Genomic DNA, 43,622 nt, shown 5'->3' on the forward strand with positions numbered 1-43,622 from the left:
CTCGGGCCGGGAGAAGGCGCTGGATGTCTGAGCGAAGCCGCAGGCGCAGCGAGTTCAGCGCCGCCGGCCCGAGGGCCCTGGAGCAAGGTTCCCGGGCGGAATCCGGGTGCCCTTCTTTGGGCACTTTCTTGGGCAAGCAAGAAAGTGCCTCGGGGCGCGCTGGCGAGTCAGCGCCGGGCAGTATGCGGACCGGAGCCACCGTAAACACCAGAGGATGAACCGGGGCCAGCCACGACCAGGCAGGCGGTGGCGCGAGGCCCTGTAAACAATCGGTTTTCAAGCCGCTCTAGCTACGGGCTGCGCTGGTACGACACGTGAACGTTCGGAGCAGCCAGGCCGCACCGGACGCGTTGCCGCGGCAAGGCACCCGGGACGGGTCAGGCGGTTTCGAGGCCCTGGGCCTGGAGGTCGGCGTGGTAGGACGAGCGGACCATTGGGCCGCTGGCCACCTGCTTGAAGCCCATCTCGCGGGCACGGTCGCCGAGCTCGTCGAACTCCTCGGGGGAGAGGAAGCGCGTCACCGGCAGGTGATGGCGCGACGGCTGCAGGTACTGGCCCAGGGTCAGCATGTCGCAGCCGTGGTCGCGCAGGTCCTGCAGGACCTCCAGCAGTTCTTCACGGGTCTCGCCGAGCCCCAGCATCAGGCCCGACTTTGTCGGCACGCCGGGGTGCTGTTCCCGGAACTGCCGCAGCAGCTCCAGCGACCAGGCGTAGTCGGCGCCCGGGCGGGCTTCGCGGTACAGGCGCGGGACCGTCTCCAGGTTGTGGTTGAACACGTCCGGCGGGGCCTGCTGCATGATTTCGAGCGCGCGATCCATGCGACCGCGAAAATCCGGTACGAGGATTTCGATTTTCATGCCCGGATTCAGGGAGCGCACCTCGCGGATGCAGTCGACAAAGTGCCCGGCACCCCCGTCGCGCAGGTCGTCGCGGTCCACCGAGGTGATCACGACGTACTTGAGGCCAAGCGCCTGGATGGTCTCGGCCAGGTGACGGGGCTCGTCCGCGTCCAGGGCCTCGGGGCGGCCGTGGGCGACGTCGCAGAACGGGCAGCGGCGGGTGCAGATGTCGCCCATGATCATGAAGGTGGCGGTGCCGTGGGCGAAGCATTCGCCGAGGTTCGGGCAGCTCGCCTCTTCGCAGACCGTGTGCAGTTTCTGTTCGCGCAGGATGCCCTTGATGCGCTGCACCTCGGGCCGTGCCTGGCTTTGCGCGCGGATCCACTTGGGCTTGCGCTGGGGCTTCTCGGTGGGATGGATCTTGACCGGGATGCGCGCGACCTTGTCGGCGGCGCGCTGTTTTTCACCGGGCTGGGGGCGGATTCGAGTGTCCATGGACCTTCCCTGAATTTCGTGGCGGCCGGGTTGTGCGGCCGGTGTGGGGCGATCGGGCGTGCTCAGGCAACCTCGCGGATCAGCGCCTCGACTTCCTGCCTAGCCGTCTCGATGGCGGGCAGGTTGCCGTCCTCGTCCAGGATAAAGCCGAGGCGTTCCACTGCCCGCAGGTCGGTGAGCGGGATGCGGTCGGAGAGCAGGTCGTCTTCGGCATCCCGCGGGCATGCGGCGCGGGCGATTCGCACGATGTCGGTCAGGGCGTGAGCCTCCGGATTCTCCGGGCCGCCGGAATCGCGAATGGCCTCTATGATATCGGATGCCAGGTCCCATTGCTGGGCAACCAGTTCGCCGATCAGGCCTTCCAGTCGGAACAGTACGCGTTCCACTTCCCCGGGTGTTCGGTCCGGATGGGTGCGGGCGACCTCGGCGATGACCGGCAAGGCCCCGACTCGGTGCAGGAGGCCGGCGAGCAACGCACTCTGCGGATCGGCGGCCTCGCACTGGTCGGCCAGCACGCAACTGACCGCGGCAATGCGTGCGGAGCGCCGCCACAGGCGTTCCAGCAGTTCATGGTAGGGGTTGTCGCGATGGATGAAGACCTGGTGCATCGCCAGGGCCATCACCAACTGGCGGGTGCGTTCCAGTCCAAGCCGGGCGACGGCATCCTGAAGGCGCGAGACGACACGGCGGCTGCCCATGGCCGGGCTGTTCGCCACACTCAGCAGGCGGCCGGCCACGCTCGGATCTTCCTCGATGATGCGGGTGGCCTCGGCGATGGAGACATCCGGGTCCCTGAGGGCCCGCTGCAGGTGCAGGGCAACTTCGGGGAGCTGGGGCAGGGCCAGTTCCCCGGAGTAGGCATGGGTGTAGATGCTGCTGAACAGTTCGCCCTCGAGATCGGATAGCTCGATCTCGCTGACCTCGACGCTGTCCTGGCCGCCGCCGTCGATCAGGGTTTCATAGACCTTGCGATCAAGCATGGCGAGGGTCGAGCGAGTCGCGGCGATGGCATGGCTGTGGTAGTCGTGCGCATCGAACAGGGGGTTCAGCGCTTCGCTGCTGTCGCCTTTCAACATGACCGAATTGCGCCCGCTGGCCAGGATCATGCGGCCTTCCAGCAGGAAGATCATGCTGCGGAATTCGTCGCGTGCATGCAGCTTGAAGCCCGGATCCACCGTCATGGTCCGGGCGTGCTGCAGTAGCTTGTCGCGGGCCCGGTCGCTCAGCTCGGCAAACGGGTGCAGCTGGGGGAGGCGTTGCTCGATCACCGCGGTTCAGACGTTGAACATGGCGCGGAGTTCTGCCAGATCCTCGGCGCGCTCTTCCAGGAACGCGATCGGCTCGCCGGGTGGGGGCGGGGTGATCCCGAGGACCTCGAAGGCCGCGACATCGGTGGCCTCGGGGACGGCCTCGCCTTCGGCGCGGCGGGTGGCCCATTCCGCGACCAGGGCGATGCTGGCGTAGTCCGGTTCGCTGGCGCGATAGCCCCAGTCTCCGGTGTGTTCAGCGACCGTTACCAGGTCGCCGCCCAGATCCCAGTAGTTGATTACCAGGACGCCGGCGAGATTGCTCAGGCGCCGCACCAGCGACTGCACGCGCTCGCGGTCGGGATGGTCCTCGCGCAGTTCCACAAACTGGATGATCGGGACCGCGCCGATCCCGGCGACCAGCCCGGCCAGCAGTGCCCGCTCGCGGTCCAGCTGCTTCAGCGAGTCCGCGATCAGGTAGCTGTAGGCCGATTGCAGGGCGCCGTGTTTCCAGCTGGACTCCATCGCGTCGCGGGTCGAGGCGTGCTTGGCCTTGAAGGCCTGACGCAGGGCCATGTTCATCGCCAGCATGCGGGTGTTGCGAAAGCCCAGGCGGTTGACCGCGTCGCGCACGGACTGGATCTGCTTGGCGGCGCGAAACAGCGGGCTGTTGGTGGCGTGCAGCAGCGCACCGGCGATGGTCCCGTCGCGCTGGATGACCTCGGTGAGCTTGTCCAGGTCGGCATCCGGATCGTTGGTCAGTTCCTGAATGCGCAGCGCGATCTCCGGCATGGTCGGCAATTCCAGCCGATTGCTGGTGATCAGGTCGTAGAGCTCGCCGAAGAAGGCGCCCTCGGTGTCGTCCAGGTCGGTGTCGTGCACTACGAGCGAGGCACTGTGGGCCTTCTTCAGTGCCGCTGTGGGGATCTCCAGCAACTGACAGGTCTTCTCGGTAATGAGGAAGTCCTGCTGCCCGATGTTCTGGTCGAACATCTGCAGGGGGCTGTCGGGATCGGTCGACTCCAGGGTGATGCGGGCCGGATTGCCGCCGCTGACGCGGACCAGCTGGCCGCGTACCAGGAACAGGTAGCGATCCTCGACCTCCTGCGGGCGCAGGCGCCGCCCGGCGTCCAGTTCCCGGGCCAGGCAGGCCGAGGCCAGTTCGCTGCGGGCTTGCTCCGACAGGCTTGAGGTCAGGTCCAGGTCCTGAAGCAGGGCATCAATGCTGGTGCTATCCATGGGGCGGTTCCCGATCCGTGCTGTGCCAATCCGTTCCCGCGCTGCAGCGCCGCGTGGCGGGCCGCGGGGCGTACCCGCTGCGCGGGTTACTCGACTGGTGCCAGTGTAGCATCCGATCCGGTGGCGGGAAGCGCTGACGCCGCCCCACGGCAGGCGAAGCGCGGTCGGTCTGCGGCGTCGATCAGGTCATGGGCTTGCAGAAAGCCCCGCGCATCGGCGGCATCCTCGCGGAACCAGGCGGCGGTATTTCCCAGGCGGAAGCTGTAGCCCCACGCGTCCATGTCCCGCATCAGCCGGTCGCGGCCGACGCCGGGGATCTCGTCGGCCAGCAGGATCTGCAGATAACATACGCCGCACTCCTCCAGGTCATCGCCGCCCGCATTGGTATGCAGGGTGGCGCGCCGTCCCGCGTCCATGCAGATGACATGTCCGGCCTCATGCAGGGCCGAGTGGATGGGGGTGTCGGGGCGCACATGCACGTCATGGCCGACGATCCCGGCCTCGGGTTCGCCCCACCAGCTGCCGGGCAGCGGCGCCTGGGCCGGGTGCGCGACCAGGCGCAGGCCGTAGCGGGCGAACAGGGTCACGAGCGCGTCCTGCAGGGCCGGGTCGCCACAGGTCTGGATCGCGGGGTTGTTCATGTGTCGGAGTCGTCGGGCAGGGCCGTGGTGCGCTTGCGGCTGCGCCGTGGGCATTCCTCGGGGCGCTCGCGGCACCAGGCGTCGACCCGCTCGGTGAGGTCGTCCTGAAAGCACAGCAAATAGAACCGCGCCTGCTCGCGGTTGGCGATGGCGGGCCGCCCCAGGGTGTCCACCACGCCGGTGCGCAACGCCGCGATGATCGCGTTGGCGGCCTTCTTCTGCGGCCAGGCGGTAATCTGCTCCCAGGCCTCGGGAGTGAAATACAGGCGCAGGAGGTCGGGGCGGGTGGTCAGCAGCATGCGCGTGACGTTGCGCAGGGTGGTCTCGGCCTCGCCCCAGTCGTGTACCAGGCCGCCCTCCAGCAGGCGTTCGATCTCCTCGCGACCCTTGGGCGACAGCATCGGCACGCGCGCTGAACGCCTCAGGCGCTCGGGGCATCCTCGGGGGTGAAGGCGCGGATGGACAGGGCGTGGAGTTCGCCGGAGTCGATCTGCTCGCGTACGGTGGCGTAGACGGTCTGATGTTTCTTGACCGCGTTCATGCCAGCAAACTGTGGGCTGACGACCAGGGCCTCGAACTTGCCCTCGCCTCCGGTAACCTCGACCTTCTCGGCCGACGGCAGGCCGGCGCGAATGAGTTCGGCCACTTGATTGGCATCCATGATGAGTCCCCTGATTGGTGCGTATTGGTCAGCCGCGGATGATAGCCGGGCGATGGGCCTGACAGAAGTTCCCCCACGCGGGGAACTCGTTCCCGCAGCACGGGTTCGTAGGAAAACACCTGCATGGATTGTCGGGCTGGTTTGGGTTGTTCCGGGTTGGCTGCGCTAGCATCAGGTCACTAACGTTCGGCCCGCCGGGCCATGGAGGCAATCGCAATGATCTTCAAGCAACTGTTCGAGGACGAGTCGTCCACCTATACCTATCTTCTGAGCTGCCCGGATACCGGTAAGACCGCATTGATCGACCCGGTCATCGAAACCGTCGACCGCGACATGCGCGTGCTGCAGGAGATGGGCCTGAGCCTCGATTACGTCATCGAGACCCATATCCACGCCGACCACATCACCGGCGCCCGGATGCTGCGCGAAAAGACCGGCTGCAAGCTGGGCGGGCCGGCGATGGACGAACTGCCGTGTCGCGATTTCGGCCTGCGCGAGGGCGAGCCCTTCCAGGTGGGCAACCTGGTGGTCAACCCGCTCTATACCCCGGGACACACGGATGCGCACCACGCCTACCTGATGGATCACGTGGGCCTGAAAATGCTGTTCTCCGGCGACGCCCTGCTGATCGAGGCCTGTGGCCGCACCGATTTCCAGTCGGGGGATGCCAAGACGCTCTATCACTCGATCCACGACAAGTTCTTCACCCTGCCGGACGAGACCCTGGTGTATCCCGCGCACGATTACGAAGAGCGCCAGATCACCACCATCGGCCAGGAGAAGATGCGCAACCCGCGCCTGGGCAAGGGCAAGCCGGAGGCGGAGTTCGTGAAGATCATGGACGAGATGGACCTGCCGTACCCGAAGAAGATCGACTGGGCCCTGCCGGGCAACGAGGGTTGCGGGATCTGCCCCGACAACCTGCCGGACGAGAAGAGGCGCCTCTGCGAGACTGATCAGCAGGGCTAGTTCGACCCCTTCCGGTGGCTCCGCCAGGAGCCACCGGTTCCGAATGTTCATCCGGTGGGCGGTTTTTACCGCCTGCCGGACCCCGTACACTCCCGCGATGACCGAACACACACCCTTTGACGTGCTGGGTCCGCTGGACCGCCTGCGGGCGATCATGGCGCGGCTGCGTGATCCCGAATCCGGCTGTGCCTGGGATCGGGCGCAGACGGCCGGGACTATCGTCCCGTTCACCCTGGAGGAGGCCTATGAACTGGCCGACGTGATCGCGCGCGACCAGGGCGCGGCGGCGGACACCCGCGAGCTGCGCGACGAGCTGGGGGACCTGCTGTTCCAGGTGGTATTCCAGGCGCGCATCGCCGAGGAGGCCGGGCGTTTCGATCTGGATGATGTAGCGCGCGCGATCGGCGACAAGCTGGTGCGCCGGCATCCGCACGTGTTTGCCGATGTCGAGCATGCCTCGGATGCGGAGCGCGAGGCGGCCTGGGAGGCGGACAAGGCCCGGGAGCGTGCCGATCGCGCCCAGACCAGCGCCATGGACGACATCCCGCTGGCTCTGCCGGCCCTGTCGCGGGCGGTGAAGAGCCAGCGCCGCGCCGCCCGGCTCGGTTTTGACTGGGACGATCCGGCGCCGGTGGTCGCCAAGATCCACGAGGAGCTGGCCGAGGTGCAGGAGGCCGTGGATCAGGGCGAGGCCGAGGCGCGCATCGCCGAGGAGGTCGGCGACGTGCTGTTTGCCGTCAGTAACTGGGCGCGCCACCTGGGTGTGGATCCGGAGGGGGCGCTGCGCGGAAGTACGCGCAAGTTCGAGGCCCGCTTCCGGCATATGGAGGCCCTGGCCGCCGCGGGCGGCGAGACCCTGGGGGCGCTGGACTTCGCGGCCCAGGAGACCCTTTATCAGGAGGCGCGGCGCCGCGAGCGCCAGCCTTACGACGAATCCGAGACCAAGGACCCGAGATGAGCGACGCCGTCGAACTGCCCGACCACTTTCTGCCGGCCCGGATCGAGACGATCGAGCAGGTCACCCCGTTGATCAAGGTGTTCACCCTGGCCGCGGACCCGCAGCGCTTTACCAGCAAGGCCGGCCAGTGGCTGGATCTGGTGATCCCGCAACCCGAGGGCAAGCCCTTCGTCGGTGGTTATTCGGTCGTGTCCGCGCCGCGCGCGGATGGCCGTTTGCAACTGGCTATCAAGTACGCTGACCACCACCACGCGACGCATCACCTGCACGCGGTCGCGCAGGAAGGCGACACCGTGTACATCACGCCGGGACAGGGCAGTTTCTTCTTCGAGCCCGGCATGGCAAGGAATGTCGTGCTGCTGGGGGCCGGCATCGGCGTGACGCCGCTGTTCGGCATCCTGCGCGCGATCCACGCCGACATGCCCGAGGTCTATGCGCATCTGGTGTACAGCGTGGCGCACCAGGACGAGGTGCTGTTCCCGCAGGAGCTGGAGTCGATGGCCAAGGCGCCGAATATCGACGTCAGCCTGACCGTGACCCGCGAGGCCGAGGACTGGCTGGGCCATACCGGACGTATCAGTCATCGGCTGCTGGAGTCGCTCGATCTGCCGCGCGATGCGCTGTTCTACTTCTGTGGTTCGCGCGAGTTCATCGAGGACATGGCCACCCTGCTGGCGGAATGGGGCATCCCCGAGGCGCAGCTGAAATACGAGAAGTGGTGGTAACGCGCCGCGTGTCTAGCTGAACCCGTCATTGCGAGTCGCCGTAGGCGACGTGGCAATCGATGTGCTCGGCCACCTGATCCCAGCGCTTTGCCAGCGTGGGGGGATTACTCGCTCCGCTCGCCCTTCGGGCCGGCCTGCGGCCATTCAACGCAGCTTCGCTGCTTTTGTGCTTCGTCGCTGCGCTCCTCGCAATGACGGGAGGAAAGGCAGGCGCGGTGCTCGAACCCAGAAGGATTACGGCCGGCGGGTGTCGCCCGGGCGCAGGGCGTTTTCGGGGGCGAGGATGGTCGGCTGGCCGTCCAGGGCCGGGTCGGTGTCCGGGTAGTCGCGGATGAAGTGCAGCCCGCGGCTTTCCTTGCGCGACAGGGCACTCTTCACGATGATCTCGGCGACCATGGCCAGGTTGCGCAGTTCCAGTAGGTCGGGGGAGATGCGGAAGTGGCTGTAATACTCGTGGATCTCTTCCTGCAGGATGCGGATGCGCCGCTCGGCGCGGTGCAGGCGTTCGCGTGCGCGCACGATCCCGACGTAATCCCACATCAGCCGGCGCAGCTCGTCCCAGTCGTGGGCGACCACCACCTCTTCCTGTGACTCGGTCACTCGGGACTCGTCCCAGGCCGGCGGCACGGGGAGCTTCTCGGGGGTGGGCAGATCGGTCTGCGACAGGATGTGGTCGGCCGCGGCACGGGCATACACCAGGCACTCCAGGAGCGAGTTGCTGGCCATGCGGTTCGCGCCGTGAAGGCCTGTGTAGGAGGCCTCGCCGGCGGCGTACAGCCCCGGCAGGTCGGTCTGGCCGAAGTGATTCACCATCACGCCGCCGCAGGTGTAGTGCGCGGCCGGCACCACCGGCAGCGGCTCGCGGGTCATGTCGAAACCGTATTCCAGACAGCGCTCGTGAATGGTGGGGAAGTGTTCGCGGATGAACTCGGCCGGCTTGTGGCTGATGTCGAGGTTCACGTGGTCGATGCCGAGGCGCTTCATCTCGTGGTCGACGGCACGGGCGACGATGTCGCGCGGGGCCAGTTCGGCGCGCTCGTCGAAGCGCGGCATGAAGCGTTCGCCGTTCGGCAGGAGCAGGACACCACCCTCGCCGCGGACCGCCTCGGAGATCAGGAACGACTTGGCCCGCGGATGGAACAGGCAGGTCGGGTGGAATTGCATGAATTCCATGTTGGCGATGCGGCAGCCGGCGCGCCAGGCCATCGCGATGCCGTCGCCGGTGGAGCCGTCCGGATTGGAGCTATAGAGGTAGACCTTGCTGGCGCCGCCGGTGGCGAGGATCACGGTCGGGGCGAGGATGGTCTCCACCTCGCGGGTCTTGGCGTCCTGCACGTAGGCGCCAACCACGCGGCGGGTGCCGTCCACCGGCTGGGTGATCAGGTCCACGGCCACGTGGCGTTCGAACACCTCGATGCTGCCCTGGCCCGAGGCGCTGCGCACCAGGGCTTCTTCGATGGCTCGCCCGGTGGCATCGGCGGCGTGCGCGACGCGCCGGGCGCTGTGCCCGCCCTCGCGGGTCAGGTGCAGCCGGCTGCGGCCCTCGAGCGGCTCGCGGGTGAACGGCACGCCGAGGTTGAGTAGCCAGTGGATCGCCTCGGGGCCCGCCGCCACGGTGCGGCGCACGGCGTCCGGGTCACACAGGCCCGCGCCCGCGTCCAGGGTGTCCTGAATGTGGGCATCGAAGGAGTCGGTGCGGTCGAGGACTGCCGAGATCCCGCCCTGGGCATAGCGGGTAGAACCCTCGTCCACCGGGCCCTTGCTGATCACGGTGACGCGACGGTGCGGGGCCAGATGCAGGGCTGCGGAGAGCCCCGCCGCGCCGCTTCCGATCACGAGGACGTCCGCCAGGCGCGGTTGTTGTACTGTCCCCATGGGTCAGGTAACGTGCTGCGCTTGTTGCCAGAGCGAATTGTGGCCCTTGCGCAACAGTGTTGTGCGCAAAGCGAACTTAATGCGAGTCAGGCGGTCCATGCAACATAGAATACCGGAGACTGGCGTGTTGGCGGGAGTCCCCGCATGAGCGAGAAGGCTTCCGACGAGGCCCTGGTCAAGCGAGTTCAGAAGGGCGACAAGGCGGCCTTCGACGTCCTGGTGCTGAAGTACCAGCACAAGATCGTCAACCTGGTTGGGCGTTATGTCCATGACCATGCAGCGGCCCTGGACGTGTCTCAGGAGGCCTTTATTAAGGCCTACAAGGGGCTGGCGAACTTTCGTGGCGAGAGTGCGTTCTATACGTGGCTCTACCGCATCGCCATCAACACGGCCAAGAATCACCTTGTCTCCCAGGGACGGCGGCGGCCCGAGGCCGAAATCGATGCGCAGGACGCGGAACAGATGGGCGGTGACTCCGCCCTGAAGGACAGTGCAACCCCGGAGGGGGAGCTGTTGTCCGAAGAGATTGAAGGGGCGGTGCGTCGCACTATCGAGGAACTGCCCGACGACCTTCGGATGGCCATCACACTGCGCGAGATCGAGGGACTGAGTTACGAGGAAATCGCGCAGACGATGGGATGCCCGATCGGCACGGTCCGGTCGCGCATCTTCCGGGCCCGCGAGGCCATCGACCGGACCTTGCGTCCTTTGTTAGACAACAACTGAACGAGTAGCGCCATGACAGAGCAAGTCTCAAAGAATGAACGTCTTTCGGCCCTGGTGGACGGAGAAACGGATGACTTCGAGACGCGTCGCCTGATGGATGAACTGGTCAAGTCCGAAGAGGACCGCGGCCAGTGGGAACGCTATCACCTGATCGGCGATAGTCTGCGCGGCGGGATGCGCCGCACGGCCCCCGCGAACTTCATGGACGGTGTCCATGCGGCCCTGGCTGACGAGGCGCCGCTGTCGGCTGCCCACAAGCCGGCGCAGCCGCGCTGGCTGAAGCCGGTTGCGGGCACTGGCGTGGCCGCCGCGGTCGCGATGGTGACCCTGGTCGGAATGCAGATGCTGGGGCCCGACACGGGCACGCAGGAGGCCGCTCCGGTCGCCAGCGAGACCCGTACCCCGGCACAGGTCGCCGATGGCGTGCAGCGGGCCAGTACCTCCGACGTCGAGGCCCCGGCCGCCGGACGCGAGTCGCTGGACCCACGTTTTGCCCGCTACCTCGAAAATCACGCGGAACTGACCGGGCCGGGTTCTACCGCCCTGGGCCGGGTTCGTTACTCGGTGAGTGACGAGTAACGCGTGATGCGCCGCGGCCTGCCGTTCGTCCTGGTTGCCGCCACTGCACTTTGCTGTGTTCCGTTGCCGGTTCTGGCCGGGGATCAATCCCCGGCAGACTGGCTGCAGCGGATGACCAGTAGCCTGCATTCGGAGAGTTACCAGGGAACTTTCGTGCTCCAGCGGGATGACCGACTGGACGCCATTCGTGTGGTGCACGCCGCCGAGAACGGTGGCTACCGCGAGCGCCTGGAAACCCTGACCGGAAGCCACCGCGAGATCCTGCGGTCGGTCGACCGTCTGAGCGCGTTGAAGGGAGCCCGGGCCGCAGCCGGCGAAGGTGGTGGAGGGGCCCCGCACTGGCCGGCCGGAGCGCCGGTCTTCCTGCTCGAGCATCACGATCACTACGCCCTGGAAGACATGGGCGTGGACCGAGTCGCCGGACTCGAGTGCCGCATGATCCTAGCGCGTGCCCGCGATATGCTGCGTTACAGCCATCGCTACTGCCTGCACACCGCGACCGCGCTCCCCTTGCTCAGCGAACTGTACGACGGTCACGGGGCGCTGCTTGAGCGCCTGGCCTTTACCGATCTTGAGCATCTTGACGAGGTCGCGGAAACCGCCCTCGAGGCGACCCGCGAGGACGCCGAGCATGTCGAGGTGCGAGCCGACCATGGGCACAAGAAGCCCGACTGGGACGAGCAGACCGGCATGGACGGCTGGAGCTTTGCCAACCTGCCGGATGGCTTTTCCGCGATTGCCGCGTCCGAACGCCGTGTCGGAGACGACCAGGCCAGCCTGCGTCATTTCGTGTTGAGCGACGGTCTGGCCTCGGTCTCGGTCTATATCGAGAAGGCCAGCGGCGAGCAGATGTTCGAGGGCACGACACGTGCCGGGGCCACGCACGGGGCCGCGCGTTCGATCGCGGGGCACCAGGTCACTGCGGTGGGCGATGTCCCGCAGGCGACGGTGCGGGGCGTGCTGGACGCCGTGGTGCATCACCCCGGCAATTGAATCGCCACATGGGCCCGCAAGCATGAGTGAATGGATCCGCGAACAGGGAACCGTGCTCTCGGTGGAGGGCTACGCGGCGCGTGTGCGTATCGAGCGTCGTTCGACCTGCGGCAGTTGTTCGGCCCGGACGGGCTGCGGCAGCGGCGTCCTGTCCGAGGTGCTGGGCCGCAAGGCAGTGGAGGTGTCCATCGGCCATCCCGGCTCGCTGCAGCCGGGAGATACCGTGACCCTGGGTATTCGCGATCAGGCGCTGGTTTCGGGGGCCCTGGCGATGTACCTGTTGCCGCTCGCCGGCCTGGTGGCGGCGCCGGCACTGCTGATGCTGGTCGTGCCCGGCCTCGGGGAGGGCTTTCATTTGCTGGCCGGGGCCCTGGGGTTCGCGGGCGGGCTGCTCGGCGTGCGCGCCTGGCTGCGCCGGCGCGCCCCGGATCTGGCGCCGGTGCTGCTGGAGCGCCATCCGGCCACGGGAACCCACCGCGCTGCGGCACCCATGGCTGCGCCCCGGCCCTGAATCTTCGCGCCGGTCGTCGGGAACTTGTGGCCGGGCCGGCTTTCTAGAGCCATGAACCTACGACTTCCCAATGCGGGCTGGATGATGATGAAACCGATGCAATGGGCACTGGTGGCCCTGACCTTTGTCGCCCTGTCGCTGCCGGCCTCGGCGCGCATGCTGCCGGACTTCGTGCTGCTGGCGGAGGAGCACAGCCCGGCGGTGGTGAATATCGCGACCACCCGCGAGCGCGAGAACCCGCATCGCAGTCAGATGCCGGACTTCGAGGGCTCGCCCTTCGAGGACCTGTTCGAACGTTTCTTTGGGGGCCCCGGGGGCGAAGGCCCGCGCGGGCCGGAGCGCTTCGAGCGCAACTCGCTGGGTTCCGGGTTCATCTATACCGAAGATGGCTACATCATCACCGCCAACCATGTGGTGGAGGGCGCCTCGGAGGTTGTCGTGCACCTGTCCGACCGGCGCGTGTTCGACGCCGAGATCGTTGGCAAGGACCCGCAGAGTGATGTGGCCCTGCTCAAGATTGACGCCGAGAACCTGCCCACTCTGAAACTGGGCTCCTCGTCCGATCTGAAGGTTGGCGAATGGGTGCTGGCGATCGGTTCACCGTTCGGCTTCGACCACTCGGTGACCGCCGGCATCGTCAGTGCCAAGGGGCGCAGCCTCCCGAGCGAGAATTACGTGCCGTTCATTCAGACCGATGTGGCTATCAACCCGGGCAACTCCGGCGGGCCGCTGCTGAACCTGGATGGCGAGGTGATTGGCGTCAACGCGCAGATCTACAGCCGGACCGGCGGTTTCATGGGGCTGTCCTTTGCCGTGCCCATCGAGATGGTGGGCGACGTGGTACAGCAGTTGCGCGAGCACGGCGAGGTGACGCGTGGCTGGCTGGGTGTGCTGATCCAGGAAGTGACCCGCGAGCTGGCCGACTCCTTCGGCATGGACAAGCCGGCCGGGGCGCTGGTCTCGCGCGTGCAGCCGGACAGTCCGGCGCAGAAGGCCGGCTTTGAAACCGGGGACGTAATCCTGTCGTTCAACGGCATCGAGGTGCCGAACTCGTCCGCACTGCCGCCGATTGTCGGGCGCACGCCGGTGGGCGCCGAGGCCGAGGTCGAGGTGCGCCGTGGTGACGAGACTCGTACCATCATCGTCGAGATCGAGCGTCTGCCGGAGGATATCTCCGCCCAGCGCGGCGGGCCGCAGCGTGAGGCCCCGGAGCGAACCGAGCCGCAAAGCCTGTTGGGGATGGTCCTGGAGCCGCTGGATGCCGAGCGTGCCGCAGAGCTGGACGTCGATGGCGGCCTGGTGGTCCGGGACGTCACCGACAATCCGGCGCGCTCGGCCGGGGTGCGCTCCGGCGACGTGATCGTCCAGTTTGGCGGCCATGCGGTCGACTCGGTGGAGACCCTGGAGAAGCAGATCGAAGAGGTGGGTGAGCGGCGCACGGTGCCGGTGCTGGTGTACCGTGGCGGCAATCCGACCTATATCGCCCTGCGCGTTCCGCGGGACTGAAACCGCCTCGTGCTGCGCTCGCGCGGGTCCAACGGCGCGGGTGCTGCGGGGCAGCAATGGAGAACGGGAGGGCTGCCGGCGGGTTCGGCAGCCCTCCCAATCGTTTCTGGATGACCGAACTGACCCTTTATCATCGCGAGAGCTGCGGTCTCTGCCATGACATGCTGGCCGAGATCATGGCCCTCAAAAGCCGTTATACTTTCGCGCTTACGGTCGTCGACATCGACGAGCACCCGGACCTGCAGGCGCGTTTCAACGTCAAGGTCCCGGTGCTCGCGGTCGACGACGACATTCTCTGCTGCCATTTCCTCGACCGAAAGGCACTGCTGGACCTACTGGCCCCTGCATGACCGAAACCCGCCTTACCCGCAATTTCTCCATCATCGCGCACATCGACCATGGCAAGTCCACGCTGGCGGACCGCCTGATCCAGGGTTGCAACGGCCTGACCGAGCGCGAGATGTCGGAGCAGGTGCTGGACTCGATGGATCTGGAGCGCGAGCGCGGAATCACCATCAAGGCGCAGAGCGTGTCGCTGTTCTATGACGCCCAGGATGGTCAGCGCTACCAGCTGAACCTCATCGACACCCCGGGACACGTGGATTTCTCCTACGAGGTGTCGCGCTCGCTGTTCGCCTGCGAAGGCGCCCTGCTGGTGGTCGATGCGTCGCAGGGGGTGGAGGCGCAAAGCGTCGCGAACTGCTACACCGCGCTCGACCAGGGCCTGGAGGTCGTGCCGGTCCTGAACAAGATCGACCTGCCGGCCGCCGAGCCGGATCGGGTGGCGGCCGAGATCGAGGATGTGATCGGTATCGAGGCCACCGACGCCCTGCGAGTCTCCGCGAAGACCGGCGAGGGGATGGCCGAACTGCTGGAAGAGATCGTGCGTCGTATCCCGCCGCCGGAGGGCGATTCCGAGGCTGCACCCAAGGCGCTGGTGATCGATTCCTGGTACGACAACTACCTGGGCGTGGTCGCGCTGGTGCGGGTGAAGGCCGGACGCTTCCGCGCCGGGCAGAAGATCAAGGCGATGTCGGTCGGGCGTGCCCACGAGGTCAGCCGGGTGGGGGTGTTCACGCCCAAGCCGGTGGATCGCGCGACCCTGGAGGTCGGCGATGTCGGCTATCTGATCGCGACCATCAAGGACATCTCCGGGGCCAAGGTCGGGGATACCTTCACGGACTTCAACAACCCGGCCTCCGAACCCGTTCCGGGCTTCCAGGAGGTTCAGCCGCGGGTCTTTGCCGGGCTGTTCCCGGTCAGTGCAGAGGACTTCAACGACCTGCGCGATGCCCTGGACAAGTTGCGCCTGAACGATGCCGCGCTGTCCTTCGAGCCGGAAACCTCGCAGGCGCTGGGCTTCGGCTTTCGCTGCGGCTTCCTCGGCATGCTACACATGGAGATCGTGCAGGAGCGCCTGGAACGTGAATACGACCTCGACCTGATCACCACCGCGCCCACCGTGGTCTACGAGGTGGAAAGAAGCGACGGCGAGGTGGTCATGGTGCACAACCCCTCGGAGCTGCCCCCGAACAACGAGATCGGCGAGATCCGCGAGCCGATCATCGAGGCCAATATCCTGGTCCCGCAGGAGTATGTCGGCGCGGTGATCACGCTGTGCGTGGAAAAGCGTGGGTCGCAGACCAAGATGCAGTACCTGGGGCGCCAGGTGCAGTTGGCCTACGAGTTGCCGATGTCCGAGGTGATGCTGGACTTCTTCGATCGGTTGAAGTCCGCGACCCGTGGCTATGCGTCGTTCGACTATCAGCCGCTGCGGTTCGAGGCGGCGCCGCTGGTACGTGTGGATATCCTGATCAACGGCGACCGGGTGGATGCGCTGTCGGCAATCGTGCATCGCGACCACGCCGAGTCGCGCGGGCGCCAGATCATCGAACGTATGGCGAAGATCATCCCGCGTCAGATGTACGAGGTGGCGATCCAGGCGGCGATCGGGTCGAAGATCATCGCGCGCTCCACGGTCAAGGCGATGCGCAAGAACGTGCTGGCCAAGTGCTACGGCGGGGATGTCTCGCGCAAGCGCAAGCTGCTGGAAAAGCAGAAGGCCGGCAAGAAACGCATGAAGTCGATCGGCCGGGTGGATGTCCCGCAGGAAGCCTTCCTCGCGGTGCTGTCGGTAGACGACGACAAGAAGTAACAACCAGGCCTGCGGCCCGGACGGGTCGCAGGGCGATCCCCGGCGGACCGGGAACAGAGGACACGGCATGGCAAATCTCGAACTGATCCTGGTGCTGGCAACCGCCGTGACCGGCCTGATCTGGCTGGGCTGGGTGATCCTGCGGCGGCGTCGGAGCCCCGAGCGCCAGCGCGAAATGCCCTGGTTCGTCGATTACTCGCGCTCGTTCTTCCCGGTCCTGCTGATCGTGCTGATCCTGCGCTCGTTCGTGGCCGAACCCTTTCGCATCCCCTCGGGTTCGATGATGCCCACCCTGCTGGTGGGCGACTTCATCATGGTCAGCAAGTTTTCCTACGGCATTCGTCTGCCGGTGACGCGTACCAAGATTCTCGACACCGGGGAACCGGAGCGGGGCGAGGTGGTGGTGTTCAAGTACCCGCGCAACCCGGCCGAGGACTACATCAAGCGTGTGATCGGCCTGCCGGGCGACACCATCGCGTTCCGCGACCGCGTCCTGTACGTGAATGGGGAGCCGCAGTCGGCCGAGCGCGTCGGGACCTTCGAAGGCGAGGGCTCGGGGCAGGTGATGTCGGGTGCCTCGATCTTCGAGGAGACCCTGGACGGGCGCACATATAACACCCTGATGCGCGAGCAGCAGGCCAGCCTGGATGGATCGGTCACCGTGCCCGACGGGCACTACTTCATGGTCGGTGACAACCGCGATAATTCCAACGACAGCCGGTCCTGGGGTTTTGTCGCCGAGGAGCATCTGGTTGGGCGTGCGCTCTTCATCTGGCTGCATTGGGATTACAATGAAGGCCATCGGGACTTTTCCCGGATCGGCCAGGCGATTCGCTAGTAGCCCCGCGGGGGCGGGCAAACAGGGACGGGGTTTTCATGCAACATTCCAGACACTCGATGCAGGGCGCGGGCGCGATCACCATTCTCGCGCTGATCTTCCTGGCGCTGCTGGTCGGTACCTTCGTGATCAAGATGGGCACGCAGTACACCCAGTTCCTCACCGTGCGCTCGATCATGCAGGACGTCGCCACTCAGGCCGGCGCGGCAGAGAAGAGCGAACGCGAACTGTGGCGCGAGATCAACCGCCGCTTCCAGATCAATTCCGTATACGACGGGATCGGCGAGGAGGACTTCAGCGTGACCGAGAATGGCGCCAGCCGCCAGCTGCATCTGCAGTACGAGGTGCGCCGGGAATTCCTCGGCAATGTGGACGTGGTGGCGCGCTTCTCGAACAGCGAGACGCTGGCCCCCTGATGGGGTCAGCGTCGGTTCCTTGCATGCTTTGTCGGGTGGGTTCGTGAGCCGGGATTTTCGCAGTCTGCTGCCCGCGGCCGTGCGCGACGGCGACGGGATTGACCAGGCGTTGACCCACCGCAGCGCCGGCGGGCGCAATAATGAGCGCCTGGAGTTCCTGGGTGACGCCGTCCTTGGGCTGGTGATCGCCGACGCCCTGTACGAGAAGCTCCCGGACGCCCCGGAAGGGGATCTCACCCGCCTGCGTGCGGCCCTGGTCAATCGCGAGTCGCTGGCGGATCTGGCTCGGGAGACCGGCCTCGAGGGCACGCTGAACCTGGGGCAGGGCGAACGCAAGAGTGGCGGCCAGCGCCGCGACTCCATCCTGGCCGATGCGGTGGAGGCCCTGATCGGGGTGACCTACCGCGAGGCCGGGATGGAGGCCGCGCGCGACTTTACCCTGGCGCTGTATGTCGAGCGCCTGAACGATCTCCCGTCGGCCGAATCGCTGAAGGACCCCAAGACCCGGCTGCAGGAACAACTGCAGGGCCGCAATGCGGATCTGCCGGTCTACGAGGTGCTGGAGGTGGTCGGCCCCGATCACAAGCGCCAGTTCACCGTGGCGGTCCACCTGCCCACCCAGGGCTGGGGCCAACGTGGCCAGGGCTCCTCGCGCCGTCGCGCCGAACAGGCCGCGGCCGAGGCGGCCCTGAAACGCCTGCAACAGGTACAGGAACAATGAGTGAAACCGTAGTCCCCGAACCCGCCACCACGCACTGCGGACTGGTCGCGCTGATTGGCCGACCGAACGTGGGCAAGACCACGCTGATGAACCGCCTGGTTGGGGAGAAGCTGGCGGCGACGACCCGCCGGCCGCATACCACGCGCAATCGCATCCTCGGCATCGTGACCGAGGGGCAGGACCAGGTCGTACTGATGGATACCCCGGGGATCGATACCGAGCGTACCCAGCTGGTGAACCGGGTCCTCAATCGCACGGCCAGCCAGGCGCTGGCGGATGCCGATCTGGTCTGCTTCATCGTCGAGGCTGGAGAGTTCGGCCCCGGCGACGAGCGCATCGAGGAGACCATCCGTCATTCCGGGCGTCCGGCACTCCTGGTGATCAACAAGGTGGACCAGTGTCGGGAGAAGGAAGAACTCCTGCCGTTCATCGAGGCCCGCGCCGCGGCCTTCGGCTATGTCGGCGTGGTACCGCTTTCGGCGAAGACCGGATCCAACCTGGACGGTCTGATCGCGGAGATTCGGGCGCATATCCCGGAGGGGCCGTTCCTGTACGACCCGGATCAGCTCTCGGATCGCCCGCAGCGCTTCCGTGCCGAAGAGATGATCCGCGAGTCCATGCTGGAGCATCTCGGGCAGGAAGTCCCGTACTCGGTGGCGGTACGCGTGGAGGAATGGGCGGACGAGCCGCGCACCACTCACATTGATGCCGTGATCCTGGTCGAGCGCGACAGCCAGAAGGGCATCGTGATCGGCAAGGGCGGGCAGCGACTCAAGCGCATCGGCCAGGCCGCACGCGTCCAGTTGGAGGCGCTGCTGGAGCGCAAGGTGATGCTGCGCCTGACCGTGCGTGTCGAGGCCGACTGGACCCGCAACCCGCGCGCCCTGCGTGACCTCGGGATCGAAGAATCGCGGTGAGCGCGACCGCCGGGCTCACCCAGGGGGTGGTCCTGCACGCCCGCCCGCTACGCGAGAACAGCCGGGTGCTCGACCTGCTCACCGCCGAGGCCGGGCGCCTGTCGGCAGTGGTGCGCGGCAAGGCCGGATCGGTGCAGCCCTTCGTGCTGCTGGATCTCGCCTGGCGTGGGCGCGGTGAGCTGCCGACGCTGAATGTGGCCGAGCAGCAGCGGGTCTTCCCGCTGACCGGGCGGGCCCTGGTCTGCGGGCTGTACCTGAACGAGCTGATCCTGCGCCTGTACCCACGCGACGCACCGATCCCGGAGGCCCTCCCGGCGCTGTTATCCGCTTATGCCCGGCTGGCCGCCCGCGAGCGCGCCGATACGGTCCTGCGCCGCGCGGAATGGGCCCTGCTCGCACCACTCGATTCCGGGCTCGAACACGTGGACCCGGCCGAGCTGGACCCCGATGCCTGGTACCGCTACGACCCGGAGGCGGGGGTCGAGCGTGTGGCCGCCGGTCGCAGCGAGGCGATCCCCGGTGTCGCGCTGCAGGCGCTGGCCAGCGCCTGCGACGTGCCGGATAATCAGGCCCGCGTCAGCCGCGACTTCATGCGTCGGCTGATCGACACCCATCTGGCCGGGCGGCCGCTGCGGACCCGGGGTCTGCTGTAGTGGCCCGGACCGCAGCCATACAAGGGCATCGCATCATGTCGCATCCTGCTCCGCTGAAGCTCGGGGTCAATCTCGACCATATCGCCACCATCCGCCAGGCGCGGCATACGCCGTACCCGGACCTGATGCAGGCCGTGCGCCTGGCCGAGGCCAGCGGTGCGGATTCGATCACCCTGCATCTGCGCGAGGACCGGCGCCACATTCAGGATGACGACGTATTCGGGATCAAGCCGCGGCTGAAGGTCCCGATGAACCTGGAGATGGCAGCCACCGAGGGGATGCAGGCGATCGCCCTGAAGCTGCTCCCGGAGGCCTGTTGTATCGTGCCGGAGAAGCGCGAGGAGCTGACCACCGAGGGCGGCCTGGATGCCTTGGGCCAGCTGGAGCGTTTGCGCGCGTTTGTTGCGCCGCTGACCGCCGCCGGGATCGAGGTCTCGCTGTTCGTGGAGCCGGATGCGCGCCAGCTGGAGGCCGCCGTGGCTATCGGCGCCCCGGTGGTAGAGCTGCACACCGGCGCCTATGCGAATGCCCGCGATGTCGCCGAGCGCGAGCGGCTCCTGGGCGGGATCAACGAGGCCGCTGCGGCCGGCCGGGCCATGGGGCTGGTCATCAACGCGGGGCACGGGCTGGACTATGACAACGTGCGGCCGATTGCTGCCAACCCGGTGTTTCACGAGCTGAACATTGGGCATTCGATCGTGGCCCGGGCCCTGTTCACCGGCCTGCCCGAGGCGGTCAGCCATATGCGCGGCCTGATGGATGCCGCGCGCCAGGGTCTGCCGCCCGGTCAGTACCCGGTTTGAGCGCCGGATGATCCTGGGCATCGGCACCGATCTGGTGCAGGTCGCGCGCATGCAGGGCATGTGGGAGCGCCACGGTGCGCGCCTGGCGGAACGTATCCTGCACCCGCTGGAGCGCGTGGACCTGCCGCCCGAACACCCGGCCGGTTTTCTCGCCCGGCGCTTCGCCGCCAAGGAGGCCCTGTCCAAGGCGCTCGGCTGCGGTATCGGGGCGGATATGGCACTGGCCGAGGCCGGCGTGACCCATGATGCCCGTGGTCGGCCGGAGTTCGTGCTGGAGGGGCGTGCCCGCGCCACGGCCGAGCGTCTGGGCGCCGGGACCATCCATCTCAGCATCAGCGACGAGCGCGATTACGCCCAGGCGTTTGTCGTGATTGAGGCCGAGCCGGCCGGTATGCGCCCCGAGTAACCCCCATTTCCCTCCGGGCGTGGTTGCCCGCCCGGAGGCGCCTCCCTAGAATGTGACCCCTTATGCCCGCCGGTCTCCATGGATTCCGCGTCGGGCGCAGCCCTGAGCGAGCGACGGAGTCCACTCCATGCCCTGGAACGAACCGGGAAACAACAACCGCGACCCCTGGAGTGGGGGTGGTGGCGGCCAGCGCGGTAGCGGTGGCGGCGGAGGCGGTAACCAGCCGCCCGATCTCGAAGAAATGATGCGCAAGCTGTCGCGTCAGCTGAACGGCATCTTCGGCGGGGGCGGCAGTGGCGGCTCCGGCGGTTCCGGAAGCGGCGGCATGGGCCGCGGCACGCAGGCCCTGGTCAGCCTCGGCCTGATCATTGCCGTGGTTGTCTGGCTGGCCTCCGGATTTCATATCATCTCGGAAGGCGAGCGCGGCGTCGTGCTGCGTTTCGGCGAATTCCAGCAAGTGAAGAATCCGGGGCCGGGCTGGCACCTGCCGTACCCGATCGAGCGCGTCGAGATCGAGAATGTCGACAACGTGCGTACGCTCTCCCACCGTGCCCTGATCGTGACCGGTGACGAGAACATCATTGATGTCGACATCGCGGTGCAGTACCGCGTCCTCGATCTGGTCGACTACCTGTTCAACGTGCGCGACCCCGACACCACCGTGAACCAGGTGATGGAGTCGGCGATCCGCGAGCGTATCGGCAAGAACAACCTGGACTTCATTCTCGGCGAGGGGCGTGGCGAGATCGCATCCTCCTCGCGAGTGGTGATGCAGGAAAACCTCGATTCCTATGGCGCGGGCATTATCGTGACGGCCGTGTCCATGCAGCAGGCGCAGCCGCCGGAGCCGGTGCAGGAGGCCTTTGCCGACGCGATTCGTGCCCGCGAGGACGAGGTGCGTTTCCGCAACGAGGCCGAGGCCTACGCCAACGGTGTGATTCCGCGGGCACGCGGTCAGGCCGCCCGTATCATCGAGGAGGCCGAGGGTTACCGGGACCAGGTGATCGCGCGCGCCGAGGGTGACGCCTCGCGCTTCGATCAGTTGCTGGCCGAATACCAGCAGGCGCCGGATGTGACTCGCGACCGTCTGTATCTCGAGGCCGTCGAGGCCGTGCTGCAGGATTCCCGCAAGGTCATGCTGGATGTTGGCAGCAGTAACAACCTGATGATGCTGCCGCTGGATCAACTGTTCCAGGGGCAGCGCTCCACCACTAATTCCGGTGACACGCCAACACCGCGGCCGCTGGATACCAGTCGCAGCACGTTCGGCAACAGTGGCACGGGCACGAACCGACTGGGCGATCGCAGCCCGGCCGCCCAGCGTTCGCGGGAGGTTCGCTAATGTTACGCATCGTCGGTATTGCCGTAGTCGTGCTCGGGATCGTGGTCGCGCTGTCGACCTACACCGTCGACGAGCGTGACCGCGTGATCAAGTTCGCCCTCGGGGAGATCCGGGAGGTCGACCCGGCCCCTGGGCTGCACTTCAAGTTCCCGCTGATCCAGAACGTCGAGAAGTTCGACGCCCGGATCATGACGCTGAATATCCCGCCGGACCGGTTCCTGACCTCCGAGGCGAAGAACATCATTGTCGACTTCTACGCCAAGTGGCGGATCGACGATGTCGGCCAGTTCTACCGTGCCACCCGTGGTGACGAGCGTCTGGCCGAGGAGCGCCTGGCCCAGATCCTGCGCGACGGGATGCGTAACGAGTTTGCGCGCTTCGAGTTGCAGGACGTGGTCGCTGGCGAACGCCTGACGATCATGGGTGCGGTGCGCCAGACTGCGTTGGAGACCGCGCAGGAGCTGGGGATCGACCTGGTTGATGTCCGCATCCGCCGCATGGACCTGCCGGAAGAGGTGTCCGAGTCGGTGTACGAGCGCATGCGCGCCGAACGTCAGCGGGTCGCCCAGGACTTCCGCGCCCGTGGTCAGGAAGAGGCCGAGCGCATCCGCTCGCGCGCCGACCGTGAACGCACGGTCATCCTGGCGAACGCCTATCGGGACTCGGAAGAGATCCGCGGTGCCGGTGATGCGATCGCCACCGAGACCCTCGGCCGGTCGTTTGGCGAGGATCAGGAGTTCTTCCGCTTCTATCGAAGCCTGATTGCCTACCGCAATAGCATGAGTGGCGAGAACAGCACCTTCATCCTGGAACCGAACTCCGAGTTCTTCCAGTTCTTCAACGCCCCCGGTGGCGAACGCCCGGCGCCGTTGCCGACCCGGTAAAGGAGGGGCGGAGGCGGTCCGCCGTGGCCGCCTCGAAGGTGGCCGTTTGCAACGGGCCCGGAAGATTCCGGGCCCGATTTTTGCCGGGCCGCCACTCGGGCGTGGCGGATCACAGCACAAGAGCAGGGACGAGATGACCGATATCAACCGCTGGTTGCTGCCGGACGGGCTGGAGGAGGCCCTTCCGGATGCTGCGCGCCGTCTGGAGGACCTCCGCCGGCGCGTGCTGGACCAGTTCGACACCTGGGGCTATGACCTGGTGATGCCGCCGCTGGCGGAGTATCTGGAGTCCCTGTTGACGGGTGCCGGGCACGCATTGGATTTGCAGACCTTCAAGCTGACGGATCAGCTCACGGGCCGCATGATGGGCGTGCGCGCCGACCTGACCCCGCAAGTGGCGCGGATCGATGCTCACCGTCTGCGTGTCCAGGGCCCGAATCGGCTTTGTTACGTGGGCAGTGCGCTGCGTACCCGGGCAGATGAATGGTCGGGTTCACGCAGTCCGCTCCAGGCCGGGGCCGAGCTGTTTGGTCATGACGGGATCGATAGTGATCTCGAGATTATCCGCTTGATGCTGGCGACCCTGGCTGCCTGCGGAGTGGAGCGTCCTAGCATGGATCTTGGCCACGTCGGGATCTATCGCGCCCTGGCGCAGGATGCGGGTCTGGACGCGAGCCAGGAGCAGGAATTTTTCGATCAACTCCAGCGCAAGAGCGTGCCCGAGATCGAACAGACCCTCGCGGCCTGGGAGGCCGGCGGCATGGATCCGGCGGCCTGTGCGCGGCTGCGCTCCCTGGTGGATCTGAATGGCGATGCCACGGTACTCGACGCTGCCCGTCGCGCCCTGGCCGGTGCACCCGCCGAGGTGGCGGTGGCGCTGGATCACCTGCAGGCAGTGGTCGCACGGCTTGAGGCGAGCGAGCCGGGCCTGGACCTGCACCTGGACCTGGCCGAGCTGCGCGGCTATGCCTATCACACCGGTCTGGTGTTCGCGGCCTTCGTGCCCGGGTCCGGCCAGGCGATCGCGCGCGGTGGCCGTTATAACGAGATCGGTCGCGTCTTCGGCCGCGCACGGGCGGCCACCGGTTTCAGCACCGATTTGCGCGCCTTCGTGCGCCGCGAGGCCGGGGCGCCGATGACGCCTCGTCAGACGGTACTGGCACCGGCCACCGGCGATGTGGCGCTGGAAGCGGCCATTGCGGATCTCCGTGCCCGTGGCGTGCGCGTAGTGCGCGAGCTGGAAGGCCAGGACAACGAAGTACCCGGGGGCGCGCGGCTCGAGCAGCGCGCCGGGGAATGGACAGTAGTGGAGCATTGATGGCGATGGGACGTTTTGTAGTCGTACTGGGCAGCCAGTGGGGTGACGAGGGCAAGGGCAAGATTGTCGATCGTCTGACCGAGGATGCCGCGGCCGTCGTGCGCTTCCAGGGCGGACACAATGCCGGGCATACCCTGGTGATCGATGGTGAGAAGACCGTGCTCCACCTGATCCCGTCGGGCATCCTGCGGGAGGGCGTGGAATGCATGATCGGCAATGGCGTGGTGCTCTCGCCCGAGGCTCTGATCACCGAGATGGAAGAACTGGAGGCCAAGGGTGTGCCGGTGGCGGACCGTCTGCGCCTGTCGGATGCCTGCCAGCTGATCCTCCCCTACCATGTGGCCCTCGACCTGGCGCGCGAAAAGGCCCGTGGCAAGGCCGCGATCGGGACCACCGGGCGCGGCATTGGTCCTGCCTACGAGGACAAGGTTGCGCGCCGGGGCCTGCGCCTGGACGATCTGTTCCACCGCGAACGCCTGGCGGCCAAGCTGGGCGAGGTGATGGACTATCACAACTTCGCGCTGAAGCATTACTTCAAGGCCCCGACCATCGACCAGCAAGAGGTCTTGGAGCAGTGCCTGGCGCACGCCGAGCGCCTGCAGCCGATGGTCACCGACGTGGCGGGCCGCCTGCACAAGCTGCGCGAGCAGGGCAAGGACGTCATGTTCGAGGGGGCCCAGGGCACGCTGCTGGACATCGACCACGGCACCTATCCGTTCGTGACCTCGTCGAATACCACCGCGGGTGGTGCGTCCACCGGGTCGGGTGTGGGGCCGCGCGACCTCGACTACGTGCTGGGGATCACCAAGGCCTACACGACCCGGGTGGGCGCCGGACCGTTCCCGACCGAGCTGTTCGACAACATGGGTGAACACCTGGCGCGGCAGGGCAATGAGTTCGGTTCCACCACGGGGCGCGCACGGCGCTGCGGCTGGTTCGATGCCGTCGCGCTGAAGCGGGCCGTCAAGGTGAACAGCATCAGCGGATTGTGCATGACCAAGCTGGATGTGCTGGACGGCCTGGAGAACGTGCAGATCTGCGTGGGCTACAACTGCGATGGCGAGACCCGCGAGGCGCCGCCGTCCGGCGCCGAGGCCTATGCGGCCTGCACGCCGATCTACGAGGAGATGCCGGGGTGGACGGAATCCACGGTCGGGATCCGCGAGTATGACCAGTTGCCGGCTAATGCCCGCGCCTATCTGGAGCGCCTGAGCGAGGTGGTCGGGGTGCCGGTCGACATGGTCTCCACGGGGCCCGATCGTGACGAGACCCTGGTGTTGCGCGACCCGTTCGACAGCTGATTGCGTGTCTCTCTGGGCACGTCGGGGCGCGCACCACCGTGCGGGCTCCGGCGCGCCGAGTGGTGGAGCAGGCGGGATTCGCCACGCAGAAAATCCGCCACCCTCACGGGTGTCGCTTCGCGTATAACAGGGATTCGAATACAGCTGAAAAATGGTGCCGAGGAGAGGACTTGAACCTCCACGGGGTTACCCCCACTAGCACCTGAAGCTAGCGCGTCTACCAATTCCGCCACCTCGGCACGAGGGACGACACACAATGAGGAAACCGTGTGTCCTGCGCTTCAGGAGCGCGCAATATAGAGCGCGGCTGGGGGGCTGTCAACGCCCCGGAGCGGGAATGTTTCCCTCCGGTGTGGTCGGCAGGGGGCGCGCAAACGCGTCCCCTGCGCAACAAAATTCCGCATGCCTCATAATGGGCGCTTTGCGCGCCCAGCCGGATTCCCGGCGAGGGGCTGCCCATTGCAACATCCACAGAGTTCACTGAATGCCAAGACAACGTCGCAAGACCCCCGCCGATCCCAATTTCGAGCGCGAGGCGCAGAAATACGACAACCCCATCCCCAGTCGCGAGTTCATCCTCGGGCTTCTGCAGGAAGCCGACAATCCGTTGTCCTACGACGAGATCGCGGAACGTCTGAAGATCGACGACGACGATCGCCTCGAGGCCCTGCGCCGCCGCCTGAAGGCGATGGAGCGCGATGGGCAGGCCCTTTGCAACCGTCGCGGTGCCTATCTGCCGGTCAACCAGGAAGACCTGATCCGTGGGCGCGTGATCGGTCACCCGGATGGTTTTGGTTTTCTGGTGCCGGACGAGCAGGATGACGACCTGTTCCTGTCGCCGAAGCAGATGCGCGGGGTATTTCATGGCGACCGGGTTCTGGCCCGGGTCATGGGCGTTGATCGTCGCGGCCGCCGCGAGGGCGGGATTGTCGAGGTCCTGGAGCACAACACCACCCAGGTGGTCGGGCGCCTGAAGATCGAGGACGGTGTCGGCATCCTGACCCCGGACAACAAGCGCATCACCCACGACATCCTGGTGCCGCCGGACGGCCTGGGCGAGGCGGAGGACGACCAGATCGTGGTCGTGCGCATCCGTGAATCCGCTTCGCGCACGGCGCGCCTGCGTGGGGACGTGCAGGAAGTGCTGGGCGAGCACATGGCACCGGGCATGGAGATCGACATCGCGATCCGTGCCCACGCCCTGCCGCACGAGTGGCCGGACGAGGTCACCGCGGCGGCCGACGAGCTGGGCGCCGAGGTGGCCGAGGCGGACAAGAAGGATCGCCTGGACCTGCGCGAGAAGCCGTTTGTCACCATCGATGGCGACGACGCCCGCGACTTCGACGACGCCCTGTACTGCGAGCCGGAAGGCAAGGGCTGGCGGCTGTGGGTTGCGATCGCCGACGTGTCGCACTACGTCCAGCGTGACGCCGCGCTGGATCGCGAGGCGCGCACGCGCGGCACCTCGGTGTACTTCCCGAACAACGTGATCCCGATGTTGCCGGAGGCCCTGTCCAACGGTCTGTGCTCGCTGAATCCGAACGTGGATCGTTTGAGCATGATCTGCGAGATGGAGATCGGTGCGCGCGGGGCGCTGAAGAGCTATCGCTTCCACGAGGGACTGATCCGTTCGCACGCCCGCCTGATCTACGAGGACGTGGCCGCGATGCTCGACGGCGACGCGGCGCAACGTGAGCAGAACGCGCATGTGATGCCGAACCTGGAGACCCTGCACCAGGCCTTCAAGGCCCTGCACGCGGCGCGCAATCGCCGGGGCGCGATCGATTTCGACACCACCGAGACCAAGATCGTCTTTGGCGAGGACCGCAAGATCGAGAAGATCGTGCCGACGGTGCGCAATGATGCGCATCGCCTGGTCGAGGAGTGCATGATCATGGCCAACGTGGCCGCCGCGCGCTTCCTCAAGAAGCACAAGGTGCCGGCGCTGTACCGCATCCATGATCAGCCGCCGTCGGACAAGATCGATGACCTGCGCGACTTCCTCAATGGCGCGGGTCTGAGCCTGGGCGGTGGTGACGAGCCGAGCCCCGCCGACTACACCGAAGTCCTGAAGGCAGCGCGCCAGCGCACCGACCAGCAGCTGATCCAGACCGTGCTGCTGCGTTCGCTGAGCCAGGCCGTGTATGCCCCGGAGCTCGATGGCCACTTTGGTCTGGCGCTGGACGACTACGCGCACTTCACCTCGCCGATCCGCCGCTATCCGGACCTGCTGGTGCATCGCGGTATTCGCCATGTGCTGCGCAAGGGCAGTGGCAAGGCCTTTCCGTACTCGCATGGCGACATGGAGCAGTTGGGTGAGCATTGCTCGATGGCCGAGCGACGCGCCGACGACGCGACCCGCGACGCGGTGGCCTGGCTGAAGGCCGAGTACATGCAGGACAAGGTCGGCGAGACCTTCCCCGGCGTGGTCTCCGGAGTCACCGGGTTCGGTCTGTTCGTGGAGATCAAGGACGTCTACATCGAGGGCCTGGTGCACGTGACCAGCCTCGACAACGACTTCTACCACTTTGACCCGGCACGCCACAGCCTGACCGGCGAACGCGGTGGCCGGGTGTTCCGTATCGGCGACGAGCTCCAGGTGCAGGTGGCCCGGGTGAGCCTGGATGATCGCAAGATCGATCTGGCCCTGGCCCAGGAAGCGGGCCAGCCGAGTCCCGCCGCTCCGCCGCCGAAAAAGCGCAGCCGTCGTAGCAAGCGCCGCAAGGATGCCGATGCGGCGCCGGTCGAGGCCGCCGCCGAACCAACCGCAGCAGCGCCCGAGCCTGAGGCAAAACCCACAGCAGCCGGGCCGGAGGCGCCCGCGGCCGACGATGATGCCCCGGCGCCGAAGAAGAAGCGCCGCCGTCGTGGTGGCCGCCGCCGTGGGGCCGCCGGTGGCGACACGAGCCCTGCTGCCGAGCCGAGCCCGGCGAAAGAACCGAGCTCGGAGAAAGAGCCGAGCCCAGGGAATGAAGCAAGCCCGGGGAATGAGGCGAGCCCAGGGAATGAAGCAAGCCCGGGGAATGAAGCAAGCCCGGGGAATGAAGCAAGCCCGGGGAATGAAGCAAGCCCGGGGAATGAACGGACCCGGGGCAGCGGACGTGGCCGGGGCAACGCACGCCGCCCGCGGAACGCGCCGGATGAAGGCAACAGCGATGCCCCGGAACCGGGCAACGAGGCGGTTCCGCCGCCGCGCCCCGAGGCCGACAAGGACGGAAATACCATTGTCGAGCCGAGTGCGGATCGCCCGGCCAAGGCCAAGGAATCCTCTGGGTCCGGACGTGGCCGCAGCCGTCGTCGACGTCCGTCCTCGTCCTGAGGCGCCGGGTGAACCCGCGTCTGTTCCCTCGCTTGCTCGGGGGCTGCTCAGACGGTGTCCGCCGGGGCGTTGACCCGTGGCGGGATCGCCGTGGCGGAGGTCCGCGATGAGCAAGGGGGGCAAGGGTAGCCGCGCCGAGACCTTTGGTGGCATCCACGCAGTGGCCGCCGTGTTGCAGCGGGCCCCGGAGCGGGTCAAGCGACTGCAGCTGGCGCCCGACCCCATCGAACCCGCCCTGGAGCGCCTGCGAGCGCTGGCGCAGTCGCGGGGTATCTCGATCGAGCGGGTAGGCCGCGAGCGGCTCGATCAACAGCTTCCGGGGTTCCAGAACCAGGGTGTGGTCGTGCACTGCACGCCGCGCCCGCTGCTGGACGAAAAGGCCCTGATCACCCGGGTGCGCGATGGCCTGGATCTGCTGCTGGTGCTCGATGGGGTGACCGACCCGCACAATCTCGGGGCCTGCCTGCGGACCGCGGATGCGGCCGGGGCCGGGGCGGTGGTCATGCCGCGCCATCACAGCGCCGCATTGACCCCCGCCGCCATCAAGGTGGCGTCCGGGGCCGCCGAGACCGTGCCGGTGGTGACGGTCGGCAATCTCGCGCGGACGCTGGCAGCCCTGAAGGATGCCGGGATGTGGACCGTAGGCCTGGCCGGGGAGGGGGGTGAGAGCCTCTATGACCTGGACCTGCGCCCGCCGACCGCGATCGTCATGGGGGCCGAGGGCGAGGGCCTGCGGCGTCTGACCCGGGAGGCCTGTGACCACCTCGCGGCCCTGCCGATGCAGGGCGCGGTAGAAAGCCTCAACGTCTCCGTCGCCACCGGCGTCACCCTGTTCGAGGCGGTCCGTCAGCGCCGCGAAGGTCCGCCGGCTGGTTCTGCGTAGCTGGTAGCCTTCCCATGGGCGGTGCAAACCCCTGTTTCGCCGGCTCCCTGCTTGTTGTTGGCGCCCGCTTCGGTTATCGTGTCGCGCCTTTCTGCCCTGCGGCTGCGTCCGCTGGGTCGAACCCTTGCCTCACCGCATTTGACGGGAGGCTGATACCCGCAAGGAGTTCCCGATGCGTCATTACGAAGTTGTATTCCTGGTCCACCCGGACCAGAGCGAGCAGGTCCCGGCGATGATCGAGCGCTACAAGGGTCTGGTCGAAGGTCATGAAGGCAAGATCCACCGCCTGGAAGACTGGGGCCGCCGTCAGCTGGCCTACCCGATCCAGAAGCTGGTGAAGGCCCACTACGTGCTCATGAACATCGAGGCCTCGGAAGAGGCGATGGAAGAGCTCGCCAGTGCCTTCCGGTTCAACGATGCCGTGCTGCGCCACCTGGCAATGCGCATGGAAGAGGCCGTGACCGAGATCTCCCCGCTGGCCAAGGGCCAGGAAGAGGAGAGTGGCAAGGGCCGTCGCCGCGAGCGTGACGACGAGGGTGGCGAAGGCGCCTCCGACGACTCGGCTTCCGCCGAGTAAATCCCGCCCGCCCGTTCGTTGACCGAATCATTGAAGGAGATCTGACATGGCCCGTTTTCCGCGTCGCCGCAAGTATTGCAAGTTCACCGCCGAAGGCATCGAGTACATCGATTACAAGGACCTGAATCTGTTGAAGGGTTTTGTGACCGAGACTGGCAAGATCGTGCCCAGCCGTGTCACTGGCACCAGCGCGAAGTATCAGCGCCAGCTGGCCACGGCGGTGAAGCGTGCGCGCTTCCTGGCCCTGCTGCCGTACAGCGATAACCACTAAGTCCCGCACCGGTTCGCCGGGGCCGTCGCCATGCGCGTACTGGCCGAATTTGCGATGAAAAGCCGGAGCCGCGCCGTAGGCGCGGTTTCCGCCTTTGGCGTGGCGGGCCTGTTCCTGCCTCCGGTGGCGCTGCTCAGCAGTGCGCTGATCGCCCTCGTGGGGCTGCGCATCGGCCTGCGCCAGGCACTCCTGGTGATGGTGCTGTCCGCAGTGGTGCTCGGGGTGGCGATGTTTGTCCTGATCCCGGAGGCCCCGCTGTTCGCGGGGGTGGTTGCCGGGGTGGTGCAGTGGGCGCCAGTGGCGCTGCTCGCCGAGCTGCTGCGGCGCACGATCTCGTGGCGCATGACGCTGCAGGTCGCCGCCGCGGTCGCCGGGGTCGGCGTGCTGGCCGTGCACCTGCTGGTGCCGGATCTCGAGTCCACCTGGGCCGAGGCGGGCATGGCCCTGCTGGGGCCTCTGGTCGAGGGCAGCGACACCGGGCCACAGGAGTTGGAGGCGGGGCTGCGCCGCGCGGCGCCGTACCTGACCGGGCTCTTGGCCGGGATCCTGCTGCTGAGCTTGACGCTGGCCGTGCTGCTGGGTCGCTACTGGCAGGCACTGCTGTACAACCCGGGGGCGTTCGGCGAGGAGTTCCGGGGCCTGCAGTTCGGGCGGATGCTGAGTGCCGTCACGCTGCTGCTGGCCGGTATCGGTCATCTGGGCCCGGTCCCGGTGGCCACCGAGTTGGCGTTCATCCTGGCGGTGCTGTTCTTCCTGCAGGGGATCGCGCTGATGCACGCGCTGACCTTCCGGCAGGGGATGAGCAGTTTCTGGCTGGTGGGGATGTACGTGCTCCTGGCCCTGGCCATGCCGCAGATGTTTCTGCTGCTGGCCACCATCGGGGTGATCGACGCCTGGGCGGATATCCGCTCGCGACTGGGCCCCGGTTCCGCGCAGGGCGGGCAGGACAGTGACAACAATCCGTGAGACCGGTCCGAGACCGGTGTAGAATGCGCCCCTTCGGGGGCTGATCAAACGTTACAGGAATACCAAAGATGGAAGTCATTCTGCTGGAAAAGATCGATAACCTGGGCACCCTGGGCGACCGCGTCAACGTGCGTCCGGGCTTTGCGCGCAACTTCCTGCTGCCGCAGGGCAAGGCCAAGTTTGCCACCGCCGAGAACATCGCCGAATTCGAGGCGCGTCGCGCCGAACTGGAAAAGGCGGCGGCCGAGGCCCTGGCTGCGGCCGAGGCCCGCAAGGAAAAGCTGGACGCAACCGTGCTCGAGATCACCGCGAAGTCCGGTGGCGAAGGCAAGCTGTTCGGCTCCATCGGCCCGGCGGACATCGCCGACGCGCTGACCGCCAAGGGTACCGAAGTCGAAAAGCGCGAAGTGCGCATGCCGGAAGGTCCGCTGCGCACCACCGGTGAATTCGAGATCGGCCTGCACCTGCACTCGGACGTGGACGTCGACATCCGCGTCGTCGTGATCGGCGAAGAGTGATCCGCCGGATGTCGGGAGGGTGGCCCCACCGGGTCGCTGATACCCGGCACATGGGCGGGTTCGTCGCATGAACTCGCCCATGATCCCGAACCCGCGGGTCCCCCCGCATTCCGAGGAGGCCGAGCAGGCGGTCCTCGGAGGGCTGATGCTGGATAACGCTGCCTGGGACCGGGTGGCGGACCGCATCACTGCAGACGACTTCTACCGCCATGATCACCGCCTGATCTTCCGGGCGGTGTCCGCGTTGGCGGATCGTAATGCCCCGTTCGACATGGTCACCGTGTCGGAGCAGCTGGATCGCACGACCGAGCTGGAATCGGCCGGGGGCATGGCCTATCTCGGACGGCTGGCCGCCGAGACGCCGAGTGCGGCCAACATCGTGGCCTATGCGGATATCGTCCGCGAGCGCTCTATCCTGCGTTCGCTGATCTCGGTAGGTACCGAGATTGCCGATTCCGCCTATACCCCGGACGGCCGCGGTTCCAAGGAGCTGCTGGACGTGGCGGAGCAGAAGGTCTTCCGCATCGCCGAGCAGGGTGCGCGCGGGGCTCAGGGCTTTCGCGGGATGAAGCCACTGCTGACGGCGGCGGTGGACCAGATCGAGTATCTCTACGAAAGCCAGAATCCGATCACCGGGATTGCCACCGGTTACCAGGATCTGGATGCCCTGACCTCGGGGCTGAATCCGGGCGATCTGGTGATCGTGGCCGGGCGGCCTTCGATGGGGAAGACCTCGTTCGCGATGAACATTGCCGAGTATGTGGCGATGAAGAACTCCGAGCCGGTCGCGATTTTCTCCATGGAGATGCCGGGTGAGCAGCTGGCCATTCGCCTGCTGTCCTCGATGGGGCGGATCAACCAGCAGAAACTGCGCTCCGGACGCTTGGAGGATGGCGACTGGCCGCGCCTGACCAGCGCGGTGCAGATGCTGTCCGAGGCCCCGCTGTACATCGACGATACGCCGGCGCTCTCGCCCACCGAGCTGCGAGCACGGACCCGGCGGTTGATGCGCGAACACAAGGGCCTGGGCCTGATCGTGGTCGACTACCTGCAGCTGATGCAATCCCCCGGCAGCAGCGAGAATCGCGCCAACGAGATCTCGGATATCTCGCGTGGCTTGAAGGCCCTGGCGAAGGAGCTGAGTGTGCCGATGATCGCGTTGTCGCAGCTCAACCGTTCGCTGGAACAGCGTCCGAACAAACGCCCGGTGATGTCCGACCTGCGCGAGTCCGGGGCCATTGAACAGGATGCGGACATCATCGCCTTCGTTTATCGCGACGAGGTCTACAACGACGAGTCGCCCGACAAGGGCACGGCGGAGATCATTATTGCCAAGCAGCGTAATGGTCCCATCGGGACCGTGCGCCTGACCTTCCACGGGCAGTTCACCCGTTTCGAGAACTACGCCCCCGACGTCTACGGCGAGATCGGCCACTAGGCACGACGTGAGACGCGCGGCCAGCATCCAGCTCCATCCCGAGGCGCTCCGACACAACCTGGGTGTGGCGCGCCGCTTGGCGCCGGGCGTTCCGATGTGGTCGGTCATCAAGGCCGAGGGCTACGGCCATGGTCTGCTGTGGGCGGCCGAGGCCCTTGCACAGACGAGCGATGGTTTGGCGGTCTCTCAGATCGGCGAGGCCCGCGCCTTGCGCGCTGCCGGCTTCGGCGGCCCACTCCTCGTGTTGCAGGGCCCGCGCGAAGTCTCCGAAGCGCGTGCCTGTACCGAGTTCGACCTGCAGCCCGTGCTGCACGACGCGACGCAGCTTGACCATCTCGACGCCGCTGGCGTGGTGCTTCCCGTGGTCTGGGTCAAACTCAACACCGGCATGAATCGCCTGGGTTTCGCGCCGCAGGTGGCAAAGCGCGTCGCCACGCGTTTGCAGGCCGCCGGACACGGGTGCGGTGGCCTGCACTGGATGACGCACCTGGCGTGCGCCGACGAGCCCGGGCATCCGCAGAATGCTTGCCAGCTGGAACAATTCGGCGCGACGGTTTCCGCTTTTCCGGGGCTCCGTAGCGTGGCCAATTCGGCGGCCCTGTTCGCCGGCTGGGGCAAGGGCGGGGCGTCGGCGGCGCCCGGCGACTACTGGGCACGCCCCGGCATCATGCTCTACGGCGCGCATCCGGCCTCGGTCCCCGTCGAGCATCTCCCGGAGGGTCCGGACGGTGATCTGCGCCCGGCGATGACCGTGCGCGCCCCGATCATCGCCACCCAGCCTCTCGAGCCTGGCAGTACGGTGGGCTATGGCGCGACCTGGACCGCCGCCGCTCCGGGCCGTGCCGGGATCGTGGCAATGGGATATGCCGATGGCTACCCGCGGCATGCCCCGTCGGGCACGCCGATCCTTGTGCAGGACCGGCTCTGCCCGTTGATCGGGCGTGTCTCCATGGACATGCTGGCGGTGGACCTGTCCGGGTTGCCGGAGGTGCAGGTCGGTGCCATGGCGACGTTGTGGGGCGAGGGCCTGCCGGTGGAGCGGGTCGCCCGCGCGGCGGGCACCATCAGCTACGACGTGCTCACGCGCGTGGCGGACCGGCTGCAGCCCGGAAACTGACGAAAACGCCGGGTACACTGTCCGGTCAGCAATCCGTGGCCCGAGAGACCCCAATGACCGATTTCGATCCCAGCGAATACGACCCGCAGACCGTCGCCATCCGCTATGGCTACCAGCGCACGCCCGAGGGCGAGCACTCCGAGGCGATCTTCCCGACCTCGAGCTTCGTGTTCGGCTCGGCCGCGGAGGCCGCCGCGCGCTTCGGTGGCGAGGTCCCGGGCAATATCTATTCGCGCTTCACCAACCCCACCGTGCGCACCTTCCAGGACCGCCTGGCCGCGCTGGAAGGCGGCGAGGCTTGCGTGGCGACCGCCTCCGGGATGTCCGCGATCCTGGCGACCATGATGGGCCTGCTGAAGGCGGGCGATCACGTGGTCTGTTCGCGCTCGGTGTTCGGGACCACCACCGTGCTGTTCAACAACTACCTGGCGCGTTTCGGCGTCGAGGTGACCTACGTCGAGCTGTCGAACCTCGAGGCCTGGGAACAGGCGACGCAGTCGAACACGCGGCTGTACTTCTGCGAGACGCCATCCAACCCGCTGGGCGAGGTGGTGGACATCCGTGCGCTGGCCGACATCGCCCATCGCCACGACGTGCTGCTCGCGGTGGACAACTGCTTCTGCACGCCGATCCTGCAGCGCCCGCTGGATCTGGGCGCCGATATCATTATCCACTCGGCGACCAAGTTCCTTGACGGCCAGGGCCGCTGCCTCGGCGGTGCCGTGGTGGGCGACGCCGAGCGGGTGGGCAAGGAGGTCTACGGCTTCCTGCGCACCGCGGGTCCGACGTTGTCGCCGTTCAACGCCTGGGTGTTCCTGAAGGGGCTGGAGACGCTGCCCCTGCGCATGCGCGCGCATAGCGATAACGCGCTCAATCTGGCGCAGTGGCTCCAATCCCACCCCGCGGTCACGGCCGTGCATTACCCCGGCCTCGAAGATCACCCGCAGCACGCGATCGCGAAGCAGCAACAAAGCGGCTTCGGCGGGGTGCTGAGTTTCGAGGTCGCCGGCGGACGCGACGCCGCCTGGTCGGTGATCGACGCCACGCAGTTCCTGTCGATCACCGCGAACCTGGGGGATGCCAAGACCACCATTACCCATCCGGCCACCACCACCCACGGTCGCGTGGACCCGGAGAAGCGCGAGGCCCAGGGCATTACCGAGGCCCTGGTGCGGGTCGCGGTCGGGCTCGAGGCCGTCGCCGATATCCAGCGCGATCTGGCGCGCGGCCTCGACGCCCTGGGCTGAGACGGGTATGTCGGCTTCCAGCGGGGAGGCCCGTTCGCAGCCGCGCCGGCGGCGCCCGCGCTGGCGCGTCCTGCTGACTGTGGTCATTGCGTTCCACCTGCTGGGCTTCCTGTCCTCGCTGGATGCGCTGATGTCCACCCGCACATCGCAGGGCGCGGTGGCCTGGATCGTTTCACTCAACACCGTGCCGTATGTGGCTGTCCCGGCCTATTGGGTGTTCGGCGCCAGCGAGTTTCGCGGCTATGTCGTGGCGCGCCGCGACGAGGACTCCAGCCTGGCCCGCGCGCTGCAGCCGAAGACCGAGGAGCTGTGGTCGCACCAGTACGTCGCGCAGGAACCGAGCAAGCACCTGGATGGCGTACAGCAGCTCGCCCGCTGGCCGTTTCTCCACGGCAACGAGGTCGAGCTGCTGGTGGACGGCGAGGCGACCTTCGACAGCATCTTTCGCGGCATCGAGCAGGCCGAACGCTACCTGCTGGTGCAGTTCTATATCGTGCGTGACGACGCGATCGGGCGCGAACTCCAGCGCCGGCTGGTGGAGCGTGCCGAGGCCGGTATCGAGGTCTATTTCCTGTATGACGAGATCGGGAGCTACCGCCTGCCCGGGAGCTACCTGGACACCCTGCGTGAGGCGGGCGTCCATGTGCAGCACTTTCACTCCACCCGCGGACGCGGCAATCGCTTCCAGCTGAACTTCCGTAATCATCGCAAGATCGTGGTCGCCGATGGCGAACAGGCGTGGGTCGGCGGGCTGAACGTGGGCGACGAGTACCTGGGCCGCGATCCGGCAATCGGTGCCTGGCGCGACACCCACCTGCGCATTGCGGGGCCGTCCGCCCTCGCGTTGCAGTCGGTGTTCCTTGAGGACTGGCACTGGGCCACCGAGGCGGTCCCGGAGCTGGAATGGAAGCCGGCGACCATGGCGGAGGACGGGGTGCCGGTGCTGATCCTGCCCTCCGGTCCGGCCGACGAATTCGAGACCGCCAGCCTGATGATGCAGCAGGCGATCCACGCGGCGGACCGGCGCATCTGGATCGCCAGCCCGTACTTCGTGCCCGACGAGGGCGTGCAGGGCATGCTCAAGCTGGCCGCCTTGAGCGGCGTCGACGTGCGCGTGCTGATTCCCGAGGTCACCGACAACCCGCTGACCACGCATGCGGCCTACGCCTTCCTGGGGCCGCTGCTGGACGCCGGCGTGCGCATCTATCGTTACGAGGAAGGCTTCCTGCACGGCAAGGCGTTCGTGGTGGACGACATGGGCGCGGCCGTGGGTACCGTGAACCTGGACAACCGTTCCTTCCGGCTGAACTTCGAGGTCACGGCACTGGTGCTGGACCCGGCCTTCGCGCGCGAGACGGCGCGCATGTTCGAGGCCGACTTTGCCCGTTCCCGCGAGATGACTCCGCAGGACGTGAACGATCTTCCGCTCTGGCGCCGCGTGGCCGCGCGTGCCGCCTACCTGCTGGCGCCGGTGCTGTAATGTTCTTGTGCTTCCCTGCTTGATCTATCTCATGTGAACGGTCCGCGACGCTGCTAGACTTGTAAAAAGAATGCTCTTTCGAGGCCTGCCCGTGTCGCGAGCCCTGTCCCATCTGCTGACTCTGCTGATTGCCGCCGCGCTGTTGCTGGCGCCGATCGCCGGTGCGGGCATGATGCATGGGGATCACGGGGCGGCAATCGCCACGCCGGGCCACTGTCCGGATCAAGGCGCCACCTCGCCCTCGGACCCCCTGCCTTTGGACCCCGCGGTTCAGGCGGACTTCTCGGGCTGCGAGATGCCGTGCGCGGTTTGCGGTATCTGCGGGGCCTCCGCCTTGCCTTCCTCCGTGACCAAGCCGGTCACAGCATCGCTGTCCCGCCCCGTTCCGGGGGCCGTGGCCATGGGTCCCGGCGCCCGTTCGGGCCCGGATCTGCGTCCCCCTCTCTGAGTCCTCCCTGGCCGGGCGTCCGCCCGGCCCCGGGCGATTGCGGATCGCCCCCTCGATACGCGAAACCGCGTATCGCCGTTGAATTTAAGTCCTTGGGAGGACTCCATCATGATGAATGAACAAGGTTTTGGCTGGCTGGGCGGTATGGGTCTGGGCGGAGGCCTGATCGGGCTTCTGGTCCTGGTACTGCTGATCCTCGCGATCGCCGCGTTGATCAAGTATTTGTTCGGTGGCCGGTAAGGAGTCACGCGATGACGACGTCAGAAACGAAGCCGGCGACCGCCCGCGAGGCGGTGGTCATCGTCCCCGGCATGGGGTCGGACCACTGCGGGGGCATCGTGCGCGCGGCGCTGGAAAAGACCCCGGGGGTGACCTCGGTGGGGACCAATATCGCCCGGCACCGGGTGACGGTGGGGTATGACCCCGACCAGGTCGACCCGCAGGGGCTGCGCGCCGCGGTGGAAGGCGCCGGCTACGACGTCGCGCAGGTCGAGGGCGGGGCCGGGGGATCCGGTTCGGTGCGGCTGGTGGTGCCGGGCATGGGCTCGGATCACTGCGCCGGCATCGTGCGCGCGGCGATCGAGAAGCTCGCCGGGATCGAATCCATACGCACCAACATCTCCGACCACCGGGTGACGGTGGAGGTGGCGGCGGACGGGCCCGATGGCGAGGTCCTGCGAGCGGCAGTGGAGGGGGCCGGCTATGACGTGGCGGCGGTGGAGACCGACGATGCCGCCAGCGAGGCGGACGACGCGGCGATCGACGCCGCCTACGTGAAGCAGGCCTGGAACCGTTTGTGGTTCGCGATGGTGCCGACCATCGCGATCATGGTCCTGATGATGCCGCACATGTTCTGGCAGCCGATCCCAGGCTATCTGCTGATTATCGCGTTGCTGGCCTTCCCGGTGGTGTTCCTGGCCGGGGGCGCGGCCACGCATCGTTCCGCCTGGCGTTCGCTGAAGAGCGGCAACCTGAACATGGACGTGCTGATCTCCATGGGCTCGCTGCCGCCCTACCTGATCGGGCTGGTCGGTTTCGTCTATCCGATGACCTCGTTCATCGAGATGGCCGCGACCATCATGGCCTTCCACATGCTTGGGCGCTATCTGGAGTACCGCGCCAAGGGCGAGGCCTCCTCGGCGATTCGCAAGCTGCTGGATCTGGGTGCGAAGACCGCCCGGGTCGAGCGTGATGGCGAGGAGGTCGAGGTGTCGGTCAAGTCGCTCCAGGTGGGGGACGTGATGATCGTGCGCCCGGGCGAGAAGGTACCCACCGATGGCGAGGTGGTGGCGGGCGAGAGCACCGTGGACGAGTCCATTGCCACCGGCGAGTCGGTCCCGGTGGACAAGGGCGAGGGCGACACCGTGCTTGGCGCCACCCTGAACCAACAGGGGCGATTGAAGGTGCGCGCCACCCGCGTCGGCGCCGATACCTTCCTTTCGCAGGTAATCCGCCTGGTCAACGAGGCGCAGGGCTCGCGCGTGCCGGTGCAGGAACTGGCGGACCGCATCACCGCGCGCTTCGTGCCGGCGGTGCTGGTGATCGCGCTGGCCGCGTTCGCGGCCTGGCTGGCGTTCTCCGGGGAGTTGCAGCCGATCCTGGTCTGGGGCGAGGGCTTCCTGCCCTGGGTCGATTCCGAACGCCCGCCGCTGGTGCTGGCGATCCTGGCGGCGATCGCCGTGCTGGTCATTGCCTGCCCCTGTGCGCTGGGGCTGGCCACGCCCACCGCGCTGATGGTCGGGTCCGGCATGGGGGCCGAGCGTGGCGTGCTGATCCGCTCCGGCTCCGCGATCCAGACCCTGAAGGACATTGCGGTGATCGTGCTCGACAAGACCGGCACCATCACCCGGGGGAAGCCCGCGCTGACCGACGTCATCCCGGCCGAGGGCTTCGACGAGTTCCGCGTGCTGCGGGCCGCGGCGGCCGTGGAGGCCGGTTCCGCCCACCCGCTGGCCGACGCCATCGTACAGGGAGCGCGAGACCGCGAACTGGAGGTCGCCGAGGTCGAGCAGTTCCAGTCGCACACCGCGCGCGGTGTGGAGGCCCGCCTGGACGGGGAACGGGTGCTGGTGGGAAGCCAGCGCCTGCTGGAGGAGCAGGGCCTGGATCCGTCGGCCCTGCTTGGGCCGTTGCGGGAACTGGAGGATGCCGGCAAGACCGCGATGCTGGTGGCCATTGGCGACCAGGCGGCCGGCATTGTCGCGGTGGCCGACACGCTCAAGGAAGAGTCGCAGGCCGCGATCGAACAACTGCATGCCCTCGGCATCCGCTGCGTGATGGTCACTGGCGACAACGAGCGCACCGCGAATGCCGTGGCCGCCCAGGTGGGGATCGACGAGGTGCGCGCCGGGGTGTTGCCGGAGGGCAAGGTCGAGGCCATCCGCGAGTTGCAAAAGGAGTACGGCGAGCACGTGGCAATGGTCGGCGACGGCATCAACGACGCCCCGGCCCTGCAGCAGGCGAACGTCGGGATTGCGATCGGGGCCGGTGCCGACGTCGCGATCGAGGCGGCCGACGTGACCCTGGTGCTCGGGGAGCTGACCAAGGTCGTCGAGGCCGTCCAGCTGTCGCGGCTGACCTTCCGCAAGATCGTGCAGAACCTGTTCTGGGCCTGGGGCTACAACAGCGCCGCGATCCCGATCGCCGCGGCCGGGCTGCTGCACCCGATGATCGGGGTGGTCGCGATGACCGCCAGCTCGCTCTCGGTGATCGGCAATTCCATTCTGCTGCGCCGGAGCATGCCGGCATCCCGTACTGGAGAAAAGCAATGATGAAACGACGTCAGTTTCTGGGGCTGGCCGCGGCGCTTCCCGTCATCACCACATTCGGCGGTTGGAGCCTGTTCAACCATGCAGTGTCCGCCCCTCGTTTCGACAACGCCCTGTTTCTGCCCGGCGCGGACGGCCCGTTTGCGGTCCTCGCACCCAACGAGCCGTTCACCCTGTTCGCGGAGCAGGGGTGGCTGCCGGTGCCGGGGCGCGAGGAGACCCCGTTCCTCTGGTACCGGACGCAGATGAACGGCCATGACTACCAGAATCCGATCCTCTTGTTGCGCACCGGCGATGAACTGGACGTGACCCTGCACAACCAGCTCGACGAGGGCACGATCATCCACTGGCATGGCCTGCACGTTCCGGGCCGGGTGGACGGACATCCGATCCATACGGTCGACCCCGGTGAGCAGTACGAATACCGCTTTAAAGTGACCAACCGTGGCGGTACTTACTGGTATCACACCCATGCCCATCACCGGACTGCGCGCCAGGCCCACCAGGGGCTGGCGAGCTTCCTGCTGGTGAGCGATGACGACAACGAGGCGCTGAACGAGGCGCTGGGGCTGGAGCTGGGCACGACCGACCTGCCGCTGGTACTGCAGGACAAGCGCTTCGACCGGCTCGGCCATCTGGTGTACCAGCCGAACCCGATGCAGCGGATGATGGGCTATCTCGGCGACGCGGTGCTGGTGAATATGACGCCGGCCGCGACGCACGAGGTGGAGCGCCGCATCCATCGCCTGCGCCTGCTGAATGGCTCCACCGCCCGGATTTACCGGCTGGCCCTGCGCGCGGAGGGGCAGGCCATTCCGTTTCGGGTCATCGGCACCGACGCGGGGTTGCTGGAGTCGCCCCGGGAGGCCCGGGAGGCCTTCCTGTCGCCGGGCGAACGCCTGGAGGTCCTGGTCGACTTCGCCGCGTTTGCCGGAGGCGACCGGGTCGAGCTGCACAGCATGGAATTCGACCCGATGGCCGGTGGCGGCATGGGCGGCGGAATGATGGGGCGTGGCATGGGCGGCGGCATGGGTCGCATGATGGGTGGCGGCATGCACGATGGCGATCCGCTCGCATTGCTCGAATTCGTGGTCCGCGAGGGCGAGGCGGTCACCGCCGATGTGCCCGAGCGTTTGTCGCGGATCGAGCCCATCGACGTGACGGATGCCGGCCAGCGGGATATCCGTCTGGACATGGCGCCGATGCAGTGGCGCATCAACGGAGAGACGTACGATCCTGACCGGGTGCCGATCGAGGTGGATGCCAACACGCGGGAGGTGTGGACCATCCGCAATGCGGGCCGCAGCATGCCGCACCCGATGCATATTCATGGCTTTTCGTTCCAGGTGCTGTCACGCTCCGGGGGCCCGGATTTCGTACGCGAACAGGCCGTGAACGAACAAGGGCTGACCGTCGCGGACCTGGGCTGGAAGGACACGGTCCTGCTGTGGCCGGGCGAGACCGTGCGCATCGCGATCGACTTCACCCATCACTACGCTGGTGATCAGCTCTACGTGTTCCACTGTCATAATCTGGAGCACGAGGACAACGACATGATGGTGAACGTGCGCGTCCGGGCCTGACCGTGCGTAGCGACAGAGGGATGCCATGAGCGAAAGACCGCGGCCGCACCCGGCCGTCTACCGCGCGGCCGAGGCCGCCCTGCGCGATTGCGACCCGGAGGCCAAGTGCGAGCGTGTGCTGGAGTTGGCGCGCGCCTGGTGGACGGATGAGCTGGAGGGAACGGATGCCCCCGCGCCGCAACGCATGGAGGTGCCGGGGCGGCCGGAGCGGCCGGTGCTGGTGCATCCGAAGGAGCTGCCGCGGCGTGGACTGAATACCACTGCCGGTCGGGTCGCGCTGGTGCATGCGGTGGCGCACATCGAGTTCAATGCGATCAACCTGGCGCTGGATGCCGTGTACCGCTTCCGCGACATGCCGGCGCCGTTTGTCAGCGACTGGCTGCAGGTCGCGGCAGAGGAGGCGCGGCACTTCCGGTTGCTGCGGGCGCGTCTCCTCGAGCTGGGTGCGGACTACGGGGATCTGGCGGCCCACAACGGCTTGTGGGAGGCGGCGCTGGCGACCGACCACGACGTGATGGTGCGCATGGCGCTGGTGCCGCGGGTACTGGAGGCGCGCGGGCTGGACGTAACCCCGGGCATGATCCAGCGGCTGGAAGCGGCGGGCGACACCGACACCGTGGCCCTTTTGGAGATTATCCAGCGCGAGGAGGTCGCGCACGTGGCGATCGGTACGCACTGGTTCCGCGAACTGGCCCGGGCACGCGGTCTCGATCCCGAACCGCTGTTCCTCGACCTGCTGGCCGAATACATGCCCGGCCGCGTGCGCCCACCATTCGCGCACGCGGCACGCCGCGCCGCCGGCTTCACCGAATCCGAGATGGCGCAACTGGAGGCCCAAGCCGCCGCAACCTCCTCGTAGGGTGCGGTTGAGCGCAGCGAAACGCACCGTTTCCCACGCCGCGCGAAACCCTGATGCGATTCGCTGCTCTCATCACATCCTACGCCCCCCCCGGCACCCGCTTCGCGGGTGCGGCACGCCATGGCCAAAGGCCGAGCGTGCCCAGGATGTTCGAAGACCTAGCTGTCAGGTCTCGGCTGGTTATAAACGCGTTTTCGAAAGCAGTCGGGGTGGGTTTGCTGCCACGCCTTGAGGGCCGCTACGGGCGTTCGGTGACCCAGGGCCTTTTGCTGGATGGCGTGGTTGTACAAGTACAGGTAATGGTACAGGGCGTCCTGCATCTGCTCGCTGGAGTCGATGTGGTACGTGCGCAGGAGATCGGCAATGCGCCCGTTGAAGCGCTCGACCATCCCGTTCGTCTGGGGCTTTCTGGGCTGGGTCAGGCGGTGTT

General features: G+C 67.0%; 44 protein-coding genes and 1 tRNA gene. 36 read left to right on the forward strand and 9 right to left on the reverse strand.

What is annotated here, in order from left to right; genetic code table 11:
• Positions 1-377: 377 nt before the first annotated feature.
• From lipA to D579_RS0112590, 6 genes are all read right to left on the reverse strand, one after another.
• Positions 378-1,334, reverse strand: coding sequence for a lipoyl synthase (gene lipA / locus D579_RS0112565; protein ID WP_018168129.1), 957 nt, complete (start codon positions 1,332-1,334; stop codon positions 378-380).
• A gap of 62 nt (positions 1,335-1,396) precedes the next feature.
• Positions 1,397-2,602: an HDOD domain-containing protein gene (locus D579_RS0112570; protein ID WP_018952210.1), complete on the reverse strand. Its 1,206-nt coding sequence runs from the start codon at positions 2,600-2,602 to the stop codon at positions 1,397-1,399.
• A gap of 6 nt (positions 2,603-2,608) precedes the next feature.
• A complete protein-coding gene (locus tag D579_RS0112575) occupies positions 2,609-3,820 on the reverse strand; it encodes an HDOD domain-containing protein (RefSeq protein WP_018952211.1) in 1,212 nt (403 codons plus the stop codon).
• 86 nt (positions 3,821-3,906) lie between these two features.
• Positions 3,907-4,461, reverse strand: a complete 555-nt coding sequence (locus D579_RS0112580) for a hypothetical protein (RefSeq protein WP_018952212.1) — start codon at positions 4,459-4,461, stop codon at positions 3,907-3,909.
• On the reverse strand, positions 4,458-4,862 hold the full coding sequence (locus tag D579_RS0112585) for a hypothetical protein (RefSeq protein WP_018938405.1): 405 nt from the start codon (positions 4,860-4,862) through the stop codon (positions 4,458-4,460). The genes D579_RS0112580 and D579_RS0112585 overlap by 4 nt, the downstream gene beginning before the upstream one ends.
• 20 nt (positions 4,863-4,882) lie before the next feature.
• Positions 4,883-5,122: a BolA family protein gene (locus tag D579_RS0112590; RefSeq protein WP_018168134.1), complete on the reverse strand. Its 240-nt coding sequence runs from the start codon at positions 5,120-5,122 to the stop codon at positions 4,883-4,885.
• A gap of 216 nt (positions 5,123-5,338) precedes the next feature.
• Between D579_RS0112590 and D579_RS0112595 the strand changes: the two genes are divergently transcribed.
• From D579_RS0112595 to D579_RS0112605, 3 genes are read left to right on the forward strand one after another with little or no spacing between them, the layout of a single operon-like run.
• Positions 5,339-6,091, forward strand: coding sequence for an MBL fold metallo-hydrolase (locus D579_RS0112595; protein WP_018168135.1), 753 nt, complete (start codon positions 5,339-5,341; stop codon positions 6,089-6,091).
• 43 nt (positions 6,092-6,134) lie between these two features.
• Complete coding sequence (mazG, locus tag D579_RS0112600; RefSeq protein ID WP_018938406.1) at positions 6,135-7,049, forward strand: nucleoside triphosphate pyrophosphohydrolase; 915 nt, start codon at positions 6,135-6,137, stop codon at positions 7,047-7,049.
• Positions 7,046-7,774, forward strand: a complete 729-nt coding sequence (locus tag D579_RS0112605; protein ID WP_018938407.1) for a ferredoxin--NADP reductase — start codon at positions 7,046-7,048, stop codon at positions 7,772-7,774. Before mazG ends, D579_RS0112605 begins: the two co-directional genes overlap by 4 nt.
• A gap of 234 nt (positions 7,775-8,008) precedes the next feature.
• On the opposite strand, the gene nadB is transcribed toward D579_RS0112605, so the two are convergent.
• A complete protein-coding gene (nadB, locus tag D579_RS0112610) occupies positions 8,009-9,649 on the reverse strand; it encodes an L-aspartate oxidase (RefSeq protein ID WP_018952213.1) in 1,641 nt (546 codons plus the stop codon).
• Positions 9,650-9,793: 144 nt separating this feature from the next.
• Here nadB and rpoE point away from each other — a divergent pair, with 144 nt between their 5' ends.
• The 18 genes from rpoE (at position 9,794) to D579_RS0112700 (ending at position 25,718) form a co-directional block, all read left to right on the forward strand.
• The gene (gene rpoE, locus D579_RS0112615; protein WP_018168138.1) at positions 9,794-10,375 is read left to right on the forward strand and encodes an RNA polymerase sigma factor RpoE; all 582 of its coding nucleotides are present in this window, start codon (positions 9,794-9,796) and stop codon (positions 10,373-10,375) included.
• A gap of 12 nt (positions 10,376-10,387) precedes the next feature.
• Positions 10,388-10,954 (forward strand): sigma-E factor negative regulatory protein, encoded by a 567-nt coding sequence (locus D579_RS0112620; RefSeq protein ID WP_018144069.1) that lies wholly within the window; start codon positions 10,388-10,390, stop codon positions 10,952-10,954.
• 6 nt (positions 10,955-10,960) lie between these two features.
• Positions 10,961-11,947 (forward strand): MucB/RseB C-terminal domain-containing protein, encoded by a 987-nt coding sequence (locus D579_RS0112625; protein ID WP_018144068.1) that lies wholly within the window; start codon positions 10,961-10,963, stop codon positions 11,945-11,947.
• 22 nt (positions 11,948-11,969) lie between these two features.
• Entirely contained in the window at positions 11,970-12,458 is a 489-nt protein-coding gene (locus D579_RS0112630) for a SoxR reducing system RseC family protein (protein ID WP_018144067.1), read from the forward strand.
• 81 nt (positions 12,459-12,539) lie between these two features.
• The gene (locus D579_RS0112635) at positions 12,540-13,964 is read left to right on the forward strand and encodes a DegQ family serine endoprotease (RefSeq protein ID WP_018952214.1); all 1,425 of its coding nucleotides are present in this window, start codon (positions 12,540-12,542) and stop codon (positions 13,962-13,964) included.
• A gap of 110 nt (positions 13,965-14,074) precedes the next feature.
• On the forward strand, positions 14,075-14,314 hold the full coding sequence (locus D579_RS0112640; RefSeq protein WP_018168141.1) for a glutaredoxin family protein: 240 nt from the start codon (positions 14,075-14,077) through the stop codon (positions 14,312-14,314).
• Positions 14,311-16,119, forward strand: coding sequence for a translation elongation factor 4 (gene lepA / locus D579_RS0112645; RefSeq protein WP_018144064.1), 1,809 nt, complete (start codon positions 14,311-14,313; stop codon positions 16,117-16,119). Before D579_RS0112640 ends, lepA begins: the two co-directional genes overlap by 4 nt.
• A gap of 67 nt (positions 16,120-16,186) precedes the next feature.
• A complete protein-coding gene (lepB, locus tag D579_RS0112650; protein ID WP_018144063.1) occupies positions 16,187-16,957 on the forward strand; it encodes a signal peptidase I in 771 nt (256 codons plus the stop codon).
• A gap of 59 nt (positions 16,958-17,016) precedes the next feature.
• Positions 17,017-17,373, forward strand: a complete 357-nt coding sequence (locus tag D579_RS0112655) for a DUF4845 domain-containing protein (RefSeq protein ID WP_018144062.1) — start codon at positions 17,017-17,019, stop codon at positions 17,371-17,373.
• Between the two features lie 43 nt (positions 17,374-17,416).
• On the forward strand, positions 17,417-18,094 hold the full coding sequence (rnc, locus tag D579_RS0112660) for a ribonuclease III (RefSeq protein ID WP_026289529.1): 678 nt from the start codon (positions 17,417-17,419) through the stop codon (positions 18,092-18,094).
• Positions 18,091-19,011: a GTPase Era gene (era, locus tag D579_RS0112665; protein WP_018168143.1), complete on the forward strand. Its 921-nt coding sequence runs from the start codon at positions 18,091-18,093 to the stop codon at positions 19,009-19,011. The genes rnc and era overlap by 4 nt, the downstream gene beginning before the upstream one ends.
• Positions 19,008-19,664, forward strand: coding sequence for a recombination protein O N-terminal domain-containing protein (locus D579_RS0112670; RefSeq protein WP_018168144.1), 657 nt, complete (start codon positions 19,008-19,010; stop codon positions 19,662-19,664). Before era ends, D579_RS0112670 begins: the two co-directional genes overlap by 4 nt.
• 35 nt (positions 19,665-19,699) lie before the next feature.
• Positions 19,700-20,467 carry a pyridoxine 5'-phosphate synthase gene (locus D579_RS0112675; protein WP_018952215.1) on the forward strand — a complete coding sequence of 256 codons (768 nt, stop codon included), beginning with the start codon at positions 19,700-19,702 and terminating at the stop codon, positions 20,465-20,467.
• A 7-nt stretch (positions 20,468-20,474) separates the two neighbouring features.
• Positions 20,475-20,873, forward strand: coding sequence for a holo-ACP synthase (gene acpS, locus D579_RS0112680; protein WP_018952216.1), 399 nt, complete (start codon positions 20,475-20,477; stop codon positions 20,871-20,873).
• A 127-nt stretch (positions 20,874-21,000) separates the two neighbouring features.
• On the forward strand, positions 21,001-22,215 hold the full coding sequence (gene hflK, locus D579_RS0112685) for an FtsH protease activity modulator HflK (protein WP_018144056.1): 1,215 nt from the start codon (positions 21,001-21,003) through the stop codon (positions 22,213-22,215).
• A complete protein-coding gene (gene hflC / locus D579_RS0112690) occupies positions 22,215-23,099 on the forward strand; it encodes a protease modulator HflC (protein ID WP_018938413.1) in 885 nt (294 codons plus the stop codon). Before hflK ends, hflC begins: the two co-directional genes overlap by 1 nt.
• 133 nt (positions 23,100-23,232) lie before the next feature.
• Positions 23,233-24,417, forward strand: a complete 1,185-nt coding sequence (locus D579_RS0112695; RefSeq protein ID WP_018952217.1) for an ATP phosphoribosyltransferase regulatory subunit — start codon at positions 23,233-23,235, stop codon at positions 24,415-24,417.
• Positions 24,417-25,718, forward strand: coding sequence for an adenylosuccinate synthase (locus D579_RS0112700; RefSeq protein ID WP_018144053.1), 1,302 nt, complete (start codon positions 24,417-24,419; stop codon positions 25,716-25,718). The genes D579_RS0112695 and D579_RS0112700 overlap by 1 nt, the downstream gene beginning before the upstream one ends.
• 152 nt (positions 25,719-25,870) lie before the next feature.
• On the opposite strand, the gene D579_RS0112705 is transcribed toward D579_RS0112700, so the two are convergent.
• Positions 25,871-25,957 (reverse strand) — tRNA-Leu (locus D579_RS0112705).
• A 245-nt stretch (positions 25,958-26,202) separates the two neighbouring features.
• Here D579_RS0112705 and rnr point away from each other — a divergent pair.
• From rnr to D579_RS0112780, 15 genes are all read left to right on the forward strand, one after another.
• A complete protein-coding gene (rnr, locus tag D579_RS0112710; protein WP_018952218.1) occupies positions 26,203-29,037 on the forward strand; it encodes a ribonuclease R in 2,835 nt (944 codons plus the stop codon).
• 106 nt (positions 29,038-29,143) lie between these two features.
• Positions 29,144-29,920, forward strand: a complete 777-nt coding sequence (gene rlmB, locus D579_RS0112715; RefSeq protein ID WP_018176111.1) for a 23S rRNA (guanosine(2251)-2'-O)-methyltransferase RlmB — start codon at positions 29,144-29,146, stop codon at positions 29,918-29,920.
• A 172-nt stretch (positions 29,921-30,092) separates the two neighbouring features.
• Entirely contained in the window at positions 30,093-30,497 is a 405-nt protein-coding gene (rpsF, locus tag D579_RS0112720) for a 30S ribosomal protein S6 (protein ID WP_018168152.1), read from the forward strand.
• Positions 30,498-30,543: 46 nt separating this feature from the next.
• A complete protein-coding gene (gene rpsR, locus D579_RS0112725) occupies positions 30,544-30,768 on the forward strand; it encodes a 30S ribosomal protein S18 (RefSeq protein ID WP_018144049.1) in 225 nt (74 codons plus the stop codon).
• 30 nt (positions 30,769-30,798) lie between these two features.
• On the forward strand, positions 30,799-31,734 hold the full coding sequence (locus tag D579_RS0112730; RefSeq protein ID WP_018168153.1) for a hypothetical protein: 936 nt from the start codon (positions 30,799-30,801) through the stop codon (positions 31,732-31,734).
• 68 nt (positions 31,735-31,802) lie between these two features.
• Positions 31,803-32,252: a 50S ribosomal protein L9 gene (rplI, locus tag D579_RS0112735; protein WP_018144047.1), complete on the forward strand. Its 450-nt coding sequence runs from the start codon at positions 31,803-31,805 to the stop codon at positions 32,250-32,252.
• Between the two features lie 79 nt (positions 32,253-32,331).
• Positions 32,332-33,690, forward strand: coding sequence for a replicative DNA helicase (gene dnaB, locus D579_RS0112740; protein ID WP_018144046.1), 1,359 nt, complete (start codon positions 32,332-32,334; stop codon positions 33,688-33,690).
• 7 nt (positions 33,691-33,697) lie between these two features.
• Positions 33,698-34,807: an alanine racemase gene (gene alr, locus D579_RS0112745; protein ID WP_026289530.1), complete on the forward strand. Its 1,110-nt coding sequence runs from the start codon at positions 33,698-33,700 to the stop codon at positions 34,805-34,807.
• A gap of 53 nt (positions 34,808-34,860) precedes the next feature.
• The gene (locus D579_RS0112750; RefSeq protein WP_018952220.1) at positions 34,861-36,054 is read left to right on the forward strand and encodes an O-succinylhomoserine sulfhydrylase; all 1,194 of its coding nucleotides are present in this window, start codon (positions 34,861-34,863) and stop codon (positions 36,052-36,054) included.
• 7 nt (positions 36,055-36,061) lie between these two features.
• Positions 36,062-37,534 (forward strand): cardiolipin synthase, encoded by a 1,473-nt coding sequence (cls, locus tag D579_RS0112755; RefSeq protein ID WP_018952221.1) that lies wholly within the window; start codon positions 36,062-36,064, stop codon positions 37,532-37,534.
• Positions 37,535-37,625: 91 nt separating this feature from the next.
• Positions 37,626-37,982 carry a hypothetical protein gene (locus tag D579_RS15380; RefSeq protein WP_231376865.1) on the forward strand — a complete coding sequence of 119 codons (357 nt, stop codon included), beginning with the start codon at positions 37,626-37,628 and terminating at the stop codon, positions 37,980-37,982.
• 108 nt (positions 37,983-38,090) lie between these two features.
• Positions 38,091-38,222: a hypothetical protein gene (locus D579_RS15420; protein ID WP_017925682.1), complete on the forward strand. Its 132-nt coding sequence runs from the start codon at positions 38,091-38,093 to the stop codon at positions 38,220-38,222.
• Between the two features lie 11 nt (positions 38,223-38,233).
• Entirely contained in the window at positions 38,234-40,753 is a 2,520-nt protein-coding gene (locus D579_RS0112770) for a heavy metal translocating P-type ATPase (protein WP_018952222.1), read from the forward strand.
• Positions 40,750-42,333, forward strand: a complete 1,584-nt coding sequence (locus tag D579_RS0112775; RefSeq protein ID WP_018952223.1) for a multicopper oxidase family protein — start codon at positions 40,750-40,752, stop codon at positions 42,331-42,333. Before D579_RS0112770 ends, D579_RS0112775 begins: the two co-directional genes overlap by 4 nt.
• 25 nt (positions 42,334-42,358) lie before the next feature.
• Positions 42,359-43,192 (forward strand): ferritin-like domain-containing protein, encoded by an 834-nt coding sequence (locus tag D579_RS0112780; protein WP_018952224.1) that lies wholly within the window; start codon positions 42,359-42,361, stop codon positions 43,190-43,192.
• A 158-nt stretch (positions 43,193-43,350) separates the two neighbouring features.
• Here the strand turns inward: D579_RS0112780 and D579_RS0112785 are convergent.
• Positions 43,351-43,622: integrase core domain-containing protein (locus D579_RS0112785; RefSeq protein WP_018952225.1), on the reverse strand; the 272-nt coding region annotated here is incomplete at its 5' end.

The sequence above is a fragment of the Thioalkalivibrio sp. AKL12 genome, from assembly GCF_000377925.1.
Lineage (GTDB): Bacteria > Pseudomonadota > Gammaproteobacteria > Ectothiorhodospirales > Ectothiorhodospiraceae > Thioalkalivibrio > Thioalkalivibrio versutus.

Coding starts and splice junctions, on each gene's coding strand:
- lipA (WP_018168129.1), bottom strand. CDS start 1,334: ATGGACACTCGAATCCGCCCCCAGCCCGGTGAAAAACAGCGCGCCGCC.
- D579_RS0112575 (WP_018952211.1), bottom strand. CDS start 3,820: ATGGATAGCACCAGCATTGATGCCCTGCTTCAGGACCTGGACCTGACC.
- D579_RS0112580 (WP_018952212.1), bottom strand. CDS start 4,461: ATGAACAACCCCGCGATCCAGACCTGTGGCGACCCGGCCCTGCAGGAC.
- D579_RS0112585 (WP_018938405.1), bottom strand. CDS start 4,862: ATGCTGTCGCCCAAGGGTCGCGAGGAGATCGAACGCCTGCTGGAGGGC.
- D579_RS0112590 (WP_018168134.1), bottom strand. CDS start 5,122: ATGGATGCCAATCAAGTGGCCGAACTCATTCGCGCCGGCCTGCCGTCG.
- D579_RS0112595 (WP_018168135.1), top strand. CDS start 5,339: ATGATCTTCAAGCAACTGTTCGAGGACGAGTCGTCCACCTATACCTAT.
- mazG (WP_018938406.1), top strand. CDS start 6,135: ATGTTCATCCGGTGGGCGGTTTTTACCGCCTGCCGGACCCCGTACACT.
- D579_RS0112605 (WP_018938407.1), top strand. CDS start 7,046: ATGAGCGACGCCGTCGAACTGCCCGACCACTTTCTGCCGGCCCGGATC.
- nadB (WP_018952213.1), bottom strand. CDS start 9,649: ATGGGGACAGTACAACAACCGCGCCTGGCGGACGTCCTCGTGATCGGA.
- rpoE (WP_018168138.1), top strand. CDS start 9,794: ATGAGCGAGAAGGCTTCCGACGAGGCCCTGGTCAAGCGAGTTCAGAAG.
- D579_RS0112620 (WP_018144069.1), top strand. CDS start 10,388: ATGACAGAGCAAGTCTCAAAGAATGAACGTCTTTCGGCCCTGGTGGAC.
- D579_RS0112625 (WP_018144068.1), top strand. CDS start 10,961: ATGCGCCGCGGCCTGCCGTTCGTCCTGGTTGCCGCCACTGCACTTTGC.
- D579_RS0112630 (WP_018144067.1), top strand. CDS start 11,970: ATGAGTGAATGGATCCGCGAACAGGGAACCGTGCTCTCGGTGGAGGGC.
- D579_RS0112635 (WP_018952214.1), top strand. CDS start 12,540: ATGATGATGAAACCGATGCAATGGGCACTGGTGGCCCTGACCTTTGTC.
- D579_RS0112640 (WP_018168141.1), top strand. CDS start 14,075: ATGACCGAACTGACCCTTTATCATCGCGAGAGCTGCGGTCTCTGCCAT.
- lepA (WP_018144064.1), top strand. CDS start 14,311: ATGACCGAAACCCGCCTTACCCGCAATTTCTCCATCATCGCGCACATC.
- lepB (WP_018144063.1), top strand. CDS start 16,187: ATGGCAAATCTCGAACTGATCCTGGTGCTGGCAACCGCCGTGACCGGC.
- D579_RS0112655 (WP_018144062.1), top strand. CDS start 17,017: ATGCAGGGCGCGGGCGCGATCACCATTCTCGCGCTGATCTTCCTGGCG.
- era (WP_018168143.1), top strand. CDS start 18,091: ATGAGTGAAACCGTAGTCCCCGAACCCGCCACCACGCACTGCGGACTG.
- D579_RS0112675 (WP_018952215.1), top strand. CDS start 19,700: ATGTCGCATCCTGCTCCGCTGAAGCTCGGGGTCAATCTCGACCATATC.
- acpS (WP_018952216.1), top strand. CDS start 20,475: ATGATCCTGGGCATCGGCACCGATCTGGTGCAGGTCGCGCGCATGCAG.
- hflK (WP_018144056.1), top strand. CDS start 21,001: ATGCCCTGGAACGAACCGGGAAACAACAACCGCGACCCCTGGAGTGGG.
- hflC (WP_018938413.1), top strand. CDS start 22,215: ATGTTACGCATCGTCGGTATTGCCGTAGTCGTGCTCGGGATCGTGGTC.
- D579_RS0112695 (WP_018952217.1), top strand. CDS start 23,233: ATGACCGATATCAACCGCTGGTTGCTGCCGGACGGGCTGGAGGAGGCC.
- D579_RS0112700 (WP_018144053.1), top strand. CDS start 24,417: ATGGCGATGGGACGTTTTGTAGTCGTACTGGGCAGCCAGTGGGGTGAC.
- rnr (WP_018952218.1), top strand. CDS start 26,203: ATGCCAAGACAACGTCGCAAGACCCCCGCCGATCCCAATTTCGAGCGC.
- rlmB (WP_018176111.1), top strand. CDS start 29,144: ATGAGCAAGGGGGGCAAGGGTAGCCGCGCCGAGACCTTTGGTGGCATC.
- rpsF (WP_018168152.1), top strand. CDS start 30,093: ATGCGTCATTACGAAGTTGTATTCCTGGTCCACCCGGACCAGAGCGAG.
- rpsR (WP_018144049.1), top strand. CDS start 30,544: ATGGCCCGTTTTCCGCGTCGCCGCAAGTATTGCAAGTTCACCGCCGAA.
- D579_RS0112730 (WP_018168153.1), top strand. CDS start 30,799: ATGCGCGTACTGGCCGAATTTGCGATGAAAAGCCGGAGCCGCGCCGTA.
- rplI (WP_018144047.1), top strand. CDS start 31,803: ATGGAAGTCATTCTGCTGGAAAAGATCGATAACCTGGGCACCCTGGGC.
- dnaB (WP_018144046.1), top strand. CDS start 32,332: ATGATCCCGAACCCGCGGGTCCCCCCGCATTCCGAGGAGGCCGAGCAG.
- D579_RS0112750 (WP_018952220.1), top strand. CDS start 34,861: ATGACCGATTTCGATCCCAGCGAATACGACCCGCAGACCGTCGCCATC.
- cls (WP_018952221.1), top strand. CDS start 36,062: ATGTCGGCTTCCAGCGGGGAGGCCCGTTCGCAGCCGCGCCGGCGGCGC.
- D579_RS15420 (WP_017925682.1), top strand. CDS start 38,091: ATGATGAATGAACAAGGTTTTGGCTGGCTGGGCGGTATGGGTCTGGGC.
- D579_RS0112770 (WP_018952222.1), top strand. CDS start 38,234: ATGACGACGTCAGAAACGAAGCCGGCGACCGCCCGCGAGGCGGTGGTC.
- D579_RS0112775 (WP_018952223.1), top strand. CDS start 40,750: ATGATGAAACGACGTCAGTTTCTGGGGCTGGCCGCGGCGCTTCCCGTC.
- D579_RS0112780 (WP_018952224.1), top strand. CDS start 42,359: ATGAGCGAAAGACCGCGGCCGCACCCGGCCGTCTACCGCGCGGCCGAG.